Raw genomic sequence first — 55702 nt, 5'->3', positions numbered from 1 at the left:
TATTCTGTATCTGCCAAACGAGGTGCAGGGCGTCCCCGCAGGTGCTCAAACGCGCCCTGCCAGCGAAATTTTCTGGCCTCCGTCCTATTCATTGCACCCAGATGACCGGCAGGGCGTGGCCGTGTTCTCTGATATCTTTCGATTGCACCTGATGCGAAAAAGCAAGGCCATCTGGGTCGATCTTGACGCCTATTGTGTAAAAGCCTTCGACTTTCCGTCCGATTGGGTGTTTGCGCATTCCAAAGCTTGTGACTTCCCTACCGGAGTTCTGCGCCTACCGAAGACCGCGCAGACACTTGCGTTGATGCTGGATTTCGTAATGTCAGCGAACCCTACCCAACCCTGGCGCGGACGACATGTCAGACGGCGCAGCCGGGAAAGGATTGCAAAGGGTGAAAGCTGGGGCATCGAAACTCTGCCCTGGGGCAGTTCAGGGCCCAAAGCCTTTACGCATTTCCTGCGCCAGACCGGCGAAGACCGTAACGCGATGGGGGCTGACTCTCTGTATCCTCTTGCCTCTGAGGAATTATGGAAACTGCACGATCCACGCATCACACCAAACGACATCGAAACGGAAGCCGTTCATTCGGTTCATATTTATGGACATCAGAAAAAACTGATAGCCAACAGGATGGCCGGGTTGCCTGCATCGGGGTCATATCTGGACAGGCTATGTGATCGACATGGAATTGACGCACAGGCCGCTCCGATCCTGCGGCTGGGATGGATGTAGCTTGCTGTGCAAGGAAACGGGGTTCCGGACAGGTGTCGATTAACGCTTGTTCATTTATTGCGCATCTGCCGGCAGATCGACCTGCCCGCGCATCAGGATATGTCCCTGACCAGCGACCCTTATCCCGGTCATCGCATCCGCCGGGCCGACGCGAGTAACGCGGGCTTGGCCAGGGCGGCCCATGTCGTGCCCCTGCTCTGCGATGAAACTGTCTTTGGCCATTAGTCCGTATTTCCACAAGTAAGCCGCCATGGCACCGGTTGCGGACCCGGTAAACGGGTCTTCGGGTGGGCTTGGAGGGGCCAGCAAAAGGCGCGAGAATGTATCCCCCGCATCGGTGGCTCCATAGAGCGTGACCAAGAAGGGTTCAGCCATGTCCGAGCCTGAAAACCCAGCGGCCTCAGCCACTTTTCTCAAGGGACCTTCAACCAGTTGAGCCGCGCGCAATGCCTTATGGTCGCGCAGGACGGTGATGCAAAAAGGCAATCCGGTCGACACCAGCTGCGGCGGGGAAATAATGGCATCACTGGGAAGGTTTACGGCAGAGGCCACCAGATCAGCAGGCACACGCGGGCCGAACTGCGGGGCGACCTGTGTCATCTCAATCTGCGCACCTTGCAGCCGGATGGAAACGATCCCTGCACCGGTTTCCAATGTCAGGCTATCGCCCTCAATCATCCCACGAGACCGCATGGCAGCGACGGTTGCGATGGTGGGGTGCCCCGCAAAGGGGATTTCCCGGCTGGCCAGAAAATACCGCACACGGATATCGGCCACGTCAGATGGCCCGGTAAACGTGCACTCGACCAGAGAGGTTTCGCGCACGTAATCCATGCAAACATTTTCAGAAAGATGCGCGCCACCATGGACCACGGCGCATCCGTTGCCTCCAAAAGCGCGATCACTGAAGGCGTCGACCCAATCGAATTCGAACCAGTTCATGCGATAAATTCCTGACAACACGTTCCGGCGAAATTCGCCGGTGCCTATGTGTCGCGCGTGTCGCTGGGAATGTCACGCCCAAATCAGGCGTTGGGGCCGTTCAGTGAACGGCCACCGGGGAAAGGTCGTGTTGACGGGCCAAGACAAAGGCCAGCTTGCGGTCGGCCACAAGCGCCAATTGCTGCCCATCGGAATCATGCACAGCGTAAAGCTGATCCAGATCCCCTGCCTGATCGCGCAGATCACGCGGCAGATCGGCAACCTCGACCGTTTTGACATAAACGATACGGTCGCCTTCGGTGTTGATCTCAATCGGTGTATTCATTGCTCTTACCCCTTCCGTATGTTGATGGTCTGAACCACGGTTTCCGGCACGGCGCGGGTCAGATCCACATGCAGCAGGCCGTTTTCCATGATCGCTTCGCCCACTTCGACACCGTCAGCCAACACAAACATGCGCTGAAACTGGCGCGCCGCAATGCCGCGGTGCAGGAAGATACGCCCCTCGCTGTCGTCGCGTTGACGGCCCCGGATCACCAGCTGGCGATCCTCAATAGTGATCGACAGATCCTCTTCGGCGAACCCTGCAACCGCAAGAGTGATGCGATAGGAAAAGTCCGAAGTCTGTTCGATGTTATAGGGCGGGTATCCTTCGTTGCCAGCCTTTGCAGACCGTTCCAGAAGGCGTTCCAGTTGCTCGAACCCCAAAAGATGCGGGTATGAGCCAAGAGTAAGTTTCGACACGTATTTTCGTCCTTTATTGTCAAAGCGACGTGGTGTGCGGCCCCTTTCCGGCAACCGCCTGTAATAGAATATGGGAAGAAACCAGGATGTCCACAAGGTCTGGCGCGATAACGTCTGACACACTATCTTGTTGGGCAAGCACCACAACAACCCCGAGTCGCCAATGAACGCGCCCACTGACCTTTCCATGAAAACTGATGAAGTTCTGCGGGTTGAGCTGGAAGTTTTCCGCCGTCAGCACCGCGATCTGGACGAAGCGATTGAAGCGCTGCATGACCGGGGAACTGCGGATCAGTTGACGCTACGACGACTGAAAAAAGAGAAACTGCGTCTGAAAGACATCATCCGCATCATCGAAGACCGCCTGACCCCCGATATCATTGCCTGAACACCCTGTAGCGCATTGCCAGAGAACCGGATTTGGCTATAGTGCGCGTTCTTTCTGAGCGCAGGGACAAAAGCGGATGAGCGAAGTGAAAGTCGGGATCATCATGGGCAGCCAATCTGACTGGCCCACGATGAAAGAAGCCGCAGATATTCTGGACGAACTGGGCGTCGCTTATGAAGCGCGCATCGTATCGGCCCACCGCACACCAGACCGGCTGTGGGACTATGGCAAGACCGCCGTATCGCGTGGATTGCACGTGATCATCGCGGGCGCTGGCGGCGCTGCGCATCTGCCTGGCATGATGGCATCGAAAACACGGGTGCCTGTGATCGGAGTTCCCGTACAGACACGTGCCCTGTCAGGTGTGGATTCGCTGTATTCCATCGTGCAAATGCCCAAGGGTTTTCCCGTTGCGACGATGGCAATCGGGTCCGCTGGAGGAGCCAACGCCGGTTTGATGGCAGCCGGCATTCTGGCTCTGCAAGACGAGGCTTTGGCAGAACGGCTGGACAGCTGGCGCGAGGCGTTGTCGGCTTCAATCCCTGAGGAACCGCAGGGATGAGCCGCATCGGTCTTATCGGCACGGGCCATATCGCCGCCCCAATCGCGCGGCTGATGGCTGCCAAAGGGCACGACATTTGCGTGACTGAGCGCAATACCGAAGTATCAGCCGCTTTGAAGGCCGAGTTGGGCGTGACGATTGCTGAACCCCAGGCAGTGCTCGACGCCTCGGACATCGTGTTCCTGTGCCTGCGCCCGCATATCGCGGCTGAGGTTCTGACCCCTCTAACCTTTCGCGCGGACCAGCAGATCGTTTCAGTCATGGCTGCGGTTTCCGCTGAGCAACTTGCTCGGCTTTGCGCACCGGCGGCAGATTTCGTGCAGACCATTCCTCTGGGCTTTCTGGAAACCGGAGGCTGCCCAATGGCTGCTTTTGGCAACGATCGGTTGTTGGCCGACCTTTTTGAGCCCGAGAACCCTGTGGTCAAGGTTGCGGACGAATCCGCGCTGAACGCACATTTCGCAATTTGCGCCATGGTTCCCGGCATTTTGGATCTGATGGCCACTGGTGCCAAGTGGCTAGGCGATGTAACTGGTGAAGCCGATAAGGCCGAGTTCTATACGACCCAGTTGATGTCAGGCTTCCTGGCAACGATGGAAAAAGGCAACGCAGGTCGGCTAGCGCAAGAGCGTGACGCTCTGGCGACAGAAGGCACATTGAGCTTGCAGATGACAGAAACCCTGAAGGATCAGGGCGCGCATGACGCGCTGCATTCAGCGTTGAGTGCAATTGGCAAACGTTTGGAGAGTTGAAGATGGCAGAAATGCTTGCCCAAGGCGCGGTGATCGGAATTCTGGGGGGCGGTCAACTGGGCCGGATGCTGTCAGTGGCAGCGTCAAGGCTGGGCTTTGTCACACATATCTATGAACCGGGCGCAAACCCACCCGCCGGGCAAGTCGCGGATCGTGTCACGACGGCAGCCTACGACGACATCGATGCCTTGAAAGCATTTGCCGACGCGGTGGATGTGATCACCTATGAGTTCGAAAACATCCCGACCGAGGCGCTGGACATTCTGGAAGCCCACCGGCCGATCCGTCCGGGGCGCGAAGCGCTGCGGGTCAGCCAGGATCGTTTGACCGAGAAGAATTTCCTGCAAGACCTGGGCCTGAAAACGGCCCCGTTTGCGGATGTTTCCAATCTGGACAGCCTGAGTACGGCAATTGAACAAATCGGGACACCGGCCATCCTGAAAACCCGCCGCTTTGGCTATGACGGAAAGGGGCAGGCGCGGTTGCGCAGCCCCGAGGACGCCGAGGCTGCTTTGGCCGACATGGCGGGCGCGCCTGCTATTCTGGAAGGGTTCGTAGACTTCTCACACGAGGTGTCGATCATTGCAGCACGAGGGTTGGACGGCCAGGTGGCCTGTTTCGATCCGGGCGAAAACGTACATCGCGACGGTATCCTGCACACCACCACGATCCCTGCCCGCCTGTCCCCTGCCCAGCGCACAGATGCAATCCTGCTGGCGGCCAACATCCTGAATGCGTTGGAGTATGTGGGTGTCATGGGGGTAGAACTGTTCGTCACGCCCGCTGGTTTGATAGTGAACGAGATTGCACCGCGCGTGCACAACTCGGGCCACTGGACGCAGAACGGCTGTGCTGTTGATCAGTTCGAACAGCATATTCGCGCCGTGGCGGGCTGGCCTTTGGGCGACGGGCAGCGCCATTCGGATGTGGTGATGGAGAATCTGATCGGCAACGACATGGATCGTGTGCCCGAATTGGCCCGTGAACGGGATGTCGCGCTTCATCTATACGGCAAAGCCGAGGTCAAAGCAGGACGCAAGATGGGGCATTTCAACAGGATCAAGCGATAAAGTAGCACTTTATTTACGGCCTCGTTCCGTTCAAAAAGCGTGCCGCAATGTCCCCTGACATATGGCTGACACGCCCACCTGCCATGGTCGCTGCGACCCGGTGGGTGGCTGCATCGAGAATGACCAAATCGGCGCGTTTGCCGGGGGCAAGTGTGCCCCGGTCTGTCAGATTCAGCACTTTTGCGGGCCCACAAGAAATCCGGTTCCACGCGCCTTCGAAATCAAGCAGGCCGGTATTGGCCAGCATCAGCGCCGCCCGGCGCGGGCTGGGGTAGTGGTAGTCCGACGCCAACGCATCGCAGAGCCCCATGGCGATCAACTCAACCGCACTGGCGTTTCCTTTATGCGATCCACCCCGCACCACGTTGGGTGAACCAAGGATGATGTGATCCCCGGCAGAACGCGCTGCCTCGGCAGCCTCCAGCGTTTCCGGGAACTCGGCAATGCCGACGCCTCGGGCGCGCCACCATGCCCTTGCTTCAGCGGTTGCGTCATCATGGCTGCCCAGACGTATCCCCATATCTATAAGGTCAGCACACAGTGCTTCGACCGCAGCGGGCACTTCGTTCCTGCGGGCGTGCATGTTGAGCAACATTTCAAAATGTGCATCCGGATTGCGCCCAGCCTTCAACGCCTGCCCCGTTAGTCGCGGCGGCTTCTTGCCCTGCGCCAATCGATCATGCGGCAGGTGATCGTTGAACACCACATAAGGCACCTGCCATTCGGCGATGCGACCGGCAAGGCCCGCATAGTCGTCAAGCATATTGGTTTCGAACCGCAATTGCGGGATCAGATCGGTGACTGTGCTGTCTTTCACGGCGGAAATGGCCTTAAACACCTGCGCGGCAAAGTCCGGACCTCGCACACCGCCTTCCCAGCTGTAGAATTGAGCCAGCACTGCGGTGGTGATGCCGTTTGCCGCAAGCTCGGCTTCGACCGACAGAATACCTTCATTCATCTGCTTCATCGCACCGCGACGCGGGGCGATATGGCGTTCGAAACCGTCCCCATGCAGGTCGATGATGCCAGGCAAGACAAGATAGCCGGACAGATCAACACTGCGTCCGGCCGGTTCCACCTGCACCACACCGTCAGCAATGGTCAGGTCAGCGCGAGACACGCCCTGGCCCGGCAACAGAACATCTGCGCCGGTTAAAGTCAGCTCCAATGCGGTCATCGTGTGGACTCCGAATCCGGGTCTTGGCAGTCCTGCCCAATGCAGATCTCGTCAATTATGTCCATCACACCATCGAGCCAAGTGATCTGCGGATCGAACCGGCCGAATTCGATAAAATGTAGCGCCTGCGCCATGACCTGAGGGTTGTTCATCATGAAGGTATGGGTGACGGGCAGGACCAGATGATCGGCCATACCCTCCACCTTGGTGCTTTCAACCGAAACCTTGCCATCATCGGGCCCGTCGATCAGCGAGGAAAAAACCAGGTTGAGGGACTCATCCCCCGCAATGACCCCCAGCTCGAAATCTACCGGAGGCAGACGGCGCGGAATACCTTCAGGGCCTGTACTCAACTGCAGACCGGCTGGACCGTTCAGATATCCGAATACCTCCCACGCGCTGAGCTCGTCGACCAGCTGACTGCCCTGGTTCGGCGGGCCGAGCATGACGGCGCGACCCATGTTGGCGGGATGATGATCCTTTAGCCAATACCGCAGCAGGATGCCGCCCATGGAGTGCGCCACGACATTGACCTTGTCCTCCCCGCACGAGGCAAAAGCACCCGGCAGAGTCTGTTCAGCCAATTCCGGAATGCCAATCTCGGTCGAGGGGTATCCGGGGCGCACAACGGTGTAGCCGTGTGCCTCGAACAACTCCTCCATCACCGCAAACGAGGCTTCGGTCCGGGCAAGTCCGTGCAGTAGGACCACGCATTTCGCGCTGACGGAAAACGGGAAAAGGCATAAAAGTAAAGCGGTCAGAAGTCTCATGTCCGCCAGATAAAGCCTATGAGCCGCTGATGAAAGCCCTAGCTCTGTTGACGTCGCAGCACAGCCAGCGCGATACCGCCCAGAACCAGCGAGGCACCAACGATCAGTCGGGCGTTTGCACTTTCGCCCAAAAGCACAACACCTCCCAGGATCGCAATGACAGGCACGCTGAGTTGAACAACCGCCGCAACTGTTGGCGCAAGGTTTGGTAGCACGCGATACCATAGGGCATATCCCAAACCAGACGTGATGCCCCCCGAGACAGCCGCCAGCAGATAGCCCAATCCAGTCATCTGCCATTCTGCCCCCGTGACCAGCAGGGCCAAAGTGGTGACAGGCAAGGCGATGACGAAATTCGCAGCCGTGCCCTGCAGGGCGTCAGGCTCGGATCGCCCGGCCAAGGAGTAAGCGGCCCAGCCGATACCGGCCGCGACCATCAAAGCAGTGCCCACCGGATCAACCCGCACGGTTCCCGAAGGCCAAAGCACACAGGCCAGCCCCCCTAAAGCGATGGCCGCCCCTGCCAGTTGCTGACGGGTGGGAAGCGTTCCCGAGGCAGCGGTAAACGCAAACATTGTGATCTGCACAACTGCAAACAGCACCAAAGCCCCCAGCCCTGCATCAAGTGTCAGATAGGCAATGGAAAACCCTATCATATACACCGAGAGCGACCCCGCACCAATGAGCCGCCGGCGGTTGCGCAAAGGCACATCTCCGCCGCGCGCCAACACCAGCGCAGTCAAGACCAGCGCCCCCGCAAGCACCCGCACAATCGCAAACCCGGCTGGATCACTGGCACCACTGTCGATTGCCATCCTGTTCAGAATGGAATTCGCTGCAAAGGCGCACATGGTCAGGGCAGTCAGAAAAATAAGTCGCATGGAACCCGCATATCCGGTTGCAAGCGATATGGACACTCACAATCCATCTACATGCGGCCCACTGTTCGACTTTTCCAAAATGCGCCCGCGAGAGGCATAGCCGCAAAACGGTTATCAAAACGAAATGGGGCCGCCCGAAGGCGACCCCGAAAACAAGCACTATGGCTAAAGCAGCTTACATCATGCCGCCCATGCCGCCCATGTCGGGCATGCCGCCTGCAGGTGCCGCGCCTTCTTTGGCAGGCTTGTCGGCAACCATGGCTTCGGTGGTGACCAGCAGGCCCGCAACCGACGCCGCATCTTCCAGAGCGGTACGAACAACTTTGGCCGGGTCGATCACGCCGAACGAGAACATGTCGCCATATTCTTCGGTCTGCGCGTTGAAGCCGAATGCTGCATCCGAAGATTCACGGACTTTGCCTGCAACAACCGCACCGTCAACACCTGCGTTCTCGGCGATCTGGCGCAGCGGAGCTTCGATCGCTTTGCGAACGATGTTGATGCCCGCGCTCTGATCAGCGTTTCCGCCTTCCAGCGATTCCAGTGCTTTACCGGCCTGAACCAGAGCAACACCACCGCCTACAACAACGCCTTCCTGCACAGCAGCACGGGTCGCGTTCAGAGCGTCGTCCACACGGTCCTTACGCTCTTTCACTTCAACCTCGGTCATGCCGCCGACGCGGATAACAGCAACACCGCCTGCCAGTTTGGCAACGCGCTCTTGCAGCTTCTCACGGTCGTAATCCGACGAAGTTTCTTCGATCTGAGTACGGATCTGGCCAACGCGGGCTTCGATCTCGGCTTTCTCGCCAGCACCGTCGACGATGGTAGTTTCGTCTTTGGTGATTTCGATCTTCTTCGCGGTGCCCAGCATGTCCATGGTGACGGACTCGAGCTTCATGCCCAGATCTTCGCTGATGACCTGACCGCCGGTCAGAATGGCGATGTCCTGCAGCATGGCCTTGCGGCGATCGCCGAAGCCCGGTGCTTTGACAGCAGCAATTTTCAGGCCGCCGCGCAGTTTGTTGACAACCAGAGTTGCCAGCGCTTCGCCTTCAACGTCTTCCGCGATGATCAGCAGAGGCTTCTGCGACTGGATCACCTGCTCGAGCAGCGGAACCATCGGCTGCAGCGAAGACAGTTTCTTTTCGTGCAGCAGGATCATGCAGTCATCGAGTTCTGCAATCATCTTGTCTGCGTTGGTGACGAAGTAAGGCGACAGGTAGCCACGGTCGAACTGCATACCTTCGACAACATCGGTCTCGGTTTCCAGACCTTTGTTTTCTTCGACGGTGATAACGCCTTCGTTGCCAACCTTCTGCATCGCGTCTGCGATCTGCTGGCCGATTTCTGCTTCGCCGTTGGCCGAGATGGTGCCAACCTGAGCAACTTCGGCTGAGTCTTTAACTTCACGCGAAGCCGACTTGATGCCTTCAACAACCTTGGCAGTTGCCAGGTCGATGCCGCGCTTCAGGTCCATCGGGTTCAGGCCCGCTGCAACCTGCTTCAGACCTTCGCGAACGATTGCCTGCGCCAGAACGGTTGCGGTGGTGGTGCCGTCACCGGCTTCGTCATTGGTGCGGCTGGCGACTTCTTTCACCATCTGCGCGCCCATGTTTTCGAACTTGTCTTCCAGTTCGATTTCCTTGGCAACCGAAACACCATCTTTGGTGATGCGCGGCGCGCCGAAGGATTTGTCCAGAACCACGTTGCGGCCTTTGGGGCCGAGGGTCACTTTAACAGCATCGGCCAGGATGTTTACGCCTGCCAGCATGCGGTTACGGGCATCGGTGTCGAATTTGACGTCCTTTGCAGCCATGTCGTTTCTCCTTGAGAAATAAGTTTGTAATGAAGATCAGAGGAAGCTTGTCGCTTACTCGATGATCCCCATGATGTCGCTTTCTTTCATCATCAGCAGCTCTTCGCCGTCGACCTGAACCTCGGTGCCCGACCATTTGCCGAACAGGATCTTGTCGCCAGCTTTGACCGCCATCGCGATCAGTTCGCCGCTGTCCTTGCGCGCGCCTTCGCCGGTTGCGACAACTTCGCCTTCGCTGGGCTTTTCTTTTGCGCTGTCAGGAATGATCAGGCCGCCTGCGGTTTTCTCTTCGCTTTCGGTACGGCGAACCAGCACACGGTCATGAAGCGGTTTCAATGCCATCTTTGTAGCTCCTTGGGCTCAAAGTTTATCTATCCTCCCCTCGCCCTCAGGCGAGGCGTTAGCACTCGGAGTGTGTGAGTGATAACGACGCATAGCTAGGGAGTCTAAAACCCCGAGTCAACAAGTTGTGAGGGATTTTTTCGCAGCTCGGATCAGTTTGTCTGTTCCCAGCTGTAGGCCCAGTGCTTCAATCCTTCAGACCCCTGAGCCGTAAGCCCGTAGACACCTTTTTCAACCTTCTCGAACCACCCGTAGTGGTTTTCGCGCATGAGCCGCGTGGCCACCGACACACCAACCGATTTGGCAACCTCTGCCCCCTTTGTAGGTCCATATTCGGCCAAATAGGCCGCACATTTCAGGGCATCCTGCCGATAGGCAGTCACAATCCCATGCCGCGTGGCCCCGCCCGCGTTCGGGTCCCCTTCCAGCCGGTCGAATTCCCGCAGCAGCCGTGTGGCTTTGGATTTGTTCTTTCGCGGCGCATAGGGGCCGGGATCGCATTGCACTTCGACCGTTTCATCAGCCCGTACTGTGATAAGACCCAGGCCCAAGCGACGGCACAGCGCCAGATTATCTTTAAGCGCCCGTCGCGCGCTTCGACCCGTGGGCTTGCTGACAGCGATATAGACCTGATCGGTAAGCTTCAGCCGGGTGACGGCCTGGTGGAACAGCGACAGCGTGAACCGCAGTTTAAGTTCGACAATAACGGGATCTTCACCCTCGCGCACCGCAACGACATCAGCCGCCCCGACCTCGCCCTTGACGGTATATCCCTGACGCTCCAACAGCGCTTTGATCGGAGGATAGAGGTCCTGTTCGCGGGTCATGGGTTTATGCTACGCAAACTGCCGTGGAATGCCAGCCCATACCTCAGCCGATGCGATGGAACTTGAAACATCCCGCCCACCGGTACACTGTTTCCGAAACACTGATTTCAAAGGAATTCCACCAATGCGCCTGCTTTTTTTCATCGTTGGCCTTTTGTTACCCGCCGTGGCGCAGGCAGGCTGCGAAGGGCGCGACCTGAGAGGGGACTTGTCGCCTGAGGTTCAAGCCAAGGCGCAAGACGAACTGGCAGGTATTCTGTATCCAGAAGGCAATCATTGGGTTGCGACCAAAGATGACACCGTTCTGCACCTCGTGGGCACAATGCACCTGAATTACCCGCAGATGGATGCGATCGTCGAGCGCCTGACGCCCAAGCTAATTCAGGCCGACGCGTTTTATTTTGAAATCCGACAGGATGAGATGGAAGCTTGGGAAAAGAAACTGGCCGCTGACCCAAGCCCGGTCCTGATAACTTCGGGCCCCACACTTGTCGATCTGATCCCAGAAAAAGACTGGAACACTCTTACTGCGGCGATGGCCGAACGCGGGATTCCCAGTTGGATGGGCGCCAAGATGCGCCCCTGGTTTCTGAGTATGACTTTGGCTCTGCCGACCTGCATTGTTCAGAACCCTGACGGAACCAATGGGCTGGACGCACGTCTGGCGAAGTTGGCTACGGACCACGGTATCCCGCAATATTCATTGGAAAGTGTCGAAGACCTTATGGCCATGTTCGACGCTTACCCGATCGAAGAACAGGCGCAATCGCTCGCGCGGATGGCCGGAACCTTTCAAAACACCGAAGACCAGATCGCCACCATGGCCAGCTCATACTTTGATGAAAAACACGCCGAGGTTTTTGTCCTTGGCCGTATTCTGGGGCAAGAGCTGTCGGGCCTGTCTGCCGCAGAGTTCGAGGCCGAGTGGGCAGACTTCGAACAGCAGCTCTTGATCGAACGAAATGCCAATTGGATGGCACAAATTCTCGAAATCCGGGATCAGACAGCTGTCATTGCGGTTGGGGCTGGTCACTTCAGCGATGACCACGGCCTGCTGAACCAGTTAGAGCAGTCTGGGTACACTCTGAAGCGGGCGGAATTCTGAGCAGGTAGGCATATTGCAGACTAAGCGTCGCAGACAGTGTACTGCGGCGTGACAACCGGGTTTGCCCGACCTATAAGGCCCGCAAATTTTCATTCCGCAGGACGCTGACATGACAACACTCGTATTTGGCCACAAATCCCCTGATACTGACTCCACAGGCTCGCCGATCCTGTGGTCGTGGTACCTGAACGAGATTAAGGGTGAACAGACCGAGCCGGTGCTGCTGGGTGAGCCCAACACTGAGGCAGCCTTTATGCTGGACAACTGGGACCTGCCCAAACCACGCATCATCGAAGATGTAACTGCAGACACCCCGGTGGTCATCGTCGACACCAACAACCCGGCGGAACTGCCTGCCAGCATCAACGACGCAGATATCCGCGCGATCATCGACCACCACAAACTGGTCGGCGGTCTGGAAACCAAAGGTCCGATTGACATCACCGTACGCCCGCTGGCCTGCACTGCAACCATCATGGTCGACCTGATGGGTGACGATGCTGCCAAAATGCCCGACGCCATCAAAGGTGCCGCCCTGACCTGCATCCTGTCGGACACGCTGGAATTCCGCTCGCCCACTACCACAGCGCATGACCGCGCGGTGGCGGAAAAGCTGGCCGCTGAGCTGGAACTGGATATATCGGCCTATGCAGCCGACATGTTCGCCGCAAAGTCTGACGTCTCGTCCTTCTCAGACGCAGAGCTGATCCGCATGGACAGCAAGGAATACGAAGTGGACGGCACCAAGTTCCGCGTCTCGGTTCTGGAAACCACTGCCCCCGGCGTCGTTCTGGACCGCAAGGCCAGCCTGGCGACGTCGATGGTGGACGTGGCCGCAGAAGACGGTGTCGATCAGGTTCTGTTGTTCGTGGTTGATATCCTGAATGAAGAAGCCACGCTGCTGGTGCCCAACGATCTGGTCAAATCCGTTGCCGAGAAAAGCTTTGGCGCAGCCGTCGACGGGGATGCCGTTGTCCTGCCGGGCATCATGAGCCGGAAAAAGCAGATCATTCCAAACCTCAAGGTCTGATCTGCGCGCAACCCAGACGAAAGGCGTCCGTTCGGGCGCCTTTTTCTTTTACATTCGCCATTTGCGGGACCGGAATCGGTTGTTAGTCTGGCCTTGGGTACGAAACTCAAACCAGATCAGGCAAACACCATCGTTATTCGCAGCCTCAGTACGACCAAAGGCATCCTTCGATTTGAAGGTACGGACAAAGCCGCTTATTGGCGACGCTTTGCAATGTTGCTGACCCTGTCAGTTGTGATTGCCACCATGGGACTGCTGCGCAACTCCGGGGCCGTCGTGATTGCAGCCATGCTTGTCGCGCCACTAATGACTCCAATCCTGGGGGTGGCTGCCGCGATGGTCATGGGTTGGCTAAAGCGTGCCGTTGCTCTTGCTCTTACGGTGTGCTTGGCGGCTTGTGCCTGCGTGCTGATGGCCTGGTTCATGGTCTATGTCGCGGACGTCCCACGAGGGATACTGATCCCCGATCAGGTCCTTGCGCGCACGGATCCCGGCACCGAGGATCTGATCGTCGCACTGGCTGCCGGTGTCGCCGGCGCCTATGTGCAGATCAAAAAGTCCGAACTGAGCCTTCTGCCCGGCGCAGCGATTGGTGTTTCGCTCGTTCCGCCGCTCTCGGCAGCAGGTATTTTGTTGTATTTTGGCGAACCAGCCGAAGCGTATGAAGCGGGACTTCTATTCGCAACAAACCTAGGCGCGATCATTCTGTCCGCCTGTGCGGTCTATCTGGTTTATGCCGCGCGGTCTGTGGTTTTCAGCAAGGGCAAGCGCAAACTGAACTTTACAGCCAGCGTATTCGTCGCGCTCGCCTTTTTGGTCGTCGTCGTGCTGCAGCTCGGGAAATCCACCTATAATCGCTATCTGGAGACACGGACCGAGGCACAGTTCAAAGTCTCTTCTATTGCCGCGTTGCTGCCGGAAAGGCTCCGTGAAACATCCCTTGTTGACGTATTGCAGGAAGAACTTGGCCCCGGCTATCTGGCCATCATCCGGTATCAGACCCGCATTGGAGCTCAGGTCATTTTGGGAACAGATAACGTACAGCAAGCCCCGGACGTGACCGACGTGACCGAAGACGAATAGAGGATTCTCCAATTCCTCAGCACAAAATGGAAAGCGGGATGGTGTTCGACCCCAAGCTTTGCCATAGCTGTCGCAACCGCGAACATATTCATAGAGGCCCCCATGACCCAGATCGTTTCCTCGCTTGCCGAGATCTCTGACCGCTATAAGGCGCTGTTTGTCGACCTTTGGGGCTGTGTTCACAACGGTATCACCGCTTATCCCGAAGCTGTTGCGGCATTGCAGACTTATCGCGCAAATGGCGGGGTTGTTGTGCTGGTCACGAACTCTCCGAAACCCCGAGCAGGCGTGGCAGAGCAATTGGGTCAGTTCAACGTGCCCTCAGACGCCTATGACACCATTGCGACCAGCGGGGATTCCGCGCGGTCGGCGATGTTCCGGGGAGCCGTTGGGCAAAAGGTGTATTTCATGGGTGAATGGCAGCGCGATGCAGGCTTTTTCGAACCTCTAAAGCTGCTAGATCACCCGATCCACATCGAACGCGTGTCGCTGAAGGAGGCCGAAGGCATTGTTTGCTGTGGGCCATTCGATCCGATGGCTGATCCTGATGTGAACCGGCCCGATTTTCTTTACGCCAAGCAGATGGGTATGAAACTGCTCTGTGCAAACCCTGACATTGTTGTGGACAGAGGGGAAGTGCGCGAGTGGTGTGCCGGTGCTTTGGCGAAGCTGTATACCGAAATGGGTGGCGAGAGTCTGTATTTCGGCAAACCGCATCCACCGATCTATGATCTGGCCCGTCGCAGGCTGCAAGAACTGGGTCATGATGTCCCTGACGGCGACATTCTGGTGATCGGCGACGGACCCCATACGGATATTCTGGGCGGCATGGGAGAGGGCATTGATTCTCTGTTTATCTCAGGCGGTCTGGCCGCAGCCGAAACAAAAACGTCGCACCACCCGCATCACGAATCCTTAAACGATTATATCAAAAGGGAAAAAATAAATCCGACCTACACAATTGGTCGCTTGCGGTAGTAAGAAAAGACTTGATTTTCTGCAGCTGCGAAGTAATAAAGTTGCCAACCTTGGCCTAAAGATGGTTTTTTCTTTCACGGCCGATCTCGAGTGAGGGCAACATGTTGGATAATCTTCCACGCGGAACGATCTGTATCGAAGACATCGAAATGGGTATGTCCCGCCACCTGCGCAAAGTGGTGACGGATGAAGACATCGAGATGTTCGCGCAGGTTTCGACTGACCGAAATCCTGTGCATCTGGACGACGATTATGCCCGCGATACCATCTTTGAAGGCCGTATCGCACACGGGATGCTGACGGCGGGTCTGATCTCGGCAGTGATTGGCGAACAGCTTCCCGGTCACGGCACTGTCTACATGGGGCAGTCGCTCAAATTTCTGGCACCCGTGCGCCCCGGCGACATGGTTTATGCCGAAGTGAAGGTGATCGACATCGATTTTTCCAAGCGCCGGGTCAAACTGGATTGCCATTGCTCGGTCGACGGCAAGAAAGTCCTGATCGGAGAGGCCATGGTTTTGGCTCCATCGCGCAAGTTCGACTGATCGGCAAACCAACCTATGTCAGGAAAGGCACCCGACGGGTGCCTTTTTGCTTTTTTACGTCCCAATTCATGCATTCTGAGTGCACCCTCAGGACGAACGCGCACGCCTGCGCCCTTTCAAGGCACCAGATTCCAGAATGATCTCTGACACTACGTGCTCACGCCTGTAAGCCATCACATGGACCCCAGAGACCCCGGCGATGTCACGAATTTGCTGGATCAATTCGATACAGATCTTCTTGCCTTCTTCGGCCGGCTTTTCGGCCTTCTCCATTCGATCAATAACCTGATCAGGGATATGAATCCCGGGCACATTACTGCGCATCCAACGTGCAGCACGAGCCGAGGCAATGGGGCCAACACCAGCAATAATAAAAACTCTCTTGTCCAAACCGGCATCCCGCACCCGTGCCATGAACTTCTCAAACAACGGGATGTCGTAGATATAATTGGTCTGAATGTACTCAGCACCAGCTTCGACCTTTTTAGCCAGACGATCCGGACGCCACTCATAGGGCGGTATGCAGGGGTTTTCTGCAGCCCCCAGGAACAACTGGGGTGGACGCGTAATTTTTCGGCCCGAGAGGAATTTTCCCTGATCGCGCATCGTTCGAATCGTTCGCAGCAATGTCAGGGAATCAAAGTCGAACACCGGTTTCGCCCCCGGCTGATCCCCAACGCCAACGCCGTCACCCGTTAAGCATAGGACATTGCTCACACCCAGCGCCGCGGCCCCCAGAACATCACCCTGAATGGCAATGCGGTTCCGGTCTCGGCAAGAAATCTGATACACTGGCGAATAGCCAGCGCGTGTCAACAACGCGCAAATCCCAATCGAAGACATATGGCAATTCGCGCCCGAAGCATCGGTTGCGTTGATTGCATCCGCGACCTCACCCAAAGGCTGAGCCGCTTGAAACACATCCTCAGGGTCGGCGCTATCTGGCGGATTCAATTCAGCCGTTACGGCAAAACGGCCCGAACGCAAAACCCTCTCTAACCGGCTGTGCGACACGTACCCTTCGGGAACGGGAACATAGCCGATCGGCTCGACTTCACCGTGATGGGCATCGTTCATTTCTTAAGATCCCGATTCATTGCGTTGGGCGGCTCGGTGGCTAAAGGTGCCGAAGAAGGTTCATTCTCGCGCGCTTCTGGAAAGGCTTCTGCAAGGGTTACACGCGCCGCATCGCGCGCCTCGCGCTTCTGTGCCGCTATCTCGCGGCTGACCCGCAACCACGATGACGATCCTTTCAACGAATGTTCTACCGGTGGTAAAACTTCCTTTATCTTTTCTTCCCCACGCCGCATGCGGCTGGCACCATCCCAGGCCAAAGCCCAAACGCATTTCATGTCAGGCTTCACTTCGCAGAACTCGCCGGGGCGTACGCCGCCACAGGGACCGTTGCGCAATTGCTTTGGGCAGTTCATAGGGCAGGACATGCCGGTCGATGATAGCACGCACTGCCCGCACATCTTGCAGTCGAACAACAGGGTTTTGACACCCTTTTCGACCAGAGCAATGGGACGTTCAACGCGGTTGTACCCGATCTTTGCAAAAAGCGGATCCATCGCAACCATTCCACGTTCGACGCACTTGTAGACCCACTCGAACGAACGGGCGTGACGAATCGCGAACAGGCGCAATCGATACATGGGTCTGCCTCCTGTGCTGGGCTTAAATGCACCAGGCCCGGCTTTTCCGGGTCGCAGCACGTACTGAAAGCCGGAGGTCCAGTCTACACTCTGGATTTTTTTTAAATCAAGCAGTTGAGCATCCGCAGCATATGGGGCAGTAGATAATTTTGCGTGTCATAGGAGCCGGGTTTCGGGATTCAGGTAGTTTCGGAGGGGCGGGTTCGCAGAATTCAAACTGCCGCTTGAACAAATCGCGACGCAACGCTACGCAATCGCCTATGCACATCATCCGGGATTTCCAGTTTGTCGAGCCAGAAGATCGCGGCGCCAGCGTGGCGATCGGCAATTTTGATGGCGTCCATGTGGGGCATCAGTCGGTCATCGAACTGGCCCGCAAGGCGGCCCCTGACGCGCCTCTGGGTGTCATGACCTTCGAGCCGCATCCGCGTGAATATTTTGCACCGGACTCGCCACCATTCCGTCTGATGCGCGGCAACGCACGGGCGCACCGGCTGGAAAAACTGGGCGTGGAAAAACTTTATGAACTGCCGTTCAACGCAGCACTGGCTGGGCTGTCCCCGGAAGAATTTGCGCGCAACGTGATATGTGACGGGCTGGGCCTGTCTCATATTGTGGTGGGCGCTGATTTTTGCTTTGGAAAGGGCCGCAGCGGTACGGCTGACGACCTGGTCCGGTTTGGTAAAGAGATGGGATTTGGCGTAACCATTGCCCCCTTGATGGAGCGGTCTGCAAATGTGGTCTCGTCAACCGCCATCCGAACCGCCCTGACCGAAGGTCGCCCACGGGACGCCGCCGAAATGCTGGGTCATTGGCACAGGATTGAAGGAGAGGTGATCGGGGGCGAGCAGCGCGGGCGCGAACTGGGGTTTCCAACTGCGAATATGTCCATCGAAGGGCTGCACCTTCCCAAATTTGGTGTCTACGCCGTGTTGGTGGACGTGTTGGATGGCCCGCATCAGAGCAGCTATCAGGGTGCAGCTTCGATTGGAGTGCGGCCAATGTTCCAAGGTGAAGTGCCCAATATCGAAACTTTCCTTTTCGACTTTTCGGGTGACCTTTACGGGGCAACCCTGTCAGTGGGCCTGATCGATTTCCTGCGTCCTGAACTGACATTCGACGGATTGCACGGGCTGATTGCCCAGATGGATGCAGATTGCGAAAAAGCCCGTGGCATTCTGGCCGCCTTATGAGCACGGATCCGATCGAACGCACCGGCCTACCCGCCCGGTTCTGGGAACGCAAACCCCTGCGCAAGATGAACCAGCGCGAATGGGAAGCGTTATGTGACGGCTGCGGCAAGTGCTGCCTGAACAAGCTGGAAGACGAAGACTCGGGCGAGGTCGCACTGACATGTGTCGCCTGCCGACTGCTGGACGATGAAAGCTGCCGCTGTACGCAATACGATATCCGGCACCAGTTTGTGCCTGAATGCATTGTCATGACACCCGACAACATAGATGAACACGCCTATTGGTTGCCGCAAACCTGTGCCTATCGACTGCTTTGGGAGGGTAAGCCTCTTTACGATTGGCATCCTCTGATATCAGGTACGCCTGACAGCGTTCATGCGGCGGGCGTCTCGGTTCAGGGGCGCACGGTGTCTGAGTTCGAAACCCCCATGGAAGAGTGGGAAGACTACATTATCGAGGAGCCAAGCTGATGTATTTTGCCTCTGACAATTCCGGGCCGGTTCATCCTCAGGTCATGGCCAAACTGGCCGAGGCCAACCAAGGCTATCAGATGGCTTATGGTGCTGACGCGCTGATGAACGAGGTGCGAGACCGCATTCGCAGCATTTTCGAGGCTCCGGGGGCTGCCGTGTATCTTGTGGCAACCGGGACAGCGGCGAACTCTCTGGCTCTTGCTACACTGTCCAACCCATGGGAAACGGTCTTTTGCTCTCCGGTTGCCCATATCCACGAGGATGAGTGCAACGCGCCTGAATTTTACAGCGGCGCCAAGCTGACCCTTGTGCCTGGCGGTGACAAGATGACGCCTGAAGCATTGCGCGGTTCGATTCTGGGTGAAGAAACACGAGGCGTGCATGGACCGCAACGCGGGCCAGTGTCGATCACTCAAGTTACCGAACGCGGATCGGTATACTCCTTGGAAGAGTTGCAGGCGCTTTGCAGTGTCGCGAAGGAATATAACCTGCCTGTGCACCTGGACGGTGCGCGCTTTACCAATGCGTTGGTTTCGCTGAATTGCTCGCCAGCTGAAATGACGTGGAAAGCAGGCGTGGATGCCGTCAGCTTTGGCGGCACCAAGAACGGGTTGATGGGCGTCGAAGCGGTGGTGTTTTTTGACGAGAGCAAAACGTGGGAATTTGAACTCCGCCGCAAACGCGGGGCGCATCTGTTCTCGAAACACCGCTATCTGTCCGCACAGATGGCCGCGTATCTCGAAGATGACCTTTGGCTGAAACTGGCCCGGAAGGCCAACGCCAACTGTGCGCACTTGGCCGACGGATTGCGCGCCAAGGGGGCGACATTCCTGCATGAACCGCAGGCCAACATGGTTTTTGCTTCTTTCTCGCGTGCCAAGCACAAGCAACTGCATGACGCCGGTGCCGTCTATCACCTATGGGGGGATGAACTGGACGGCGCGGATGATGGTGAAAGCCTGGCATGCCGCTTAGTGTGCGACTGGTCTATTGGAACGTCCCAGATCGATCAGTTTCTCAACTTGCTATAGGGATCGGCTTCCAGAACGCCTTCAGCAGAGCCGCTGTGTCTTGAGGGTGCGAAATGGGCAGCATGTGCCCCGCGCCCTGAACCACCGCATGGCGCGCATAGGGCAAGCGGTGAACCAAACCGGCGCAGATGGCGGGGATTACAGGATGGGTTTCTGATCCGCTTAGGATCAGGGTCGGCATGACGGCACGTTCCAGCATCTCGGCCTTGAGCAACCCGGCTTGATCGTCATAAAGCACCGGGTGTACAGCTGGCACGGCATGTATCCCACGCACCATATTAGCGCGCGTCCGTTCGGGCAAGTCAGGCCATTTCGGGCTGATGCCAGTGCTCCACATCCGGTTGAACAGTCGCGCGGCCAGAGCGTTTTCGCCCGCATTAAAGGCGCTGTTTATCGGCTCAATATCTTTCTCATGCTGATCGAACAAATCCGGCGCGTCCCGGTGTGCTATGGCAAAAAAGACGGGTTCAATCAGAATCAGACTGCGCACGCGCTCGGGATGTTCCAAGGCCAGTCTCAGTGCAATAATCGCCCCAAAGGAATGGCCAACGACGTCCATCTGCCCCGCCAGTTCAGCCGCAGCGTTATTGGTGACGTGATCAAAGAAGTCCCCCTGCCCGTCCCAATCCGGGCTACGCCCGTGTGACAACATATCCGGCGCGACCAGAGAGGCATTCCCGTCCATCGCCTTGGCCAATCCCGACCACACGCCGGAATGCGCAATGGTGCAATGGAGGGCGAGCGTTTTTCGCGCGCCCTCTCCCAACCGCCGAACGAAGACGGAATGCGCCGAGGCAGCCGAAGCTGTCATCCCTTCATCTCGGCTAGATGGTTGTCCAGATCATCCAGACTGTCCTGACCCCAGAACCGCTGACCGTCCGGTGTGATGTAAAATGGGGCACCAAAGGCCCCCTGGTCCACGGCCTCTTCCAGATTGGTGGCATATGTCTCTGCCCCAACCAGCAAACCGCTATTGGCGAGGTCAGGATCAAACCCGGAATTTGCCAGACACTCACGTATCACATCATCTTGTGACACGTCCTTTTCTTCGGCCCAGCAAGCGCGCAGGATCAGTTGGCAAAGCTTGCCGACATCCCCCGAACCATCTTTGGCCGCAGCGATCACTGCATAAGAAGACGGGGCCATATTGGTGGGCCAATGCGCGGGTTTCAGGTTGAACTCCACGCCCAGACGTTTGGCTTGACGCAGCAAGTCCTGCGCGCGGTATTCGATGCGCGAGATATGGCGGTCTTTTGGTGCTGTGCCCCCGGTGCGCGCAAACAAGGCCATGATGTCCAGTGGTTTGTAGTTGATGGTCGCATCATGTTTCGCCGCAACCTCTTCCAGTCGGTTTCCGGCCAGATAGGTGTAGGGCGAAATTGTCGCAAAATAGTAGTCAATCTGGGTCATGTTCACTTTCTCCGCTGCGTTGCCTTTGCGGGACGTTAGACCCGTGCTAAGCGGTGTCAACATCACGATTCTGTCACATTGCCAAAGCTGCCCGGGGACCTCAGCCGATGCCGACACTCCACGAACCCAAGCTCATCGCTGGGAACGCCAATCTTCCGCTTGCCGAATCCATCGCTCGCCGCATGAGCTTGTATCGCGGCGTTGACCAGGGTCTGGTCGATGCGCGGGTCGAGCGGTTCAATGACGGCGAGATCTTTGTCGAAGTGTTCGAAAACGTCCGGGGCGAGGACATGTTCATCGTCCAGCCGACGTCGAACCCGGCAAATGATAACCTGATGGAACTGCTGATCATTGCCGATGCGTTGCGCCGCTCTTCCGCACAAAGGATCACAGCCGTGATCCCTTATTTCGGCTATGCCCGTCAGGATCGTCGCACCAAGGCCCGGACACCAATCAGCGCCAAGCTTGTTGCCAACATGCTGACAGGTGCTGGGATCGAACGCGTCCTGACAATGGACCTGCACGCAGCACAAATTCAGGGGTTCTTTGATATCCCGGTGGACAACCTCTATGCTTCGCCGATTTTTGCGCTGGATGTGAAGCATCAGTTCAAGAACAACATGGACGAGATCATGGTTGTTTCGCCAGACGTCGGCGGCGTGGCCCGCGCCCGCGAACTGGCCAAGCGGATCAATGCCCCGCTGTCGATCGTCGACAAGCGCCGCGAGAAAGCGGGTGAAGTGGCCGAAATGACGGTGATCGGAGACGTAAAAGACAAGATCTGTCTGATCGTGGACGACATGTGTGATACCGCTGGCACACTCTGCAAGGCGGCGCAGGTCCTGCTGGATAACGGCGCGAAAGAGGTTCACTCCTACATCACGCATGGTGTCATGAGTGGCCCGGCGGTTGAACGTGTCACCAATTCGGTGATGAAGTCGCTTGTTCTGACCGACACGATCCAACCCACAAAAGAGATTGCGCAGGCCAAAAACATTCGCATCGTGCCAACCGCGCCAATCTTTACTCAGGCAATCCTGAACATCTGGAACGGCACCAGCGTGTCTTCGCTATTCGAAGACAAGACACTTACGCCGATCTACGAATCCATGTACCAGATGGATTGAGTTCCCAGGGGCGGCCAAACAAGCCGCCCTTTTGCTTTTTGAAACACTGATCCGTTCTGCTTGCCCCTCGCTAGCATGAGCTTGGATCCGCGAAAGAGGAAAGTGACCTCCGATGTCCGCAAACAAACGTATTGTTCTGTCCAGTGACCACGCCGCGATCGATTTGCGCCAGGCTGTGGCGAAACACATCGCGCAACAAGGCTGGGACGTAGTCGATATCGGCCCGAATACACCGGAAAGCACCCACTACCCCAAGCATGGCAAAGCCGCGGCCGAAGCTGTTGCATCCGGTGATTGCGGTTTGGGCATCATCCTCTGCGGCACCGGCCAGGGCATCATGATGGCCGCAAACAAAGTGCCGGGCATTCGCTGTGGCGTTTGTTCAGACGCCTTTTCGGCCCGAATGATCCGCCAGCACAACAACGCCAATATGCTGTCAATCGGTGCGCGCGTTGTCGGCGAAGGTCAGGCGCTGGACATCGTTGATGCGTTTCTGAGTGCCGAGTTCGAAGGCGGCCGCCACGCCACGCGGGTGGACATGATCGAAGCGCAGGGAAACTGACACCTGCGCTTCCTTAAAGCGCGATGGTCTGAACCCGGATCAGGAGATATTCCAGTCATCCGGGTGCGCGACCTCTCCTATCGCGGTCCAGCTTGCTCGGATGCGAGCGATACGAGTGTCGGACCATGTGCGAAACACCGCTTCGAACCCTTCGGTGGTGATGTTTTCAGCCTGCACCTCGGCCCGCAGCGCCGAAGACGTATCTACATCCCATAGCGATATACCGATCTGAACCACAGGCGGTTTGCGAAACGGTTCTTTGAACTGAATGGGCGTGCGACGTTCCCTGGGGCCCTGCCCTGTCCACATCTCACCGCCTTCGGCAAATTCCGAAAACAGCACATCTTCGCCCTGATCAATGCCAATGGGATGGGTAAGGAACTTTTTCATTCTGTCATCATTATTCTTGAATTCCCGAAAGTTATCCCGGCAATTCGGCAAAAGCACGACAAAAAAACGGCCCCGCAAAGCGAGGCCGTCCAAATTTTTCACGGACAAGCCGGTTATAGGCTCATATGTGTCCCAAGCGCTTCCATGTCGGCCAGCAGCTTGGCGGCATCGTCGACAATGGTCTGATCATCGCCACCCTTTGCTGCCTCGTGCGAGGCGCGAGCGTCTTCGATCAGCTCGTCCAGATGCGCGCGGGTTACTTCGGCCACCGGAATGGCCTTTTCGGCCAGAACCGAAAGGCTGTCGCCGTTGATCTGGGCAAACCCGCCGGTGACCAGGTATTCGCTGGACCCTTCAGGTGCCTCAACCTTCAGCAGACCGGGGCGCAACGTGGTGATGGTGGGGGCATGGTCGGGCATCGCCGTCATGTCCCCGTCCGCGCCGGGAATCTGGACCGCGGTGGCCGCGAGCGAAGCAAGGCTCCGCTCGGGGCTGACGAGGTCGAATTGCATCGTGTTTGCCATCAGGGATACTCCTTAGGCGGCTTCTGCTGCCATCTTCTCGGCTTTGGCGATCACTTCTTCGATACCGCCAACCATCAGGAAGGCTGCTTCGGGCAGGTGATCGTATTCGCCAGCGACAACCGCTTTGAACGACGCGATGGTCACATCAAGAGGAACCTGAACGCCGGGCGAACCGGTGAAGACTTCGGCCACGTCGAACGGCTGCGACAGGAAGCGTTCGATCTTACGGGCACGGGCCACGGTCAGTTTGTCCTCTTCCGACAGTTCGTCCATGCCGAGGATGGCGATGATGTCCTGCAGCGACTTGTAGCGCTGGAGGATCTGCTGAACGTCGGTCGCAACCTTGTAGTGCTCTTCACCAACGATAGCTGGGTCGAGCAGACGCGAGGTCGAGTCGAGCGGGTCAACCGCAGGGTAAATACCCTTTTCCGAGATCGCACGGTTAAGAACGGTGGTCGCGTCCAGGTGCGCAAACGAGGTTGCCGGCGCAGGGTCGGTAAGGTCGTCCGCAGGCACGTAGATCGCCTGCACCGAGGTGATCGAGCCCGACTTGGTCGAGGTGATGCGTTCCTGCAGGGCGCCCATGTCGGTGGCCAGTGTCGGCTGGTAGCCCACCGCCGAAGGAATACGGCCCAGCAGAGCCGAAACCTCGGAACCCGCCTGCGTAAAGCGGAAGATGTTGTCGACGAAGAACAGAACGTCGGTACCGGACTGGTCACGGAACTGCTCGGCCAGGGTCAGACCGGTCAGAGCAACACGCGCACGCGCACCCGGAGGTTCGTTCATCTGACCGTAAACCAGGGCCACTTGGCTTTCCGACAGGTTGTCCGGCTTGATAACGTTCGATTCGATCATCTCGTGGTACAGGTCGTTCCCTTCACGGGTCCGTTCACCAACACCCGCGAACACCGAGAAGCCCGAGTGCACTTTTGCGATGTTGTTGATCAGTTCCATGATCAGAACGGTTTTACCAACGCCGGCACCGCCGAACAGGCCGATCTTACCGCCTTTGGCGTAAGGGGCCAGCAGGTCAACAACCTTGATGCCGGTAACCAGAACTTCCGATTCAGTCGACTGTTCGTCGAAGGTCGGTGCAGGCTGGTGGATCGCGCGGGCCTCAGACGCTTCAACCGGGCCCTTCTCGTCGATCGGCTCGCCAACTACGTTCAGGATACGACCCAGGGTGGCGTTACCAACCGGCACCGAGATCGGCGCGCCTGTGTCGGTTACTTCCTCGCCACGGACCAGACCTTCGGTCGCGTCCATCGCGATGGTACGTACGGTGTTTTCACCCAGGTGCTGAGCAACTTCCAACACCAGACGCTTGCCGTTGTTGGTGGTTTCCAGCGCGTTCAGAATTTCAGGCAGCGCGTCATCGAACTGCACGTCAACGACGGCCCCGATGATCTGTGTGACTTTGCCTTTTGCATTCGCCATGTTTCGTCTCCGGTTTTCTTACAGCGCTTCGGCGCCGGAAATAATTTCAATCAGCTCGTTGGTGATCACGGCCTGACGCGAGCGGTTGAACTGGATCGTCAGCTTGTCGATCATTTCACCCGCGTTACGTGTCGCGTTGTCCATCGCGGACATCCGTGCACCCTGTTCAGACGCTCCGTTTTCGAGCAGAGCCGAGAAGATCGCGGTCGCAACCCCCTTGGGCAGCAGATCGGCCAAAATGGCCTCTTCGCTGGGCTCGTAATCGAAGATGGCACCGCTGTCGTCACCTGCCGCTTCGTCCTCGAACGAGGCGGGGATGACCTGCTGTGCCGTCGGGATCTGGGTCACAACGTTGACGAACTTCGAATAGAAGATCGTGGCAACGTCGAACTCACCCCCGTCGAAACGAGACAGGATGTCCTTTGCGATGTCCTGCGCGTTGGAATACCCCAGACGCTTGACCTCGCTCAGGTCCACATGTCCGACGAACAGATCGCCCAAATCACGCTTAAGCGCGTCGCGGCCTTTTTTGCCGACGGTCAGAACTTTGACCGTCTTGCCTTTGCCGCGCAGCTCTTCCGCTTTGGCGCGGGCAAGCTTGGCGATGTTCGCGTTGAAGCCGCCACACAGGCCGCGTTCAGCTGTCATCACAACCAGCAGATGGACATCATCACTGCCCGTACCACGGAGCAGCTTGGGGGCGCTGTCGCTGCCCCCGACCGACGCCGCCAGCCCCGCCATCACGGCATTGAACCGTTCAGCATAGGGACGCGAGGCTTCGGCAGATTCCTGGGCGCGGCGCAGTTTTGCAGCCGCGACCATCTGCATGGCCTTGGTGATCTTGCGGGTCGATTTGACCGACTCGATCCTGTTTTTAAGGTCCTTCAGACTAGGCATCGGAACCTCCTATCAAGCGAAGGTTGCGGCGTATTCGTCGATCGCTGCCTTGATCTTGTCGGACGCGTCACCCTTGATCTTCGGATCTTCGTCGGTGAGCCACTTCAGCAGGTCCGCATGTTTGCCACGCAGATGTGCCAGAAGACCGGCTTCATAGCGGCCAACATCTGTGACTTCGATCTTGTCGAGGTAACCGTTGGTACCTGCGAAGATGACGCAGACGATTTCCGCGTTGGTCAGCGGCGAGTACTGCGGCTGTTTCATCAGCTCGGTCAGACGCGCACCACGGTTCAGCAGCTGCTGAGTTGCGGCGTCGAGGTCCGAACCAAACTGGGCAAAGGCCGCCATTTCACGGTACTGAGCCAGTTCCAGCTTAACCGGGCCAGCAACCGATTTCATCGCGTTGGTCTGGGCCGACGAGCCCACGCGCGAAACCGACAGACCGGTGTTCACAGCGGGACGAATGCCCTGATAGAACAGTTCGGTTTCCAGGAAGATCTGACCGTCAGTGATCGAGATCACGTTGGTCGGAATAAACGCCGAAACGTCACCACCCTGAGTTTCGATAACCGGCAGAGCGGTCAGCGAACCTGCACCAAAGTCTTCGTTCAGCTTCGCCGAACGTTCCAGCAGGCGCGAGTGGAGGTAGAAAACGTCACCCGGGTAAGCTTCACGTCCGGGCGGACGACGCAGCAACAGGGACATCTGACGATAGGACACAGCCTGCTTCGACAGGTCATCATAGATGATCAGAGCGTGGCGGCCGTTGTCACGGAAGTATTCAGCCATCGCGGTCGCGGCGTAAGGTGCAAGGAACTGCATCGGTGCCGGGTCGGACGCGGTCGCGGCCACAACGATCGAGTATTCAATCGCGCCGGACTCTTCCAGTTTCTTCACCAGCTGCGCAACGGTCGAACGCTTTTGACCAACCGCGACGTAAACACAGTACAGTTTCTTCGACTCGTCGTCGCCTGCTGCGTCGTTGTAAACCTTCTGGTTCAGGATGGTGTCCAGAGCCACAGCGGTTTTACCGGTCTGACGGTCACCAATGATCAGTTCCCGCTGGCCACGGCCAATCGGGATCATCGCGTCAACCGATTTCAGGCCGGTTGCCATCGGCTCGTGCACCGATTTACGCGGGATGATGCCGGGCGCTTTGACGTCGGCAACACCACGCTTGGAAGCATTGATCGGGCCTTTGCCGTCCAGCGGGTTGCCCAGACCGTCAACGACACGGCCCAGCAGCTCGTCACCAATCGGAACGTCCACGATCGAGTTGGTGCGCTTAACAGTGTCACCTTCTTTGATGTCACGGTCGGAACCGAAGATAACGACACCAACGTTGTCGCTTTCCAGGTTCAGGGCCATACCCATGATGCCACCGGGAAATTCGACCATCTCACCGGCTTGCACATTGTCCAGGCCGTATACACGGGCAATCCCGTCACCGACGCTCAGCACGCGGCCGATCTCGGCCACTTCGGCTTCCTGACCAAAATTCTTGATCTGGTCCTTCAGGATTGCAGAAATCTCTGCAGCTTGGATTCCCATTTATCCGACCTCTTTCATTGCATTCTGTAGGGAGTTCAGCTTCGAACGGATCGAACTGTCGATCATCTTCGAGCCCACTTTAACGACTAGACCGCCGATGAGGCTTTCATCCACGGTCGCATTGATAGTCACGGTCTTGCCCACGCGCTCGGACAGCGTCTTGGACAGTTTTTCCATTTGCGTCTTGGTCAGCGCTTTGGCCGAGGCAACATCTGCGGTCACTTCGCCACGCTCGTCTGCCAGCATGTCGCGCAGAACCTGCACCAGCTGCGGTACGACGAACAAACGGCGCTTCTGCGCCATCAGACCCAACGTGTTGCGCAGAATCGCGTTCAGGCCCATCTTATCTGCAATCGCGGTGATCGCACCTTCCTGTTCGGCGCGGGAAACCAGCGGCGAGGCAATCAGGTCGTGCAACTCGGCACTGTCGCCCAGTGCTGCTGCCAGATCATTGATGCCGGTTTCCAGACCTGCGAGGTCTTTGTTGTCTTTTGCGATCTCGAAGATCGCGGTGGCATAGCGCTCGGCGATGCCTGTGGAAATCGAAGCTGGTTCGGACACGTCCACCCTTCCGATATTTTGGGCCCCGAATTCGCGTTGCGGCAGCTACCCCGGGGGCGTGAAGAAACCCCGTCCAGAAGGCCGGGGATCAAAATCACCGGGGATGTAGCAGAGGTGTTCCAACCAAGCAATACGCTATAGCGGTAACAGAATTATCCACAAAGTGTTGATTTTCATGCACTTAGCTCAAGTGCGACGGTTTGAACCCATCAGCTCAGTTGAAAAATGTTACGAATATGCAGGTTTTTGCGATTCCTGTGACTTTTTTCGCGCAATTTTATCGCTTCGGAAGGCCAGCGATTGTCACGCAGGTTTCAACAAACCGTCCAGCGCCTTGATCGGTTTTTTAACCGCATCTTTAGTCACGCTGCCGCTGGGCGGGCGAATGTGTTTGCTGACCTCAACCATCAGCACACCCCCAGCCATGACGGTCGGAATACGTTGCCCGGTTTTTTCAATCAGGCCGCCGGATTTCAGCCAGAAACGGCGAAACGAGGGCGGTCGATACAGAGCCGAACAATGCGTTTCGGGCAGAAAGTGATGCGCCTTGAGCTGGTTTTCCAACTGTGTGGCGGAATAGGGTCGCCCAAAGCCAAATGGCGTTTTGTCCGTCCGTGACCACAGACCGCCTCTGTTGGGAACAATAAATACAGCCCGCCCGCCGGGCCCCAGAACGCGCCAGCATTCATCCAACAGCTGGTTTGGCCTCTCTGACGTTTCCAGCCCATGCATCACAACAAGCTTGTCCACGTGACCGGTTTCAATCGGCCAAAGCGTTTCTTCGGTCAGAACAGACACATTGGGCATTCCCGCAGGCCAGGGCATGACGCCCTGCGGGCCAGGCATCAGCCCGATGACGCGGCGCGCATCTGCCAGGTACGGGCGCAACAACGGCACAGCAAAGCCGAATCCGGCCACTGTCTGCCCCTTGGCCTCGGGCCAAAGCTCTATCAAACGCCCGCGAATGGCCGCCTGCGCCGCACGCCCCAACGTGCTTCGATAGTAAAAGTTCCTCAGATCCTGCACATCAAGATGCATTGCGGACATCCGGTCAATCGGCTTAGCTGGGCGCAGTCTAGCAATGAAAGGGCAAAAAGCCATGCCTCTTGAGATCGTTACAATCCCATGCCTGAGCGACAATTACGCCTTTCTGGCCCACGACGCCACGAGCGGCCAGACCGCGCTGATCGACGCCCCCGAAGCTGCACCGATTCTGCAGGCGCTGGATGATAAAGGATGGACGCTTTCACATGTGCTTTTGACCCATCACCACTGGGATCACGTCGACGGGCTATCAGGCATTCTGGAAAAACACCCTGCACAGGTTGTCGGAGCCGCGGCGGATGCCCATCGCTTGCCGTCGCTGGATCTACAGGTGGTCGAGGGCGACAGCTTTGAAATCGGAGGGGAACAAGTTCAGGTTCTGGATGTATCCGGCCACACTGTGGGGCATGTCGCATACTACATGCCTCAAAGTGCTGCGGTATTTACCGCCGACAGTCTCATGGCGCTGGGCTGTGGTCGTCTTTTCGAGGGCACACCGGACCAGATGTGGGCATCTTTAAGTAAACTGGCCGCCCTGCCCGATGACACTTTGGTCTGCTCTGGACATGAATATACACAATCCAACGCTAAATTTGCCATTACCGTTGATCCGGACAACCCTGACCTGAAGGCGCGCATCGCGGATATTGAACGGGCGCGTGCCGCCGGAGAAGCCACTGTCCCGTCGATTCTGGCGCTGGAAAAGGCAACAAATCCGTTTCTGAGGGCTGCTGACCCGGCGATTCAAGCCCATTTAGGCATGACAGGCGCGCGTCCCGAGGCCGTTTTTGCGGAAATCCGGGGTAGAAAAGACCGGTTCTGATGCCTATTTGACCCTCTTCACGGTCACGGTCACAACAAATGTGACTGTCAAGTGAAAGAAAACCCTTGAAGCCGGACGCCGATCAACCAAACTCTAATAGTATGAGGACATGGTTGGATTGGGGTTCCGGCCGCAAGCCCGCCCCCTTCTGACCCAAGACAGAGGAGCACCCGCGTGCCTTCATTCTCGAGCACACTGGAACAAGCCATCCACGCGGCCTTGGCGGCTGCGAATGAACGGCGTCATGAATTTGCAACGCTAGAGCATCTGCTGCTGGCGCTTCTGGAAGAACCCGATGCGGTGCGCGTCATGAAAGCGTGTAGCGTCGATCTGGATGAGCTGCGCAGCACCTTGGTGGAATTCATTGACGAGGATCTTTCGAATCTGGTCACGGATATCGACGGGTCAGAAGCTGTTCCAACGGCTGCGTTCCAGCGCGTAATTCAGCGCGCCGCGATTCATGTACAAAGCTCGGGCCGGACCGAAGTGACCGGCGCCAACGTACTGGTTGCCATTTTCGCAGAACGCGAAAGCAATGCCGCCTATTTCCTGCAAGAACAGGACATGACCCGTTACGACGCGGTCAATTTCATCGCCCATGGCGTGGCCAAGGATCCCGCTTTTGGCGAAAGCCGCTCGGTTTCGGGTGCGGATCAGGTGGAAGAAGACGCACAGACCACATCCGGCGAAACCGAACAAAAAGAAAGCGCGCTGGGGAAATACTGCGTCGATCTGAACGCGAAGTCGCGTGCTGGAGACGTCGATCCGCTCATCGGGCGCTCGGATGAGGTGGAACGCTGCATCCAGGTGCTGTGCCGCCGCCGCAAGAACAACCCGCTGCTGGTGGGTGATCCGGGCGTTGGCAAAACCGCCATCGCAGAAGGTCTGGCCCACAAAATCGTGGCCGGAGAAGCGCCTGATGTGCTAGCCAATACCACTATCTATTCGCTGGACATGGGCGCGCTGCTGGCCGGAACCCGCTATCGCGGTGACTTCGAAGAGCGCTTGAAAGCGGTTGTCACCGAGTTGGAGGATCATCCCGACGCCGTACTGTTTATTGACGAGATTCATACCGTGATCGGTGCCGGAGCTACTTCGGGCGGGGCGATGGATGCCTCGAACCTGCTGAAGCCCGCGCTTCAGGGCGGCAAACTGCGCACCATGGGTTCGACCACTTACAAGGAGTTTCGTCAGCATTTCGAAAAAGACCGCGCACTGAGCCGCCGGTTCCAGAAGATCGACGTGAATGAACCTTCGGTCGAGGACAGCGTCAAGATTTTGCGCGGCCTGAAACCCTATTTCGAAGAGCATCACGAGATCAAGTATACCGCCGACGCGATCAAAACCGCCGTCGAGCTTTCGGCACGTTATATCAACGATCGCAAGCTGCCCGACAAAGCCATCGACGTGATAGATGAGGCGGGCGCGGCGCAGCATCTGGTAGCCGAAAGCAAACGCCGCAAAACCATCGGGGTTAAAGAGATTGAGGCAGTTGTTGCCAAGATCGCCCGCATCCCACCCAAGAATGTCACCAAGGACGATGCCGAGGTTCTGAAGGACCTCGAAACCTCGCTCAAACGTGTAGTCTTTGGTCAGGATGATGCCATTGTGGCGCTGTCCAGTGCAATCAAGCTGGCCCGTGCGGGTCTGCGTGAGCCTGAAAAGCCCATCGGCAACTACCTGTTCGCGGGTCCAACAGGTGTGGGTAAAACCGAAGTTGCGAAACAACTGGCGGACACGCTGGGCGTAGAACTGCTGCGCTTCGACATGTCGGAATACATGGAGAAACACGCAGTCAGCCGCCTGATCGGTGCACCTCCGGGTTATGTTGGGTTTGATCAGGGCGGTCTGCTGACTGACGGTGTCGACCAGCATCCACATTGTGTGCTGCTGCTTGATGAGATCGAGAAAGCCCACCCTGATGTGTTCAACATCCTGTTGCAGGTTATGGACCACGGTGAGCTGACGGATCACAATGGACGCACGGTGAACTTCCGGAACGTGGTTCTGATCATGACCTCGAACGCGGGCGCACAGGAACAGGCCAAAGCGGCCATCGGTTTCGGACGCGACCGTCGCGAGGGCGAAGATACCGCCGCGATCGAGCGTACGTTTACACCGGAATTCCGTAACCGTCTGGATGCAGTGATCTCTTTCGCGCCGCTTCCGAAAGAGGTCATCTTGCAAGTGGTCGAGAAGTTCGTCCTACAGCTTGAAGCACAGCTGTTGGATCGCGGCGTGACCATCGATCTGACGCCCAAAGCCGCTGAATGGCTGGCTGACAAGGGCTATGACGATAAGATGGGTGCGCGTCCGCTTGGCCGCGTCATTCAGGAACACATCAAGAAGCCTCTGGCCGAAGAACTGCTGTTCGGTAAGCTGGCTAAGGGTGGTGTGGTTCGTGTCTCGGTCAAAAAGGGCGAACTGGATCTTGAGATTCTGGGCCCGGATCAGCGACGCATTCCGGGTGACAAACCTCCGTTGTTGACGGCGGATTGACCTGAAAACTGATCTTAATTTCGAAACCCGGCGACATAAATCGCCGGGTTTTTTCTGGTGTTTCAAAGCAACTTCGACGGAACCGGGGTTTTGCAGCGTGTAATCCTCTACGATCAAAATCAGAGGTGGATACATGAGCAAGACTTCAGTTGTGTGGGCCACTGCCTTTGCCGTTTCGGTAATCGCGGCCATTGCGACGGCTCAGCACAGGTTTCGCTACCACGATGAAACGAGCGCTGAGCCTCTCAGATTAGTGCCGGCCACTGTGGACCCCGGGGAAAACAGCGCATCGGTGAGGGAGACAGGTAGCAAGATCAAAGTGACGGGTAACGGAATTCCCGATCATCTGGTCGGACAGTTTCCGAACAGCGGCAACCCGCATCAGATCGAAACGCAGAAGGTCAGGCTCAGGCTTACAGCCCCCCCATGACCAAGGGCACGGTCACGCCTTTGCGCACGGGGTGGAACTTTGGCGTATCTCTTAACGGGATCGCGTTTGACCCGCTGGCGGCCGAGTTCTGGCATGGCGACCCAAACTCCGGATGGTCCTACAGTGCTTTGGGTGGCTCCATTTTCCTGGGACTGGATGCCAATTATGCCCATGTGCAGCCGAACGGAAAGTATCACTATCACGACGTACCAACCGGGCTGATCGAGCTTTTGGAATGGTCAGCTTCAGAGCATTCACCATAGGTCGGATACGCCGCTGATGGTTTTCCGATCTATGCGATGACCGGTGCAATCGATGGGAAAGTGACTGAAATGAAATCGTCCTTTCGCCTGAAGTCCGGAAACAGACCGGGTGGCCGCGAACCGAACGGGCGATATGACGGCACTTTCAACGAAGATTACGAATATGTTGAGGGCCAAGGACATTTGGACCAATGCAACGGAACCGTCACAGTTTCAGCCGAGTATCCAAACGGGACCTACGCCTATTTCCTGACCCAGGATTACCCCTTTGTGCCTCGGTGCTTCATGGGCACACCGGATCAAAGCTTTAAGTTTGGTAGAGGTTAGGCACATTGCACCTGTCAGGTGCTTGCGCGGAAAAGGTTCCGTTTTCTGTCTCTAGCGAAGGCGGGATTGACCGCTTCGCACCGGCACCGGGAATAGCACTGGCAAAGATTTTGGCTTCCTGCCCCAAGCCTCATAGTAAGCGGCAAGGATGCAAAAGGCATAACGTGGCGCGGTGCGGCCTTGGGCCAGGGCGGACAGGACCGTAATGCCCAAATCGCGGGCCTTGCGCAATCGTCCGGCCTTCGTGGGCACAAAATACTCAAAATCGATGAATCGCATCTGCCGCCCATCCCAGCACATATCCCGAAATGCCGGGCGTCCATGGGCGAAACCCATCGCGTGAAGCCGCGCAAGCGCTTGGCCAGCGGCCCGGCACGCCCTGAGTTTTTCTGCCATGGTGACGGACATATCTGCGCAAAGCCTGGTCAGGCTGGCCCCGGCGTCTTCGACGGCGATGTACTCTTTGCTCTCAGCCACAATTCTGGGGACAGGCGCGCCGAAGTTCCACAAAAACCGATGAGATGACCGGTCTCGATCAAACGCGTTTTCAGGCTTTCCCTTCACCAGCCAGAGATGGGGTGCGAAACGTTCGACCCGCTTTAGCCAAAACCTGCGCCCCTTCGGGGTTTGGCAAAGGGTCACGCGCTGATAGGGCGCTCGCAAAGCGTGATCAATTGCAATGTGTACATCCGTTGCCTTGTCTCTCACAAACCGCTCCAATCAACCTATGGTTATGACATAGGTTGCATCGGCTGAATTTCATCTGGCTGACGATTAAAATCCGTTCATAAAGGCCCGTCACAGACAGTGACCGAAAAGATCAACGCTCGGTCAGTTTTAATTCGATCCGGCGGTTCTGCGCACGGGCTTCGGGCGTGTCAGCCGGATTGACCGGCTGGAACTCACCAAACCCGTTGGCGGCCAGACGGTTCGGCGGGATGCCCAGCGCATCAACCATGTAACGCACAACCGACAACGCACGGCCCTGGCTGAGTTCCCAGTTGTCGCGGTATCGGCCACTTCCGGCCAGCGGGACGTTGTCGGTGTGACCGTCAACGCGGATCACCCAGTTTAGACCGGTCGGAATCTCAGCGGCAACGCTACGCAGGATGTTGGCGACCTTGGCTACCTCCTGCCGCCCTTCAGCGGACAGCACGGCCGACCCTGTCGGGAACAGAACTTCGGACGAGAACACAAACCGGTCACCTTCGATCCGCACACCTTCCTGATCGCCAAGAACATCCCGCAAGCGGCCAAAGAACTCCGAGCGATAACGTTGCAGGTCTTCCGCTTGCGCCGCCAATTCCTCGTTCTGACCGGCCAACGCCTCGGCCTCGGCCTCAAGGCGCAGGCGTTCGGCTTCTTCCAACAGGCGGCGGCGGCGTTCTTCAGATGCGGCACGGGCCAGCGCCGCGTTCAGATCCTGCCCCAAAGTTTGAATCTGAATCTCTGCGGCCTCATTCCGCTCTTCAAAATCGTCGAGCAATGCCTGTAACGACCCCAACTGCCCGCGCAGGGCGGCGATTTGTTGGTTCAGCAATACCGCTTCGCGCTGCGCCTCGGCCGAGATTTCTTTCTCATCCGAAAGCGTCGATTCCGCCAAAGCCAGCAACGCCTGACGCTGTTCAGCCAGCGTTCGTTGTTCATCGGCATCTGCCTGTGCTTGCGTCTGTGCCTGCAAAGCGGCTTCAAGCTGGGCCCTTAACTCATCAGGATTCACGTCACCGAACCGGCTTTCCAGTTCGGCCTGCGCGGCTTGTGCGGCGGCCAGCAGGGTCAACGTGTCTTCGGCCTCTTGGCGTTGCGCTTCCAATGCCAACGTCATGGCGGTTAGTTCCGCATCGGCATCTTGCAGGCGATTGCGCAACGCCTCAGCGGCGGCGGCTTCGGCCAGGCGGGCGGCTTCTTCATCGCTCAGTTGCTGTTCAAGGGACGTGATTTGCGCTGCACGTTCCTCACCACTTTGCTCCAGATCGGCAACCAGTGCTTCCAGCGCCTCACGGCGGGCGGCTGCCAGTCGGGCGGCTTCGGTTTGCGCATCAATTTCTTCACGGCTTTGGGCCAGAGCGAGGTTCAGGGCCTCTTGCTCGGTCAGCAATTGCTCGCGCTGCGTCTCCAGCGCCACGATATCGCCCAGTGCCTGTTCCTGTTCGGCCAATAGGGCGGCAACCTGTGCTTCGAAATTTGTGATCCTCGTCTGCGCCTGATCCAAAGCCGCGGCCTGTCGGTCACGCTCGGTGGTCAGCGAGGCGATCAGAGATTGTGCCTGGGCCAGATCGTCTTCGGCCTGCGATAAGGTCGTGTTCAACGCCCCAAGTCGCGCCTGCAAGCGGCTGTTCTCACGCTCCTCGAGACCCAAAGCACCTGCAAGCGCCGCAACTTCATCCGCCAACGAGGTCAGTTCATCTTCTTGCCCCGAGATGGTTTCGCGCAATACGAACTGGATCACCATGAAGATGGTCAGGACAAAAGTCAGCACCATCAACAGACCCGTCATCGCATCCACGAACCCGGGCCAGACCGAGCCCTGGAACCGTTGACCGGTGCGGCGGGACAGCGCCATGGGTTACTCTCCTTCCGGCGTGGTGCGTACTGCGCCGCGCGGCAGAGTCAGTGCCTTGACCAGAAGTTCGATATCCTTACGGAATTCGTTCATGCTTTCCTGTCGACCCGCCGAAATCTCTTCGAGAATACGCAGCAACTGAACGTCCATTGAACGAAGCCGCATTCGGCTTTCCGCGTCGATACCCTCACCTGCGCCGTGTTCACGCATGTGATCCAGCAGCGCATCCTGCCCAAGCGCAACACGCTCCAAAGCCGAGGTGACACTTTCGCTATTGGCCTGACGATTGTTCATCTCACCGATCACATCGACCAGTTGACCTAGCTTAGCCGAAACCTCTGCCCGATCACTTTCCTGGGCTGAGAACAAATCCTGCAGGGCGTCCATCTGTTCGGACATGGCATCTAAGACCGGCGCGAGCACAGCGATCTCGGCTCCGCCTTCCTCACCGCCTGCAAAGCCAACGCGCGTAATCGAAGACAGCCATTCTTCGAGTTCACGATAAAACCTGTTCTGCCCGTGTCCGGCAAACACTTCGAGCAGACCGACGATCAGAGACCCGGCCAAGCCCAGCAAGGACGAACCAAACGCAACACCCATACCCTGCAACTGTGCCTCAAGCCCGGTCATCAGCCGGTTGAAGACGGCCAGACCTTCTTCGCCCTCCTGCGGGTTCAGGCTTCGGATGGTGTCAACGATGGCCGGAACGGTTGTCGCCAAACCAAAGAATGTGCCCAAAAGACCCAAATAGATCAGGACGTTGGTGATATAGCGGGTAATTTCTCGCTCTTCCTCGACCCGCTCCGCCACGGAATCCAGAATGGATCTGGTCGAGGTAGAACTGATCTGAGACCGGGCACCGCGCTCGCGCAATAGTGATGCCAAAGGGGCCAACAGCTGCGGTGTACGGGCGTCTTCTCGAACAACACCCCCCACAAAGGCTTCGATCCAGCGCACAGACCCAATCAGCTGTGTCACCTGATAGAAACACGCAAAAACGCCGATCAGGAATACCAGCAGGATAAAGCCATTCAGATACGGATTGGCGAAGAATACCGGCAGCACGTAGGGCAGCGCAAGAAACACACCCAGCCCGGACAGGCCGATTGCCATCAACATCAACAGGATTTGTCGTGTTGGATGCGAGAAATGGGGTCTCGCGCCCTGATGTGCCTGCGCCATGCGCGTGGTTCCCGGTCTTTGCCTGCTCTGCGATGAATCTAGCGAAATTCCGCGGGTTACGCCAAGAGTTTATGCGGTGATGCTGCGCACCCGTTGCGCCAACCACTCAAGATCGGAGTCGCGCAGACCGATCTCGGCCAAATGTTCGGCGGTATTGTACAGGTATTCGTCGTTGGGACCGCGCCCACCAATCGCGTTGGCGATGATCTGGGCCTGATCCTCTAATGGCATCCCACCGCAATACTGGACGTGGTCTGCATCGATCACATAGGTGACGGCATTGACGATGTCTCCGGTTTCCAGATGCACATCCAGCATCCGCTCGACATAGGCCGACGAAATCAGTTCGCGTTCGCGCAATTCGTGCAGGGTACGCTCTTCGTGGCCAGCCTCAACCGCCAGGGCCAAACCCGTGCAATTTGCGTTTGCCTGCTCGTCCAGCGCCAGCACCAGACCCGGTTTTTCCTCGGTCCCGCGGTGGTGGATCGAGCTCATGCAGAAGGATCGGGCAAACCCGTGCAACGTTGCGCGTTCGCTGCGCGCCACCGGAAAGCCCGGATTCCACAGCAGCGATCCATATCCGAATACCCACATCGTCATTGCACTGGTCCTTGCCTGTTTCGGCCTATAAACATCAAATCCGAGGCAGGAAAAAGGGCCAAAGCTCATGCGCCGTCTATTACGAGTGTTCATCTTTATAGCCGCTCTGTGGAGCATCTATTGGTTCATCGCCGGATTTGGGCTGCGCAATGCCATCACCGGCTGGTTCGACCAACAGCAGGAGCTGGGCTGGCAAGCGGAGTTCTCGGAGGTTGAGACAGCGGGCTACCCGACCCATCACATGACACGGCTGAACAATCCCGCCCTAGCGGATCCGGTAACGGGTACCGCATGGAGCGCGGACTGGATTGAGTTCGAAAGCCCTGCGATCTGGCCCGGACGTCAGATCCTGCGCTTTGCCGATACACCGCAGCGCCTGTCATATTTCGATCAGACCGCAACGATCGAAGCAGATGCGTTGCAAGCGCAATTGCAGTTGCGGCCGGGCGTAGCGTTGGTTCTGGAAAAAATGGCACTGACCGCAGGCCCATGGTCCATTACCGAGAACGCGCAGGCTTTGGCCGCGGGTGGAACCCTGGAACTGCTGATGGAGCAAACCGCCACACCCGAAGCCTATAACATGGCTGTGCGCGTGGATGGATTTGCCCCTGGCGATGAGCTGCGTGATCTGATGAAGTCCGCCGCCTCGCTGCCGCAAGCTTTTGACACACTTGAACTGGACATGGTCGCGACCTTCAGCAAACCCTGGGACCGGTCCGCGCTGGAACAGGGTCGACCTCAGCCGGTCAGGATCGACCTTAAGCTCGCCGAGGCCAAGTGGGGTGGGCTCAGGTTATTCGCCACCGGCGCATTGGATGTGGATGAGCAAGGAATTCCAACAGGAGAGATAGCGGTCAAGGCAGAAAACTGGCGGGACATGATCGCCATGGCAAATGCGGCGGGTGCCCTACCCGATCAGGCCGTAGATCCGGTTACGCGCGCGCTCAACTTTATGGCTGGGTTGGGGGGGAACCCTAAAGCACTGGACTTGCAGCTGAATTTCCGCGACGGATTTGTAGCACTTGGACCATTGCCCTTGGGGCCTACCCCTCGCCTGATCTTGCGCTAGCGGCAGTAAGTGCCACTGCGATAGCGGGCTGTGTCCAGATGGAAATGATCCTTGTGATAACGGTCTGAATTCGGCCCCAGAACGGTGCCAAACGGGCCGCACGCGCCGCGCCAGATCTTCTTGAGTTGCTTTTGCGAGGGGTTCTTGCGCCAGCCTTTCAGTACTGTCACCACCTCGCCATCGGCCATCGTGAACCCCGAGATGTCAATTGCCCGACCCTTGCCATGCTCGGAAATCCGAGCACCCTTGCGGTTGTTGCGGGTTCGGCACGCGTAATGGGCAGCCACTTGTAGCTCAACCACAGGGCCACGGCGCTTAAAAGTGGGTTTGACTGTTTTATCAACCCATTTGTTCAGTGCGATCGCGGTGCCACAGTCCATGGTCGAAGGACGGCTGAGCGCCACACCCGAGACAGAAGTGATCTGCACTGCGTCTTTGACGCCACAAGCTGAATTCTTGCTTCCGACCCGACCCACTGGCTTGCCCTGAATGGCAATATCACCGCAGACCGAGCTTTTGCGCAGCTTGCGCTTCTTGAACAGCACCTCTTGTTCCAGCCATTCGGGGCGCATCAAGGGTCTAAGCGGCACCTCCGACGGACGCACCACCGCAGCTGTAACCTGTGGCGAAACCGGGCGTGATACAGGTCGCAATGTTGGTTGAGTACCGTCGGTTTTCGCGACCTGCCCCAACGCCGGACGCGTCAAAGGCACCAAGGACCGATCCAGAGGCGCAGCCTGCGATGTCATGGCCGTTAAGGCCAGGACTCCGATCAGAACGTGCCCCCAGCTTAGCTTCATGTACTTGACTTCCCGCGCCCAAAATCCGGAGCATCCGTATCCTGCCCCGCATCGATAATGCCGCGACGAATAGCACGCGTCCGGGTAAAGTAGTCAAACAAATGTTCTCCGTCACCGGTTCGGATGGCGCGTTGCAGGGCAAACAGCTCTTCGGTGAAGCGGCCCAGAATTTCCAGCGTGGCATCCTTGTTGGACAGGAAAACATCCCGCCACATGGTCGGGTCGGATGCTGCGATGCGGGTGAAGTCCCGGAAACCGGCGGCCGAATATTTTATGACCTCACTGTCGGTTACGCGTCGCAGATCGTCTGCCACGCCAACCATTGTATAGGCAATCAGGTGCGGCGCATGAGAGGTCACGGCCAACACCAGATCATGGTGATCTGCATCCATCTCATCGACGTTTGACCCCATGCCTTCCCACAACGCACGTAGGCGGGCAATCGCCTCGGGGTCCGAGTTCTCGACCGGGACCAACAGGCACCAGCGGTTGTCAAACAGTTCTGCAAAACCAGATTCCGGGCCGGAATGTTCGGTACCTGCCAACGGGTGTGCCGGGATAAAATGCACGGTTTCGGGGATGTGCGGCTGCACAGCGTCGATCACGTTGCGCTTGACCGAACCGACATCCGACACCGTCGCGCCGGATTTCAAAACGGGTGCAATCTCTTCTGCGACAGCCCCCATCGCCCCGACCGGGACACAGAGGACAACCAGATCGGCGCCCTCAACGGCTTCTTGCGCGGTATCGCAAACGCGGTCGCACAGCCCTATTCTGCGCGCGGTGTCCCGAGTGGCCTCGGACCGGGCATAACCCGTGACTTCCCCGGCCAGCCCTGCCCGTTTGATCGCCCAGAACATGGACGAAGCAATCAGGCCCAGCCCGATAAGCGCAACACGGTCGTATATCTGGCTCATGCTGCGCCCTTCTTAAATGCAGTAATCGCCGCAACGACACGGCGGCAGGCTTCTTCGTCGCCCACGGTAATCCGCAGGGCGTTTGGCAGGTTGTAGCCTGCAACACGACGGACAATCAAACCCTGCGATTTGAGGTAGTCGTCGCAGGCTTCGGCCTCGGCCCTGTCTGCGAAACGTGCGAGGATGAAGTTGGTACAGGACGGGTCCGAGGGCACATCGACCTTGTCCAGCTCATCCGCCAGAAACACACGCAGACGCGCGTTTTCAGATTGGCAAAAGGACAGAAACTCGACATCGTTCACCGCAGCCTCAGCCGCAGCCAAGGCAGTCAGTGAAAGGTTGAACGGTTGGCGTACCCGGTTCAGCACGTCGATGATCGATTGATGCGCATAGCCCCAGCCAACCCGCATTCCACCCAGCCCGTACACTTTTGAAAAGGTACGGGTCATGATGACATTCTCATGGGCATCGACCAGCGACGCACCGCCGTCGAACCCGTCCACAAACTCGGCATAGGCCCCGTCCAGAACTATCAAGCAGGTGTCAGGCAGACCCTGTGCAAGCCGTTCCAGTTCGTCATTCGAGATCATGGTTGAGGTCGGGTTGCCCGGGTTGGTGACAAACACGATCCGCGTTTGCCCCGTCACTGCAGACAGAATGGCATCCACATCCACCTTGCGGTCACGCTCGGCTACCATGACCGGCGTCGCACCCGCCATGCGGGCGATGATTGGGTACATCGAGAACCCGTGCTCGGTGTAAATCACCTCATCCCCCGGGCCCGCATAAGCCTGAGCGATGAATTGCAGCACCTCGTCACTGCCGACACCGCAGATGATCCGCGCCGGGTCCAGCCCGTGGCGCGCGCCGATTGCTGCGCGCAGGCTTGCGTGGTCAGTGCTGGGATAACGATGCAAAGTTGCCGCGCTGTCGCGTACCGCCTCAATCGCCTTGGGGCTTGGCCCAAACGGGTTTTCGTTCGAGCTCAGCTTGATCACGTGTTCCACCCCGGCCACATGCGACTGGCCGCCCTGATAGAGCGCGATGTCCATAATGCCGGGTTGAGGGGTGATCTTGGTCATTGAGAGGCTCCGTTGAATGGGCCTCTCATACCTGTCTCAACGGGTTGAGAAAAGCGGCAAATCCATCATGCGGCTTTGAAGCGCGCGGTTGCCGGGTCGGCGTTGTAAAAGGGCGCGAACTCTTCGGTTCGGCGGGACAAGTCATTGACGCTGTCGATAATGAACTGAACCGTTTCCTCGTCCATCAGATACGAGAAATTCAAGCGCACCCAACCGGGCTTCTTCATCTCTTCTCCGGCCGACAAATCCGCATGCAACTCCTCGGACATGGCGCGATCTATCCCCAACAAACGATGCGCATATGGTCCCGCGCAGGCACAGCCACCGCGCGCCTGAATACCATAGATGTCGCTGAGCATCCGGGTGAACAGCTGCTGATGCACCGGTTGTCCAGCATTGTCGCGAACAAGAAACGAGAAGATTGGCAAGCGATGCGGGTTATCGACCCCAAGCAAAGTCAGGTGCGGGTTGTCCTGCCAACCTTCCAGAGCCATCTGGTTGAATTGCGCTTCGCGCCCGGCAATTTCCTCTGTTCCGACGACATCCTTCACGATGAACGCCAGTGCCGCGCGTATGTCTCCGATCACGTTGGGCGTTCCGGCCTCTTCGCGAGTTGACAGATCGGCGCTGTAATCGTGGCGCCATGGCGATACAAAACTGACCGTGCCACCGCCGGGCCAGCTGGGGCAATTTCTTTGAACGGCCGATTGATTCACGATCAAAATGCCTGACGCGCCCGGACCACCGGGGAACTTATGCGGAGAAACCACGATGGCGTCTTTGCGCGCATCCGCCGGACCCATATCCATCGGCAGATACGGCCCGCCGCCGGCATAGTCCCACACGGCCAAAGCCCCATGCGCCTTGAGCAATCGCGTCACCGGATCTGGGTCAGTAATAATGCCCGTCACATTAGATGCGGCAGAAAACGACCCGATCAACAGGTCAGCGTCCGCATGTGATTGCAACGCATTTTGCAATGCGTTCAGATCAACACCCCCACCCCGTGCCTCGGGGATTTCGATCACCTGCGCCTTGCTCTCGCGCCAGGGCAAGATGTTTGAATGATGCTCGTATGGCCCGATCAAAACAACCGGCTGGTCAGCCTCTTCCACTCCCATCAAACTGACCAACCGGTTGAGCCCCGCCGTGGCACCGGACCCGGTAAAGATCACCGTGTCTTCTCCCCTCGCGCCAACAAGGCGGGCTATCTCATCGCGTGCTTCGCGACGCAGACGTGTCATGTAGGAACCGCAGTAGGAGGCCTCGGTATGGCTGTTCGCGTAGAACGGCAACACATGCTGCGCGACATAGTCTTCGACCTGCCGCAATGCACGGCCCGAAGCGACGTAATCCGCATAGACAAGCGGTACGTCCCCAAGCAGTCCCGGGATCAGAACATTTTCTCCGATAAGTCCGTCGCGCAGGTTGGAATTGTGAGTGGTCGAACAAAGATCCGCACGAAATTTGGACAGGGTCATGGCATGGGCTCCTAACTGCCCAACCAATGTGATTTATTCGCACCGGGGAAACTTCACCTATCTTTGCGTAGATTTCGAATATTTTGTGTCATATGATCAAGTATGACTTCAAAATTAGATCAAATTGACACGCGCATTCTGAAAGAACTGCAAAAGGACGCCACCCTATCCCAACGGGAATTGGCAGATCGCGTTGGTCTTTCTCAAAATGCCTGCTGGCGGCGATTGAAGGCCCTCAACGAAGATGGCGTCCTGATTGGATCCACCGCTCGTATCGCGCGCGAGAAACTAGGGCTGAGCTTAGTGGTCTTTGTCATGCTGCGCACGCGGCATCATTCGGCCGAATGGCTTCAGGCGTTTCGCAGCCATGTTCTGACCATCCCAGAAGTCGTGGATTTTCATCGCATCGGCGGCGATTACGATTACCAACTGAAAGTCGTCACCGAAGATATGGCGTCTTACGACAAGGTCTACCAACGCCTGATCGAAAAGGTCGAACTGGACAGTGTGACCTCGTATTTCGCGATGGAAGCGATCGCCGAAGGGCGACCGCTGCCGATTTAGACCTCAGGCCAGCCCGAGCATCGTTTTCATTCCACCGATGAAGGTGGCATCGTCCAGTGCCTTGCGGTTGTCGAGGTATTCGACCGCATCCTCGCCCGCGCGATACCGCAATGTGTCAGTCCCCTCGGTCACTGCATCCCAGATCACGTCGGCCACAACGCTGGGCGGTGAGGTGCGCGATGCCATCTCTTCTGAACCCCAGGCGCCGAACAAGGCCTGGACCACCGGCTGGTATTCCGTCATGGATTCATCATTGACGAAGTCGAACGAGCGGCCGCCGAAATCTGTGGCGATCAGCCCGGGCTCGACAATCTTGACCTTGATGCCAGCCGCAGCGAGTTCGTAATGCAGCGACTCTGACAGACCTTCGACTGCGAACTTCGTGCCGTGATACAGCGCCCCAAGCGGGAAGGTGATCTGTCCACCGATGGATGAGATGTTGACGATGCAGCCAGAGCCGTTCGCCCGCATATGCGGCAATACCGCTTTGGTTACGGCCAGCAGACCGATGACGTTGGTGTCAAATTGCCGACGAATGCGGTCCATCGGGAACGCCTCCAACGGCCCGTAGGCCCCATACCCTGCATTGTTCAGCAGAACATCGATCTGGCCGAACCGCGCGATCCCGTTTGCAACGGCCGTTGTGATCGAGGCTTCGTCGGTTACGTCCAGACGGGTGACCAGAACGTTTTCCAACTGCGATAGCTCGGTTTCCTTTTCCGGGCTGCGCATGGTGGCGATGACGTTCCAACCTTGTTTCTGAAACAGTTCTGCCGTGACTTTGCCGATACCAGACGACGCGCCGGTGATGAGGATGGTCTGTGCCATGGTCTTTCTCCGCAATGATAAGCCTGAGAGACAAATAACTTTGCGCACCGCGAAATACCTGCCGGATCCTCCTCAACTTCTGCCTGATTCTCCAAAGCTTCGGATTTTCAATGGTGCGAACACGCCCCACAAACTATGCTGGGCATAACCAAAAGGCGCTACAGCATGACGTTTGATCTGATCACCGATATTTGCAAAGCCGTACACGAACAGTCAGAAAGTGAACCGTTCTACACGACCAAACTGGATGGGTTCGGCCTGTTACATGACATCAGAACCAAACCCATTGAGGCGCAGGTTTATGAACCCATCGTCTGCCTAGTTCTACAAGGTAAGAAGGAAACACACATCGGAGATCGGCTTGTCCAATTCGGAGCAGGCGACTCTTTGATCGTCAGTCATTCCATCCCGGTATTGGCCGCTGTTACCGAAGCGAGCCGGCAGAAACCGTATGTCGGGCTTGTCTTCTCACTCAACTTGTCCATCCTTCGTGGATTGTATGATGAAGTCGGCTCTGCACCGGCAGCGCCCGAAATGGCACAAAGCCTTGCTGCGTCCAAAGCCACACCTGATCTAATCGATGCCATGACCCGCCTGTTTCGCGCCAGTCAGAACGCGATGGACACGCAGATTTTAGCCCCGTTGATCAGCCGCGAAGTTCATTACAGACTGCTACAAGCGGATCACGGTGGAATGCTGCGGCAAATGCTATGGCGCGACAGCCCCGCCAGTCGAATCGCGCGGGTGATTGACGTTATCCGCTCAGGTTTTCGAACCTCACTACCGGTGTCTGACCTTGCGCAAACCGCTGGGATGAGCGTTTCAGCCTTTCACGCGCATTTTAAATCGGTGACGGCCAAATCTCCGCTGCAATATCAAAAAGACCTCAAGTTGCTCGAAGCACGGCGGATTTTATCACACGGCGCGGTAAGCGTATCGCAAGCGGCGTTTGACGTGGGATATGAAAGCCCCACTCAATTCAGCCGGGAGTATTCCCGCAAGTTTGGTGTTTCCCCAAGGCAAGACATTGGAACGCAAAACGCAGCATAAAAAAGGCCGCGCAAATTGCGCGGCCTTGGAAATCTGTATGTCGGCGAAGATTAGTTCTTCGCGTAGAATTCGACGACCAGGTTCGGCTCCATGACAACCGGGTAAGGCACATCGCCCAGACCAGGCGCGCGCACGAAAGTGGCGGTCATTTTCGAGTGATCCGCGTCGATGTAATCCGGAACATCACGCTCTGCCAGTGCGGCCGCTTCCAGAACAACGGCCAGTTGCTTGGATTTGTCACGCACTTCGATCACGTCACCTTCTTTGACACGGTAGGACGGGATGTTGACCCGCTTGCCGTTTACTTTGACGTGACCGTGGTTGACGAACTGACGAGCAGCAAAGACGGTCGCAACAAACTTGGCACGATAAACGACAGCGTCCAGGCGGCGCTCCAGCAGACCGATCAGGTTTTCACCGGTGTCGCCGTTCACACGTACGGCTTCGGCATAGATGCGGCGGAACTGCTTCTCGGTCAGGTCGCCATAGTAGCCTTTGAGCTTTTGCTTGGCGCGCAGCTGCAGACCGAAGTCCGACAGTTTGCCCTTGCGGCGCTGTCCGTGCTGGCCGGGGCCGTATTCGCGACGGTTGACCGGGGATTTCGGACGACCCCAGATGTTTTCGCCCATCCGGCGGTCAATTTTGTACTTGGCAGACGTGCGTTTGGTCACGGCTGATCTCCTTCGTTCAGGTCGAGGCCCAAAGGGCCACTATGAAGGGCGTTGTCCTCTTGAGGTTTCCCCATGACAGGCTTCCCCTTGCGGGGGCCACCAACACCAATGAAGCCGCGCTTATATCCGCAGGATTGGCAGAGTCAATAAGCGAATTGAATCACGAAAAGGAGCGGCACTAAAACACGCCGACGCGGACCCGTCAGGAAAAGACGACAGGAAGTTGGTTCGCGCTTGGGATCAGCTGTGCCGCGACAGGGCCTGACGGGGAAAGCTTACAACCGTAGTGTCAGGCTCGGGCTGCACAAAGGCCGAGGCGACGAACTCGCTCACTTCGCTCACCCAAAAGGCCTGGTCCCGTGGGGGGCATCCATTCGTGAAGACAAATGTCGGATCAATATCACCCTCCTGAACGACCAGATCCGCACTGAACCTTTGCGCGCCATTGGTCAACACGACAGTGCCACACATGTCCCCAGTGATATCCCGAATGACTGCAAAGCGATCCTTCGTCGAAGAAGCGGTTCTTCCGACACTTCCAGATCGTTCAACAATCTGCTCGATACTCTCGCTCAGAAAAACGGCCTGACCACGCCAGGACCATGCTGCCCCGACGACCAAAAAAGCCAAAGGCGGTGCCTCAAGCTCATCAAGCTCTGTCTGGTTCCAAGAAATGGCTATTTGACCGTTTGCTCCGGCTCTCATCTGCCCACTCGCACTTTTTACCGCCCCAACATTTAGATAAACGCTTATCAGCACAGATTTCGGCGGAAAAGAGACGGAATTGCAGCATTCACGCGATTGTTGCAGATGTGAATCACAACTCAGTGAAGCAAACCCGAAGTTTTGCAACACCAACAAGAGGTTCAATGAAGATGCACCCTTGTGCTGTGTTTTATGAAAAACGCCCCGTAAATATCATATTGAAACCAACTGTACCGTCAGCGAACTCAGCGCAGTGCACTGTAAGTGTCGCGACAAAGTTCAAAGTGAACTGCAAGACCGGTTGCGATTAACCCTGGGTCCGAACCCTAGGCCTTGCCGCATGGCAATCTGGCATTAAACGAAGCCTTAGGAATCCTTTCCGAGCAGCAGACCATTGAAAGACGGGTTTACCCTGAACCGCCAGCAGAACACCGCCTGGTGAATCGGTTCTTTTGATCCACAAAAAAGAGCTAAGACAGGGCCCAAGCGGACCCCGCCTGATACGCTTTGGATCACTTCAAGGGCAGGCAGATCTCGGTCAGCAAATCATCCGGCGCTGTTTCGCGAGGGTCATTGAGGTAGATCTCGTAACACGGCTCGTCTGCAGGTTCTTCACCTGAGTCTGGAAGCCAGTTGCCAAACAGGCTGTGATAGGCAGCCGCAATTCCGGAGTATGGCCCCTTGTAAGTCAACACAGCCGTTTTGCCACCGGCGATCGACATCTCCTCCATCCCTTCAGGGGTTGTTGCACCCCGGAATTCAGCCCCGGCGTAACTACGCAATTGATCCTCGGGAACATCATCGGGACTATCGAAGTATAACGCCAGAACTGGCCCAACCTGCGGCCAAAGCTGGCGAGACTCGCACAAAGCTCCGAAAGCTTCAAAGCTTTTGCCGATCTCTGAATAAGCCCCTTTGTGCGGCAAGGCGACGACACGACGGGCAGGTTCTGTTCGGGTTGTGACAGGATGCATCGGATATCCTCCGGTTTTAAAATCAGGTTGCGCGGGGTGAAATTGACCCGCTTTACGAAAGGCGGCAGGGCTGCCGCCATAGGCATCAGAAAATGCCCGCGCAAAAGAACTTGGATTGGGATATCCCACAGACGCTGCAATATCCGTGATCGGCCGATCCGTGCACACAAGCCAAGTGGCCGCTCGGTGCAGACGAACGCGACGCACCGCCTGCGCACAGGTTTCACCGGTCAGAGCGCGAAACACCCGGTGCCAGTGAAACCTGGACATCGCTGCCACGTCGGCCAGCGCATCCAGCGACAAGTCCCCGGCAGGGTTGTCATGGATATAAGCCAAAACGCGCAGCACGCGATCTTCATAGCTAGTGGCCATCGTCATCCTTCCTTCTTCTTGCCTAACCGTGGTCGCATAGTGCGAAGCCACAAATCTTGCTGAGTTGCATCCCGAGCAACGTCAGGCCATATAGCAGGGAACTTCCGCGTTGAGAGGCGTCATGACCCAGTATCTGGATTTCGAAAAACCGCTGGCCGAGATTGAAGGCAAAGCTGAAGAGCTGCGTGCGCTGGCCCGCACCAACGAAGAAATGGATGTGTCCGAAGAAGCCGCCGCGCTGGATGCAAAAGCCGCAAAGCTGCTGGAAGAGCTGTACGCCGATTTGACCCCCTGGCGGAAATGTCAGGTGGCGCGTCACCCGGAACGCCCGCACTGCAATGATTACGTGGACGCTCTGTTCACCGAGTTTACGCCGCTGGCAGGTGATCGCAACTTTGCTGACGATCTGGCCGTGATCGGTGGCCTTGCGCGATTCAACGATCAGCCGGTTATGGTGATTGGGCACGAAAAAGGTTCTGACACCAAATCGCGAATTGAGCGCAATTTCGGCATGGCCCGCCCCGAAGGTTATCGTAAGGCCGTTCGCCTTATGGAGATGGCCGGGCGTTTCGGCCTGCCGGTTATTACACTGATCGATACAGCCGGGGCCTATCCCGGCAAAGGAGCCGAAGAACGCGGCCAATCAGAAGCCATCGCGCGTTCAACCGAGATGTGCCTGAAAATCGGCGTGCCTTTGGTCTCGGTTATTATAGGTGAAGGTGGGTCCGGCGGCGCTGTGGCGTTTGCCACGGCAAACCGCGTCGCAATGCTGGAACACTCGGTCTATTCGGTGATCTCGCCCGAAGGCTGCGCGTCGATATTGTGGAAAGACGCAGAAAAGATGCGTGAGGCCGCCGAAGCGCTGCGCTTGACTGCCCAGGACCTCTATAAGCTGGGCGTTTGCGACCGTATTATCACCGAGCCCAAAGGCGGCGCGCATCGCGACCGCCCAGCAGCCGTGGAAGCCGTACGCTCGGCCATCACCGCCATGCTGCAAGAGCTGGACGGCAAAGATGCAGCGGCCCTGATTCAGGGCCGCCGTCAGAAATTCCTGGATATCGGTTCAAAAGGGCTGGCGGCGTAACCGTCAGCCGCCCAAGCGGCGCAGCAAACCAATCGAAGGTTCACCCGTGACAGGCAAGCCATTTGCGCTTTGATAATCGCTGATGGCGGATCTGGTGTTCTTGCCGATCACCCCATCTGCGCCTTTGGTGTCATACCCGGCGGATGTCAGACGGCGTTGCAACTCTTTACGGTCCTCCAACGTCAGACCATTTGCGTCCGGTCCGAACGAGGCCTGAAACGGCGCACCACCTGCGATCCTGTCTGCCAGATGGCCCACACCAATCGCGTAGCTATCTGAATTGTTATATCGCTTGATGACCTGAAAGTTACGGAACACGGCAATGCGCGGCCCCGGTGTCTGCGGTTGCAACACGGCGACGGGTGTACCCGAAACCGTTCCGACCTCTCCTCCCCAGGGTTGGCCCCGAACCCAACCGGCGCGCGCGAGATACGACGCCGTAGAGGCCAGCGAATCCGTCGGATCCTCGGACCAGATATCGCGCCGTCCATCCCCTGTGAAATCGACCGCATAAGCAAGGTACGAGGTCGGGATGAACTGCGTATGCCCCATCGCCCCAGCCCAGCTGCCGGTCATGTTGGCGGGTGTTGTGTCGCCCTCTTGCAGAATGCGTAATGCGGCCACCAATTGCTTTTCAAAAAACGCGCCGCGCCGTCCGTCATAGGCCAGCGTTGATGTCGCCGAAACGACAGGTACATCACCACGGCGCGCGCCATAGCGGCTTTCCAGCCCCCAGATGGCCACGACGATTTCCTTGTCCACGCCATACTGCGCTTCGATCTGCGACAGGGTGCCGTTATACTGTCGAAGCATCTTTTGACCGGTTTCAATCCGCTCGTCCGAGGCGGCGATGGCCAGATAATCCTCGAGCGAGCGCTTGAACTCGACCTGATTGCGGTCGCGTTCGATCACGTCGGGCAAATACCCTGCCCCGCGAAACGCTTGATCGAGTGTAGTCTGGGAAATTCCCTGCGATGTGGCGCGGGTCTTAAACCCGGCAACCCAGGCATCCCAACCCGCGTTCGGAACTGCCCGCATCCGGGATGCAGGGGCTCGAGTCGGAGCACTGCCGCCCGTGCAGGCAGCCAATAATGTTGATCCAAGACAAATAGAAAAGGCGCGGCGCGAAATCATGATGGGGTCTGCTCTTGTTTGTGATTTGACTCAAGCGTACCCCAGCAGAACCTCTCAGGCCAGTAGAGTGGCGCAAAGGAAGAGCATCAATGCAATGTCGGCGGGAAGCCGCTCAGCTCACCAGCAAACGCAGCCCCTGCGTCACATCCGAGCGAACCGCCAGCCGCAAACCGGGCTCGTCCCCGGCCTTTAGCGCAGCAATGATCAGCTTGTGATAATGCGGGGGCTCGGTGCGCCGCAGACGCCCATACAACGCCCGCATTGTTGGCCCCAACTGCAGCCAGACGGTTTCGGCAATGGCAAGCATCGCAGGCGCTTGCGCGCGCAGATACAAAGTGCGGTGAAACTCCAGATTTGACCGAATATAGCCAACCGCGTCTCGCTTTGTCACCATCTCGGCAACGGTCATGTTGATGCTCTGCAACCGATCGATCAGCGCGATATGCGCGCGCGGCAAAGCCCGGCTTGCCAGCTCGACCTCTAACAATGCCCGCAACGCTGCCAACTCCTCGATCCGGTCATTTGTCAGCTCCGGCGTCGATACACGGCCCGATGTAGAAAGGAAAAGCGCCCCTTCAGCAGCCAGACGGCGCACCGCCTCACGTGCAGGGGTCATTGAAACACCGAATTCCTTGCCGATGCCGCGCAGGGTCAGTGCCTGACCCGGCGCCATCTCTCCATGCATGATTCGAGATCGCAGGACCCGATACACCCGGTCATGCGTGGCAGTTTGGGTCTCGGAGGTGCGCGCGTTCATCATGCGCTTATGTGATCACAAAATCACGCGAGGTCAACTCGGCTTATCATCAAATCTAAAGCGATGCAGCTCCGCCCCGTTGTCGCGCAACCAGCGGCGAGGGTGTTGATAGGGACCAAAGATCTTCTCGACCTGCGCCCAGAACGCAGGCGAATGGTTCATTTCGGCAAGATGCGCCACCTCATGAGCCGCCACATAGTGCAATACCTCAGGTGGCGCCAGGATCAGTCGCCACGAGAACATCAGCCCACCATGCGAGCTGCACGAACCCCAACGAGACCGCGTATCTCGCAGACTCAGCGTCGAATAAGGCCGTCCCAGCATAGCCGCATAGTCGTCGCACGCCCCGGTTAGCCGGTCCCGCGCCAATTCCTTAAGAAATCGCGCCAACCGCCGCGCCTCTGCGCCCTCTGGAACCGCGACCTCGTTTGCTTGCAGCAAAACCCGCCGGCCAACAGCAGGCACGATTCGCCGATCAACGCCTTCAATTGGAATCGTTTGCCCAAACTGAACCTTGGCCATATCCGGCCGGTCCTCAAGATGCTGCCGAATCCATTCTTCTTTCGTGCGCGCAAAGTTCAGGGCCTCGGTCTCTGGCACGCCAATTGGGTACGTCAACGTAACCCGCCCATCCAACTGAGAAATTCGCAAACTGATACGCCGTGCCCGGGCTGATTTGCGCAGCCTCAGCGGCACCGGCGGCGTCCCTGGCAATGCGTGCTCTCCCATATCGCGACCTCTCTTGCGCAAAGACTTTGACAGTGCCCTCTGCCTGTGGCAGGTGAGCTGAATCATTTAGACGACTCACCTGATATCAAGGGGATTTGACATGCCCAAGGAAGAATGGGGCGTAAAGCGCGTTTGCCCGACAACCGGTAAGCGGTTCTACGACCTGAACAAGGACCCGATCATCAGCCCCTACACCGGCGAGATCGTGGAGCTTGAAACATCCAAAAGCCGCATGATCGCGGCGGATGCGGAAGATGCAGCTTCGGTCAAGGCGCGTGAAAAGGCGTCAGAAGAGGATCTGGTTCTGGACGATGACGATAATGTTGACGTCGAATTGGATGACGATCTGCTGGACGACGATGACGACAACAATGATGACGTTTCTTTGGACGACATTACCGACATGTCCTCGGAAGACGACAACTGATCAAGCAGAAGGCGGCCCCAAGGGTCGCCTTTTTCATTTGACCTGAAGGCGGGGCGGAAATTCACGCTCAAATCCAATTTTGGACTTGCACTTGCCGTCACTGTCTCCTAAACGTCCGCTCACCGCATCGACGGTACCATGATGGGGCCTTAGCTCAGTTGGGAGAGCGCTTGCATGGCATGCAAGAGGTCAGGGGTTCGACTCCCCTAGGCTCCACCAAAATCTCAATAAAATTCATATGGTTACGAGCCGTCTCGGCTTGTCCTGTGAGGGGTGCGCCCCTCGGGGGTGCGATCGGGGTGCGGTATCGTCCGCAATATGGGCAATATGGGCTAGTTTGACCGACGACTCACCCACCCACTGTCAAACTTCCGTTGACAGGGGTGAGAACAATAGTAGAACAAATTCATGCGCAAATGGCCCCGAACGATTCCGTATGATCTTAAATGTCGGCTGGAACAGTTACGTGAGTATCGCAGCGCACCAAGCATCCAAACCCAATGGGGTGAAATGCTGGAATGGCTGGAAAAGCATGGGGTAGAACCACCAGATCATGCATTGCCCACCGAACCAGAATTAAAAGGACCGGTCGGTCACCGTTAGGCTGCTGACGAGGATAGTGGTGAAGGCAGTCTGAAATACTGCAGGTCGGGACGCAAATTTTTTGTCATCACTAACGAACAAAAAAAGGCCACCCAAAACTTGAGCAGCCTTTAGAAAATTCGAATGATCAGTTTGTCAGAGAAGCGTTGCATGCACGCGCCGCTTCTATCGCCTTTTTTGTGCCAGCAAGACTAATTTCGAAGGCAAAGTTGGACTCCGGCATCACAATCATCGTTTCGCGTTCCATCACGTCTGTGACGAAGTCAGGATTGTTAGCAAGGAGATAACCGCCTTTGTACCCGTCTGCCAAATTGGGCGGCGCTGCTGTTGTATCGCCATAGTACAATTTATTGTCCATGAGCAGCTCTACCTTGTCATCCTTAAACTCGATGTCAGCCTTGGTGAAAACACCCATGTAGCCGAAATCCTTGTCTGGCGTTAGACCCATTTGCACAACGTTGGTATTCTCATCCACCCTTTCAATCAGGCAAGTATTTCGGCTCTTGTCCACAAAGATGTTCCAGCCAGATTCCTCGCCATAGTTTTCAAATTCCGCATTGTCTTTCGGCAGAATGTTCTTGTCTTTGGCATGTCCGATTGTTGCTCCACATGCAAGAACAGCAGCCACAACAAAAGTCTTGGTCAGCGATTTCATAGAATCTCTCCCATAATATTATTGCAGAATAAGAATGTGACGATAGGCGCTGAACGCGAGTTTCGCAAGCAAACCTTCAACCCTAAATAACTGTGCCGTGGCTCTTCATTTGATTCAATAAGCGCGACGTTCAGCACCGAACGACTCATTACCGACCGAACCAGAATTGAAAGGTCCGGTCGGCCACTGGTGACGGAAAACTCGTTACCCCCTCATCCCCAAAAAAACCCGCATTGTTCGGAGGGAAACCAATTGAACAAAGCGGGCGTTAGTTTCGGGGTACCTAGATTACGCCTAGGATCGCGGTTTGGATCAAAGTTCCCCGCGTCACCTTAATCTGGGATGATAGGCAACGCGGGGATTTAGTCTGACCATGGGACTGCCCAGACTAAATGGGGCATGAGTGTTACGGGTCGTTTCGCTGGTTGGATCAATAGCCGGTACCCCGCCTCAGTTCAGCGGGTGTTTTTTCTCTGGGCGAACCGAACATCAAAGCCAGTATCCATGACTTGGTTGAGTACCTTGGATGTTGATGTACCACGGTACGAACCTCAATTCGGATTAAAACTTCCGAGATTAGCTAAGCAATTGATCTGTATATTATTAATTTGGCGGAAATTAAAAAACTATTGGCCGTGATTCGAAAGCAATTCGACCCCAAAACACCCTATTTGAACAACATACATCATCCGCTTCGTGGAAGGGTTTTGGGAACAATGGAACTAGTTTTCTTGGCCGTTGTATTTGGCGGACTTTTGATTAAGGTCACTGGCTGAAGCCGCTCTATAGGTCGCTCCATAGGCCGTGCGGTAGGTCGCTCTCGTCGGAGAAGAACCTCCCTAAAGCCGGTAGTTCGACCTAACAATCGGCGATCAACGCTGAAGCCAGTTGTTCGACCCAACAATAGACGCCGCATCCACAAGCCAGCATACCCAATACCAGCAATGCCAAAGAGCATGATGCTGCAAGGGCGTGCTTATGTGATAGATGGAGACACTATCCGAATAAATGGAACAAAAATTCGTTTGGCTGGAATCGATGCTCCGGAATTGGACATGCCTTACGGCCAAAAGTCCAAATGGGCGATGGTCGAAATTTGTAAGGGGCAGACCATTACCGCAGAACTTGATGGTGAAAGGTCTTACGACCGACTTGTGGGAACATGCTATTTACCAGACGGTCGAGACATTGGTGCAGAGTTAATTAAACAAGGACTGGCTTTAGATTTGCCGGAGTTTTCTCGTGGTAAGTATCGCCATCTAGAGCCACCGGGAGTGCGTCGAAGGCTCGTTAACGGGCAGTTTGGGCATGCTTCTATCCGCATTCGACAGAGGACGACAATAAAGGTGAGCCGGAGCTGAGACTATTAGGCTCTGGACCTATTAACAGGTCGGAGCGTAAACGGCTGCTTTGATCCAGAGCAGACACTGGTAGAAAACACGGCTATGACCGGGTTGCGGACAAAGCAGACGGTTTGAGTGAAAGTACGCTCCAATTGTCCAGATCGCGA

General features: G+C 57.0%; 60 protein-coding genes, 1 tRNA gene and 1 pseudogene (1 of these 62 cut by a window edge). 26 read left to right on the top strand and 36 right to left on the bottom strand.

Features of this window, described 5'->3' with window-relative positions; all coding sequences use genetic code 11:
• Positions 1-733 carry the 3' portion of a hypothetical protein gene (locus tag GS632_RS20600; protein WP_171238340.1) on the top strand. The gene continues 104 nt to the left of window position 1, outside the view, so 733 of the gene's 837 nt are visible here — the last part of the coding sequence; the start codon falls outside the window, past its left edge; it ends in the stop codon at positions 731-733.
• Between the two features lie 54 nt (positions 734-787).
• On the opposite strand, the gene GS632_RS20595 is transcribed toward GS632_RS20600, so the two are convergent.
• From GS632_RS20595 to GS632_RS20585, 3 genes are all read right to left on the bottom strand, one after another.
• On the bottom strand, positions 788-1675 hold the full coding sequence (locus GS632_RS20595) for a PhzF family phenazine biosynthesis protein (RefSeq protein ID WP_171722396.1): 888 nt from the start codon (positions 1673-1675) through the stop codon (positions 788-790).
• 100 nt (positions 1676-1775) lie between these two features.
• Positions 1776-2000, bottom strand: coding sequence for a DUF1150 family protein (locus GS632_RS20590; RefSeq protein ID WP_050604806.1), 225 nt, complete (start codon positions 1998-2000; stop codon positions 1776-1778).
• A gap of 5 nt (positions 2001-2005) precedes the next feature.
• Positions 2006-2419 carry an Hsp20 family protein gene (locus GS632_RS20585; RefSeq protein WP_058275530.1) on the bottom strand — a complete coding sequence of 138 codons (414 nt, stop codon included), beginning with the start codon at positions 2417-2419 and terminating at the stop codon, positions 2006-2008.
• Positions 2420-2582: 163 nt separating this feature from the next.
• Between GS632_RS20585 and GS632_RS20580 the strand changes: the two genes are divergently transcribed.
• The 4 genes from GS632_RS20580 to GS632_RS20565 all read left to right on the top strand — a co-directional run bounded on the left by GS632_RS20580 (position 2583) and on the right by GS632_RS20565 (position 5191).
• Positions 2583-2807, top strand: coding sequence for a YdcH family protein (locus tag GS632_RS20580; RefSeq protein WP_050604880.1), 225 nt, complete (start codon positions 2583-2585; stop codon positions 2805-2807).
• A 76-nt stretch (positions 2808-2883) separates the two neighbouring features.
• A complete protein-coding gene (gene purE, locus GS632_RS20575) occupies positions 2884-3369 on the top strand; it encodes a 5-(carboxyamino)imidazole ribonucleotide mutase (protein ID WP_171669479.1) in 486 nt (161 codons plus the stop codon).
• A complete protein-coding gene (locus GS632_RS20570) occupies positions 3366-4121 on the top strand; it encodes an NAD(P)-binding domain-containing protein (RefSeq protein WP_171181403.1) in 756 nt (251 codons plus the stop codon). The genes purE and GS632_RS20570 overlap by 4 nt, the downstream gene beginning before the upstream one ends.
• Positions 4122-4123: 2 nt before the next feature.
• On the top strand, positions 4124-5191 hold the full coding sequence (locus tag GS632_RS20565; protein ID WP_171238343.1) for a 5-(carboxyamino)imidazole ribonucleotide synthase: 1068 nt from the start codon (positions 4124-4126) through the stop codon (positions 5189-5191).
• A gap of 13 nt (positions 5192-5204) precedes the next feature.
• Here the strand turns inward: GS632_RS20565 and GS632_RS20560 are convergent, their stop codons facing one another.
• The 6 genes from GS632_RS20560 to GS632_RS20535 all read right to left on the bottom strand — a co-directional run bounded on the left by GS632_RS20560 (position 5205) and on the right by GS632_RS20535 (position 11007).
• Positions 5205-6368, bottom strand: a complete 1164-nt coding sequence (locus GS632_RS20560) for an alpha-D-ribose 1-methylphosphonate 5-triphosphate diphosphatase (RefSeq protein WP_171238344.1) — start codon at positions 6366-6368, stop codon at positions 5205-5207.
• Positions 6365-7138: an alpha/beta fold hydrolase gene (locus tag GS632_RS20555; protein WP_171238345.1), complete on the bottom strand. Its 774-nt coding sequence runs from the start codon at positions 7136-7138 to the stop codon at positions 6365-6367. The genes GS632_RS20560 and GS632_RS20555 overlap by 4 nt, the downstream gene beginning before the upstream one ends.
• A gap of 38 nt (positions 7139-7176) precedes the next feature.
• A complete protein-coding gene (locus GS632_RS20550; RefSeq protein ID WP_171238346.1) occupies positions 7177-8019 on the bottom strand; it encodes a DMT family transporter in 843 nt (280 codons plus the stop codon).
• 175 nt (positions 8020-8194) lie between these two features.
• A complete protein-coding gene (gene groL, locus GS632_RS20545; RefSeq protein WP_171235997.1) occupies positions 8195-9838 on the bottom strand; it encodes a chaperonin GroEL in 1644 nt (547 codons plus the stop codon).
• A 54-nt stretch (positions 9839-9892) separates the two neighbouring features.
• Positions 9893-10180, bottom strand: a complete 288-nt coding sequence (groES, locus tag GS632_RS20540) for a co-chaperone GroES (RefSeq protein WP_170352338.1) — start codon at positions 10178-10180, stop codon at positions 9893-9895.
• 152 nt (positions 10181-10332) lie between these two features.
• On the bottom strand, positions 10333-11007 hold the full coding sequence (locus GS632_RS20535) for a DUF2161 domain-containing phosphodiesterase (protein ID WP_171238348.1): 675 nt from the start codon (positions 11005-11007) through the stop codon (positions 10333-10335).
• Between the two features lie 124 nt (positions 11008-11131).
• Between GS632_RS20535 and GS632_RS20530 the strand changes: the two genes are divergently transcribed.
• The 5 genes from GS632_RS20530 (at position 11132) to GS632_RS20510 (ending at position 15748) form a co-directional block, all read left to right on the top strand.
• On the top strand, positions 11132-12112 hold the full coding sequence (locus GS632_RS20530) for a TraB/GumN family protein (RefSeq protein ID WP_171722395.1): 981 nt from the start codon (positions 11132-11134) through the stop codon (positions 12110-12112).
• 109 nt (positions 12113-12221) lie between these two features.
• Positions 12222-13142, top strand: a complete 921-nt coding sequence (locus tag GS632_RS20525; protein ID WP_171235994.1) for a manganese-dependent inorganic pyrophosphatase — start codon at positions 12222-12224, stop codon at positions 13140-13142.
• A 93-nt stretch (positions 13143-13235) separates the two neighbouring features.
• Positions 13236-14225 (top strand): DUF389 domain-containing protein, encoded by a 990-nt coding sequence (locus GS632_RS20520; protein ID WP_171722394.1) that lies wholly within the window; start codon positions 13236-13238, stop codon positions 14223-14225.
• A gap of 102 nt (positions 14226-14327) precedes the next feature.
• Positions 14328-15203, top strand: coding sequence for a TIGR01459 family HAD-type hydrolase (locus GS632_RS20515; protein ID WP_171181381.1), 876 nt, complete (start codon positions 14328-14330; stop codon positions 15201-15203).
• A 101-nt stretch (positions 15204-15304) separates the two neighbouring features.
• Positions 15305-15748 carry a MaoC family dehydratase gene (locus GS632_RS20510; RefSeq protein ID WP_171181379.1) on the top strand — a complete coding sequence of 148 codons (444 nt, stop codon included), beginning with the start codon at positions 15305-15307 and terminating at the stop codon, positions 15746-15748.
• 87 nt (positions 15749-15835) lie between these two features.
• On the opposite strand, the gene GS632_RS20505 is transcribed toward GS632_RS20510, so the two are convergent.
• Positions 15836-16825 carry a methylenetetrahydrofolate reductase gene (locus GS632_RS20505; protein WP_171722393.1) on the bottom strand — a complete coding sequence of 330 codons (990 nt, stop codon included), beginning with the start codon at positions 16823-16825 and terminating at the stop codon, positions 15836-15838.
• Positions 16822-17403 carry a methylenetetrahydrofolate reductase C-terminal domain-containing protein gene (locus GS632_RS20500; protein WP_171722392.1) on the bottom strand — a complete coding sequence of 194 codons (582 nt, stop codon included), beginning with the start codon at positions 17401-17403 and terminating at the stop codon, positions 16822-16824. Before GS632_RS20500 ends, GS632_RS20505 begins: the two co-directional genes overlap by 4 nt.
• A 260-nt stretch (positions 17404-17663) precedes the next feature.
• Here GS632_RS20500 and GS632_RS20495 point away from each other — a divergent pair, with 260 nt between their 5' ends.
• The 3 genes from GS632_RS20495 to GS632_RS20485 are packed head-to-tail and all read left to right on the top strand — an operon-like array spanning position 17664 to position 20100.
• Complete coding sequence (locus tag GS632_RS20495; RefSeq protein WP_171722391.1) at positions 17664-18596, top strand: bifunctional riboflavin kinase/FAD synthetase; 933 nt, start codon at positions 17664-17666, stop codon at positions 18594-18596.
• Positions 18593-19066, top strand: coding sequence for a YcgN family cysteine cluster protein (locus GS632_RS20490; RefSeq protein ID WP_171235988.1), 474 nt, complete (start codon positions 18593-18595; stop codon positions 19064-19066). The genes GS632_RS20495 and GS632_RS20490 overlap by 4 nt, the downstream gene beginning before the upstream one ends.
• Positions 19066-20100, top strand: coding sequence for a low specificity L-threonine aldolase (locus tag GS632_RS20485; protein WP_171722390.1), 1035 nt, complete (start codon positions 19066-19068; stop codon positions 20098-20100). The genes GS632_RS20490 and GS632_RS20485 overlap by 1 nt, the downstream gene beginning before the upstream one ends.
• On the opposite strand, the gene GS632_RS20480 is transcribed toward GS632_RS20485, so the two are convergent.
• Together GS632_RS20480 and GS632_RS20475 are read right to left on the bottom strand one after the other, a co-directional pair.
• Positions 20087-20911: an alpha/beta fold hydrolase gene (locus GS632_RS20480; RefSeq protein WP_171238353.1), complete on the bottom strand. Its 825-nt coding sequence runs from the start codon at positions 20909-20911 to the stop codon at positions 20087-20089. The genes GS632_RS20485 and GS632_RS20480 overlap by 14 nt on opposite strands.
• Positions 20908-21510 (bottom strand): 2-hydroxychromene-2-carboxylate isomerase, encoded by a 603-nt coding sequence (locus GS632_RS20475; protein WP_171181367.1) that lies wholly within the window; start codon positions 21508-21510, stop codon positions 20908-20910. The genes GS632_RS20480 and GS632_RS20475 overlap by 4 nt, the downstream gene beginning before the upstream one ends.
• Before the next feature lie 107 nt (positions 21511-21617).
• Here GS632_RS20475 and GS632_RS20470 point away from each other — a divergent pair, with 107 nt between their 5' ends.
• Both GS632_RS20470 and rpiB read left to right on the top strand, forming a co-directional pair.
• The gene (locus GS632_RS20470; RefSeq protein ID WP_171181365.1) at positions 21618-22637 is read left to right on the top strand and encodes a ribose-phosphate pyrophosphokinase; all 1020 of its coding nucleotides are present in this window, start codon (positions 21618-21620) and stop codon (positions 22635-22637) included.
• Positions 22638-22749: 112 nt separating this feature from the next.
• The gene (gene rpiB / locus GS632_RS20465) at positions 22750-23199 is read left to right on the top strand and encodes a ribose 5-phosphate isomerase B (RefSeq protein ID WP_171181363.1); all 450 of its coding nucleotides are present in this window, start codon (positions 22750-22752) and stop codon (positions 23197-23199) included.
• A gap of 39 nt (positions 23200-23238) precedes the next feature.
• Here the strand turns inward: rpiB and GS632_RS20460 are convergent, their stop codons facing one another.
• The 7 genes from GS632_RS20460 to GS632_RS20430 all read right to left on the bottom strand — a co-directional run bounded on the left by GS632_RS20460 (position 23239) and on the right by GS632_RS20430 (position 29597).
• On the bottom strand, positions 23239-23589 hold the full coding sequence (locus GS632_RS20460; RefSeq protein ID WP_171235984.1) for an H-type lectin domain-containing protein: 351 nt from the start codon (positions 23587-23589) through the stop codon (positions 23239-23241).
• A gap of 113 nt (positions 23590-23702) precedes the next feature.
• Positions 23703-24113, bottom strand: a complete 411-nt coding sequence (locus GS632_RS20455; protein ID WP_171181359.1) for a F0F1 ATP synthase subunit epsilon — start codon at positions 24111-24113, stop codon at positions 23703-23705.
• A 12-nt stretch (positions 24114-24125) separates the two neighbouring features.
• A complete protein-coding gene (gene atpD, locus GS632_RS20450; protein WP_171181356.1) occupies positions 24126-25550 on the bottom strand; it encodes a F0F1 ATP synthase subunit beta in 1425 nt (474 codons plus the stop codon).
• Positions 25551-25568: 18 nt separating this feature from the next.
• Positions 25569-26447 (bottom strand): F0F1 ATP synthase subunit gamma, encoded by an 879-nt coding sequence (locus GS632_RS20445; RefSeq protein ID WP_171181354.1) that lies wholly within the window; start codon positions 26445-26447, stop codon positions 25569-25571.
• 12 nt (positions 26448-26459) lie between these two features.
• Positions 26460-27998 carry a F0F1 ATP synthase subunit alpha gene (atpA, locus tag GS632_RS20440; RefSeq protein ID WP_171181352.1) on the bottom strand — a complete coding sequence of 513 codons (1539 nt, stop codon included), beginning with the start codon at positions 27996-27998 and terminating at the stop codon, positions 26460-26462.
• On the bottom strand, positions 27999-28559 hold the full coding sequence (locus GS632_RS20435) for a F0F1 ATP synthase subunit delta (RefSeq protein ID WP_171722389.1): 561 nt from the start codon (positions 28557-28559) through the stop codon (positions 27999-28001). It lies immediately after the preceding gene.
• 303 nt (positions 28560-28862) lie between these two features.
• A complete protein-coding gene (locus GS632_RS20430) occupies positions 28863-29597 on the bottom strand; it encodes a class I SAM-dependent methyltransferase (protein ID WP_171181412.1) in 735 nt (244 codons plus the stop codon).
• Positions 29598-29658: 61 nt separating this feature from the next.
• Between GS632_RS20430 and gloB the strand changes: the two genes are divergently transcribed.
• The 4 genes and pseudogenes from gloB (at position 29659) to GS632_RS22235 (ending at position 33945) form a co-directional block, all read left to right on the top strand.
• On the top strand, positions 29659-30426 hold the full coding sequence (gene gloB / locus GS632_RS20425; RefSeq protein WP_171181348.1) for a hydroxyacylglutathione hydrolase: 768 nt from the start codon (positions 29659-29661) through the stop codon (positions 30424-30426).
• Positions 30427-30600: 174 nt separating this feature from the next.
• On the top strand, positions 30601-32925 hold the full coding sequence (clpA, locus tag GS632_RS20420) for an ATP-dependent Clp protease ATP-binding subunit ClpA (RefSeq protein ID WP_171181346.1): 2325 nt from the start codon (positions 30601-30603) through the stop codon (positions 32923-32925).
• 133 nt (positions 32926-33058) lie between these two features.
• Complete coding sequence (locus GS632_RS20415; RefSeq protein WP_171181344.1) at positions 33059-33355, top strand: hypothetical protein; 297 nt, start codon at positions 33059-33061, stop codon at positions 33353-33355.
• Positions 33352-33945, top strand: a pseudogene (locus GS632_RS22235) (YHYH protein). The gene GS632_RS20415 and the pseudogene GS632_RS22235 overlap by 4 nt, the downstream one beginning before the upstream one ends.
• Before the next feature lie 51 nt (positions 33946-33996).
• On the opposite strand, the gene GS632_RS20400 reads toward GS632_RS22235, so the two are convergent.
• The 4 genes from GS632_RS20400 to GS632_RS20385 all read right to left on the bottom strand — a co-directional run bounded on the left by GS632_RS20400 (position 33997) and on the right by GS632_RS20385 (position 38290).
• Entirely contained in the window at positions 33997-34653 is a 657-nt protein-coding gene (locus GS632_RS20400) for a hypothetical protein (RefSeq protein WP_171238355.1), read from the bottom strand.
• Positions 34654-34765: 112 nt separating this feature from the next.
• Positions 34766-36508: a peptidoglycan -binding protein gene (locus GS632_RS20395; RefSeq protein WP_171238356.1), complete on the bottom strand. Its 1743-nt coding sequence runs from the start codon at positions 36506-36508 to the stop codon at positions 34766-34768.
• Between the two features lie 3 nt (positions 36509-36511).
• Positions 36512-37690: a biopolymer transporter ExbB gene (locus GS632_RS20390; RefSeq protein ID WP_171181335.1), complete on the bottom strand. Its 1179-nt coding sequence runs from the start codon at positions 37688-37690 to the stop codon at positions 36512-36514.
• 69 nt (positions 37691-37759) lie between these two features.
• Complete coding sequence (locus GS632_RS20385; RefSeq protein ID WP_171235976.1) at positions 37760-38290, bottom strand: gamma-glutamylcyclotransferase; 531 nt, start codon at positions 38288-38290, stop codon at positions 37760-37762.
• A gap of 67 nt (positions 38291-38357) precedes the next feature.
• Between GS632_RS20385 and GS632_RS20380 the strand changes: the two genes are divergently transcribed.
• Positions 38358-39359, top strand: a complete 1002-nt coding sequence (locus tag GS632_RS20380) for a DUF2125 domain-containing protein (RefSeq protein ID WP_171238357.1) — start codon at positions 38358-38360, stop codon at positions 39357-39359.
• On the opposite strand, the gene GS632_RS20375 is transcribed toward GS632_RS20380, so the two are convergent.
• From GS632_RS20375 to GS632_RS20360, 4 genes are all read right to left on the bottom strand, one after another.
• Positions 39356-40159 carry an extensin family protein gene (locus GS632_RS20375; protein ID WP_171238358.1) on the bottom strand — a complete coding sequence of 268 codons (804 nt, stop codon included), beginning with the start codon at positions 40157-40159 and terminating at the stop codon, positions 39356-39358. The two genes, GS632_RS20380 and GS632_RS20375, sit on opposite strands and share 4 nt — an antisense overlap.
• Positions 40156-41076, bottom strand: coding sequence for a prephenate/arogenate dehydrogenase family protein (locus GS632_RS20370; RefSeq protein WP_171181317.1), 921 nt, complete (start codon positions 41074-41076; stop codon positions 40156-40158). Before GS632_RS20370 ends, GS632_RS20375 begins: the two co-directional genes overlap by 4 nt.
• Positions 41073-42158 (bottom strand): histidinol-phosphate transaminase, encoded by a 1086-nt coding sequence (gene hisC / locus GS632_RS20365; RefSeq protein ID WP_171181315.1) that lies wholly within the window; start codon positions 42156-42158, stop codon positions 41073-41075. The genes GS632_RS20370 and hisC overlap by 4 nt, the downstream gene beginning before the upstream one ends.
• Positions 42159-42223: 65 nt before the next feature.
• Positions 42224-43639: an aminotransferase class V-fold PLP-dependent enzyme gene (locus GS632_RS20360; RefSeq protein ID WP_171238359.1), complete on the bottom strand. Its 1416-nt coding sequence runs from the start codon at positions 43637-43639 to the stop codon at positions 42224-42226.
• 102 nt (positions 43640-43741) lie between these two features.
• On the opposite strand from GS632_RS20360, the gene GS632_RS20355 reads away from it, so the two are divergent.
• Positions 43742-44203: an Lrp/AsnC family transcriptional regulator gene (locus GS632_RS20355; RefSeq protein WP_171091768.1), complete on the top strand. Its 462-nt coding sequence runs from the start codon at positions 43742-43744 to the stop codon at positions 44201-44203.
• Positions 44204-44206: 3 nt separating this feature from the next.
• Here GS632_RS20355 and GS632_RS20350 read toward each other — a convergent pair whose 3' ends face one another.
• Complete coding sequence (locus tag GS632_RS20350; RefSeq protein ID WP_171238360.1) at positions 44207-45031, bottom strand: SDR family oxidoreductase; 825 nt, start codon at positions 45029-45031, stop codon at positions 44207-44209.
• A gap of 165 nt (positions 45032-45196) precedes the next feature.
• Here GS632_RS20350 and GS632_RS20345 point away from each other — a divergent pair, with 165 nt between their 5' ends.
• The gene (locus tag GS632_RS20345) at positions 45197-46081 is read left to right on the top strand and encodes an AraC family transcriptional regulator (protein WP_171238361.1); all 885 of its coding nucleotides are present in this window, start codon (positions 45197-45199) and stop codon (positions 46079-46081) included.
• Positions 46082-46131: 50 nt separating this feature from the next.
• Here the strand turns inward: GS632_RS20345 and rpsD are convergent, their stop codons facing one another.
• The 3 genes from rpsD to GS632_RS20330 form a co-directional block, all read right to left on the bottom strand.
• Positions 46132-46752, bottom strand: a complete 621-nt coding sequence (gene rpsD, locus GS632_RS20340) for a 30S ribosomal protein S4 (protein ID WP_058275494.1) — start codon at positions 46750-46752, stop codon at positions 46132-46134.
• A gap of 240 nt (positions 46753-46992) precedes the next feature.
• Positions 46993-47457, bottom strand: coding sequence for a hypothetical protein (locus GS632_RS20335; protein ID WP_171238362.1), 465 nt, complete (start codon positions 47455-47457; stop codon positions 46993-46995).
• A 512-nt stretch (positions 47458-47969) separates the two neighbouring features.
• Positions 47970-48803, bottom strand: coding sequence for a GyrI-like domain-containing protein (locus GS632_RS20330; RefSeq protein ID WP_171181301.1), 834 nt, complete (start codon positions 48801-48803; stop codon positions 47970-47972).
• A gap of 121 nt (positions 48804-48924) precedes the next feature.
• Between GS632_RS20330 and GS632_RS20325 the strand changes: the two genes are divergently transcribed.
• Positions 48925-49887, top strand: a complete 963-nt coding sequence (locus GS632_RS20325; RefSeq protein ID WP_171238363.1) for an acetyl-CoA carboxylase carboxyltransferase subunit alpha — start codon at positions 48925-48927, stop codon at positions 49885-49887.
• A gap of 3 nt (positions 49888-49890) precedes the next feature.
• Here the strand turns inward: GS632_RS20325 and GS632_RS20320 are convergent, their stop codons facing one another.
• From GS632_RS20320 to GS632_RS20310, 3 genes are all read right to left on the bottom strand, one after another.
• The gene (locus GS632_RS20320; protein ID WP_171722388.1) at positions 49891-51021 is read right to left on the bottom strand and encodes a lytic murein transglycosylase; all 1131 of its coding nucleotides are present in this window, start codon (positions 51019-51021) and stop codon (positions 49891-49893) included.
• Between the two features lie 112 nt (positions 51022-51133).
• A complete protein-coding gene (locus GS632_RS20315) occupies positions 51134-51778 on the bottom strand; it encodes a GntR family transcriptional regulator (RefSeq protein WP_371809081.1) in 645 nt (214 codons plus the stop codon).
• 33 nt (positions 51779-51811) lie between these two features.
• On the bottom strand, positions 51812-52507 hold the full coding sequence (locus GS632_RS20310) for a M48 family metallopeptidase (RefSeq protein WP_245223304.1): 696 nt from the start codon (positions 52505-52507) through the stop codon (positions 51812-51814).
• Positions 52508-52607: 100 nt separating this feature from the next.
• On the opposite strand from GS632_RS20310, the gene GS632_RS20305 reads away from it, so the two are divergent.
• Positions 52608-52934 carry a TIGR02300 family protein gene (locus tag GS632_RS20305; protein ID WP_171181290.1) on the top strand — a complete coding sequence of 109 codons (327 nt, stop codon included), beginning with the start codon at positions 52608-52610 and terminating at the stop codon, positions 52932-52934.
• A 143-nt stretch (positions 52935-53077) separates the two neighbouring features.
• Positions 53078-53153, top strand: a tRNA-Ala gene (locus GS632_RS20300).
• 511 nt (positions 53154-53664) lie between these two features.
• On the opposite strand, the gene GS632_RS20295 is transcribed toward GS632_RS20300, so the two are convergent.
• A complete protein-coding gene (locus GS632_RS20295; protein WP_171181288.1) occupies positions 53665-54192 on the bottom strand; it encodes a hypothetical protein in 528 nt (175 codons plus the stop codon).
• A gap of 944 nt (positions 54193-55136) precedes the next feature.
• On the opposite strand from GS632_RS20295, the gene GS632_RS20290 reads away from it, so the two are divergent.
• Positions 55137-55553: a thermonuclease family protein gene (locus GS632_RS20290; protein ID WP_171238365.1), complete on the top strand. Its 417-nt coding sequence runs from the start codon at positions 55137-55139 to the stop codon at positions 55551-55553.
• Positions 55554-55702 lie beyond the last annotated feature (149 nt).

Origin of the sequence: Ruegeria sp. HKCCD7296, assembly GCF_013110775.1 — a bacterium.
Lineage (GTDB): Bacteria > Pseudomonadota > Alphaproteobacteria > Rhodobacterales > Rhodobacteraceae > Ruegeria.
Note: the sequence above shows the minus strand (reverse complement) of the source record. Positions and strands in the feature narration are given on the sequence as shown.

Coding starts and splice junctions, on each gene's coding strand:
- GS632_RS20375 (WP_171238358.1), bottom strand. CDS start 40,159: ATGAAGCTAAGCTGGGGGCACGTTCTGATCGGAGTCCTGGCCTTAACG.
- GS632_RS20415 (WP_171181344.1), top strand. CDS start 33,059: ATGAGCAAGACTTCAGTTGTGTGGGCCACTGCCTTTGCCGTTTCGGTA.
- GS632_RS20345 (WP_171238361.1), top strand. CDS start 45,197: ATGACGTTTGATCTGATCACCGATATTTGCAAAGCCGTACACGAACAG.
- GS632_RS20355 (WP_171091768.1), top strand. CDS start 43,742: ATGACTTCAAAATTAGATCAAATTGACACGCGCATTCTGAAAGAACTG.
- GS632_RS20455 (WP_171181359.1), bottom strand. CDS start 24,113: ATGGCAAACACGATGCAATTCGACCTCGTCAGCCCCGAGCGGAGCCTT.
- atpA (WP_171181352.1), bottom strand. CDS start 27,998: ATGGGAATCCAAGCTGCAGAGATTTCTGCAATCCTGAAGGACCAGATC.
- GS632_RS20470 (WP_171181365.1), top strand. CDS start 21,618: ATGCCGACACTCCACGAACCCAAGCTCATCGCTGGGAACGCCAATCTT.
- GS632_RS20445 (WP_171181354.1), bottom strand. CDS start 26,447: ATGCCTAGTCTGAAGGACCTTAAAAACAGGATCGAGTCGGTCAAATCG.
- GS632_RS20325 (WP_171238363.1), top strand. CDS start 48,925: ATGACCCAGTATCTGGATTTCGAAAAACCGCTGGCCGAGATTGAAGGC.
- GS632_RS20590 (WP_050604806.1), bottom strand. CDS start 2,000: ATGAATACACCGATTGAGATCAACACCGAAGGCGACCGTATCGTTTAT.
- GS632_RS20360 (WP_171238359.1), bottom strand. CDS start 43,639: ATGACCCTGTCCAAATTTCGTGCGGATCTTTGTTCGACCACTCACAAT.
- GS632_RS20460 (WP_171235984.1), bottom strand. CDS start 23,589: ATGAAAAAGTTCCTTACCCATCCCATTGGCATTGATCAGGGCGAAGAT.
- GS632_RS20570 (WP_171181403.1), top strand. CDS start 3,366: ATGAGCCGCATCGGTCTTATCGGCACGGGCCATATCGCCGCCCCAATC.
- GS632_RS20320 (WP_171722388.1), bottom strand. CDS start 51,021: ATGATTTCGCGCCGCGCCTTTTCTATTTGTCTTGGATCAACATTATTG.
- GS632_RS20565 (WP_171238343.1), top strand. CDS start 4,124: ATGGCAGAAATGCTTGCCCAAGGCGCGGTGATCGGAATTCTGGGGGGC.
- GS632_RS20350 (WP_171238360.1), bottom strand. CDS start 45,031: ATGGCACAGACCATCCTCATCACCGGCGCGTCGTCTGGTATCGGCAAA.
- GS632_RS20500 (WP_171722392.1), bottom strand. CDS start 17,403: ATGTATCGATTGCGCCTGTTCGCGATTCGTCACGCCCGTTCGTTCGAG.
- GS632_RS20555 (WP_171238345.1), bottom strand. CDS start 7,138: ATGAGACTTCTGACCGCTTTACTTTTATGCCTTTTCCCGTTTTCCGTC.
- GS632_RS20315 (WP_371809081.1), bottom strand. CDS start 51,778: ATGAACGCGCGCACCTCCGAGACCCAAACTGCCACGCATGACCGGGTG.
- GS632_RS20385 (WP_171235976.1), bottom strand. CDS start 38,290: ATGACGATGTGGGTATTCGGATATGGATCGCTGCTGTGGAATCCGGGC.
- GS632_RS20335 (WP_171238362.1), bottom strand. CDS start 47,457: ATGAGAGCCGGAGCAAACGGTCAAATAGCCATTTCTTGGAACCAGACA.
- hisC (WP_171181315.1), bottom strand. CDS start 42,158: ATGACCAAGATCACCCCTCAACCCGGCATTATGGACATCGCGCTCTAT.
- purE (WP_171669479.1), top strand. CDS start 2,884: ATGAGCGAAGTGAAAGTCGGGATCATCATGGGCAGCCAATCTGACTGG.
- GS632_RS20525 (WP_171235994.1), top strand. CDS start 12,222: ATGACAACACTCGTATTTGGCCACAAATCCCCTGATACTGACTCCACA.
- GS632_RS20495 (WP_171722391.1), top strand. CDS start 17,664: ATGCACATCATCCGGGATTTCCAGTTTGTCGAGCCAGAAGATCGCGGC.
- GS632_RS20595 (WP_171722396.1), bottom strand. CDS start 1,675: ATGAACTGGTTCGAATTCGATTGGGTCGACGCCTTCAGTGATCGCGCT.
- groL (WP_171235997.1), bottom strand. CDS start 9,838: ATGGCTGCAAAGGACGTCAAATTCGACACCGATGCCCGTAACCGCATG.
- GS632_RS20580 (WP_050604880.1), top strand. CDS start 2,583: ATGAACGCGCCCACTGACCTTTCCATGAAAACTGATGAAGTTCTGCGG.
- GS632_RS20330 (WP_171181301.1), bottom strand. CDS start 48,803: ATGGCCACTAGCTATGAAGATCGCGTGCTGCGCGTTTTGGCTTATATC.
- GS632_RS20390 (WP_171181335.1), bottom strand. CDS start 37,690: ATGGCGCAGGCACATCAGGGCGCGAGACCCCATTTCTCGCATCCAACA.
- GS632_RS20505 (WP_171722393.1), bottom strand. CDS start 16,825: ATGAACGATGCCCATCACGGTGAAGTCGAGCCGATCGGCTATGTTCCC.
- gloB (WP_171181348.1), top strand. CDS start 29,659: ATGCCTCTTGAGATCGTTACAATCCCATGCCTGAGCGACAATTACGCC.
- GS632_RS20480 (WP_171238353.1), bottom strand. CDS start 20,911: ATGACAGCTTCGGCTGCCTCGGCGCATTCCGTCTTCGTTCGGCGGTTG.
- GS632_RS20485 (WP_171722390.1), top strand. CDS start 19,066: ATGTATTTTGCCTCTGACAATTCCGGGCCGGTTCATCCTCAGGTCATG.
- GS632_RS20290 (WP_171238365.1), top strand. CDS start 55,137: ATGCCAAAGAGCATGATGCTGCAAGGGCGTGCTTATGTGATAGATGGA.
- GS632_RS20560 (WP_171238344.1), bottom strand. CDS start 6,368: ATGACCGCATTGGAGCTGACTTTAACCGGCGCAGATGTTCTGTTGCCG.
- GS632_RS20295 (WP_171181288.1), bottom strand. CDS start 54,192: ATGAAATCGCTGACCAAGACTTTTGTTGTGGCTGCTGTTCTTGCATGT.
- GS632_RS20535 (WP_171238348.1), bottom strand. CDS start 11,007: ATGACCCGCGAACAGGACCTCTATCCTCCGATCAAAGCGCTGTTGGAG.
- GS632_RS20490 (WP_171235988.1), top strand. CDS start 18,593: ATGAGCACGGATCCGATCGAACGCACCGGCCTACCCGCCCGGTTCTGG.
- GS632_RS20370 (WP_171181317.1), bottom strand. CDS start 41,076: ATGAGCCAGATATACGACCGTGTTGCGCTTATCGGGCTGGGCCTGATT.
- GS632_RS20475 (WP_171181367.1), bottom strand. CDS start 21,510: ATGACCCAGATTGACTACTATTTTGCGACAATTTCGCCCTACACCTAT.
- GS632_RS20515 (WP_171181381.1), top strand. CDS start 14,328: ATGACCCAGATCGTTTCCTCGCTTGCCGAGATCTCTGACCGCTATAAG.
- GS632_RS20430 (WP_171181412.1), bottom strand. CDS start 29,597: ATGCATCTTGATGTGCAGGATCTGAGGAACTTTTACTATCGAAGCACG.
- rpiB (WP_171181363.1), top strand. CDS start 22,750: ATGTCCGCAAACAAACGTATTGTTCTGTCCAGTGACCACGCCGCGATC.
- GS632_RS20550 (WP_171238346.1), bottom strand. CDS start 8,019: ATGCGACTTATTTTTCTGACTGCCCTGACCATGTGCGCCTTTGCAGCG.
- atpD (WP_171181356.1), bottom strand. CDS start 25,550: ATGGCGAATGCAAAAGGCAAAGTCACACAGATCATCGGGGCCGTCGTT.
- GS632_RS20395 (WP_171238356.1), bottom strand. CDS start 36,508: ATGGCGCTGTCCCGCCGCACCGGTCAACGGTTCCAGGGCTCGGTCTGG.
- GS632_RS20530 (WP_171722395.1), top strand. CDS start 11,132: ATGCGCCTGCTTTTTTTCATCGTTGGCCTTTTGTTACCCGCCGTGGCG.
- GS632_RS20310 (WP_245223304.1), bottom strand. CDS start 52,507: ATGGGAGAGCACGCATTGCCAGGGACGCCGCCGGTGCCGCTGAGGCTG.
- GS632_RS20510 (WP_171181379.1), top strand. CDS start 15,305: ATGTTGGATAATCTTCCACGCGGAACGATCTGTATCGAAGACATCGAA.
- groES (WP_170352338.1), bottom strand. CDS start 10,180: ATGGCATTGAAACCGCTTCATGACCGTGTGCTGGTTCGCCGTACCGAA.
- GS632_RS20305 (WP_171181290.1), top strand. CDS start 52,608: ATGCCCAAGGAAGAATGGGGCGTAAAGCGCGTTTGCCCGACAACCGGT.
- GS632_RS20380 (WP_171238357.1), top strand. CDS start 38,358: ATGCGCCGTCTATTACGAGTGTTCATCTTTATAGCCGCTCTGTGGAGC.